Raw genomic sequence first — 55492 nt, 5'->3', positions numbered from 1 at the left:
AGCGTGTCGTCGCGAAATTCCAGCGCCGTCTGGCCACGCTCGACGAGGTCGACCGTGCCGGCCATTGCGCCGAGATGGATACCCTCGGCGGTCGTGCCGCCCTGGATGTCGGAGATATCGCTTTCGAGGGCCGTCACGAAGAGATCCCAGGATCGGCTCCGGTCGCCGCGAGCGAGAACCCAGGATTGAACGACCCGGCTCAGCGTCGAGCCGTCCGATGTGCGCCGGACGTAGTAATCGATATTTTTTTGGATCGCGTCCGGCTCGAACGGATAGCCGAGCGACGTGATCAGTTCGTGCAGTTCGTCGTAGGAGAACAGGTAGAACAGCATCAGGACGTCGGGCTGCTTCGAGGCCTTGTAGCGGTTGACGGTGTCGCCTTCCGCTTCCAGGATTCGGTCGAGCCGGTGAATGTCGGAATATTTCTCGCGATAGACCTCCCAGTCGAGCTCCTCAAGTTCCCCGTAGCCTTCGAACTGGGCGATAATCCCGTCCTTGAGGAACACCAGCCGCATCTTGCGGGCGATGTCGTTCCAGTGGTTGGTTTCTTCGGTTGTTAGCCCAAGCAGGTGTTCGAGTTCGCGACGGCGTTCGACCCCGACGTGATCGAGAACCTCCGCGGCGCGGCGCAGAACCCAGACCGCCATCACATTGGTGTAGGCGTTGTTGTCGAGGCCGGGCGTGTCTCGCCACGGATAGCGGTCGTGGAACTCGTCCGGTCCCATCACGCCGCCAATCTGGTAGCGGCCGGAGGCTTCGTCGTAGGTCGCGATACTCGCCCAGAAGCGGGCGATTTCGATCAGCATCTCGGCGCCGTACCAGGACAGGAACGCAAGATCCCCGGTCGTCTGCCAGTAGCGCCAGACATTGCACGCCACGGCGGCGCTGACATGGCGCTGAAGATGGGTGTTGTCGGGTGTCCAGCGTCCGGAACGCGGGTTGAGATGCAGGGTCTGGGTTTCCTCGCGCCCGCTCGAGCCGCTCTGCCAAGGATACATCGCGCCGCGGTAACCTGCCCCGCGCGCCAGCCGACGTGCTTCGGGCAGCCGCCGATAGCGGTAGAGCAAGAGCGCCCGGCTGATTTCCGGCAGGTGAAAGTTCAGGTACGGCAGGATGAACAGCTCGTCCCAGAAAATATGCCCCCGATAGGCTTCGCCGTGCAAGCCGCGCGCCGGCACACCGGCATCGAGATCAACCGTGTTGGGGGAGACCGTCTGTAGAAGGTGGAAGACATGCAGCCGCAGGATCATCTGCGTGCGCGAGCCCTGATCGATGGCGATGTCGCAGCGGTTCCATAAAGCGCGCCATGCACGCCTGTGAGATTCCAGAAGCATGTCGAAGCGCTCGGCTTGTTCAAGCGCCTTTAGCGCGGCCTGGCGCGGCTCGGAGATCGCCCGGTCCCGCGAGGTGAAGACCGCCACCGTCTTTTCAATCGTGACGGATATTCCTTCCGCGACCGCGAATCTCAGTTCCTGTCCGACATAGCCCTCTTCCTCGTGGCTCTCGCACGCGACGGTGAGCGCATCGTCGCCCTCGAAAATCCGTGTGCGCGCCGCTTCCGCGATCCGCAGGCGCGACTGGCTCGTCTCGGCGGTGAGCAGCATGCCGTCATCTCCCAGCACTTGCGTCTCAAGCGGCACGAGGTGCTTGCTGGCGAGTGGGCCATAGCGCTCGACGCCGCCATTGATGACGCGCCCGTCCAGGGCGGTCCGCACGACAAGCTGGCCCGACCAATTCTCCGGGAGTAGCGTGATCGCGATCGCCGCCAGATGCGGTCGTCCCATGTGGACCAGCCTGCGGCTGAGGAGGGACGTTTCGCGGCCATGGTCGTCGCGGATACGCACCTTGCGTTCGAGTACGCCGCCGCCGAGATCGAGCTCTTGCCGATAGGCGAGGATTTCGACGCGCCGCAGGTTGATCCAGTCGCCGTCCTCGGGGCGAAAGCGCAGTGGCAGCCAGTTCGGCAGATTGACGAGGTCCTCGTTCTCGACCATGCGGCCGGCGATGTCGGTGGACAAGCGGTTATAGCCGCCGGCAAGATAGGTGCCGGGGTAGTGGACATCGTCGGCCGCGCTCTCGTCCGCCGCGCCGCGTGTCGCGAAATAGCCGTTGCCGAGCGTACAGAGCGCCTCGCGGAGACCTTCCTGCGCCGGCTCGAAGCCCTCATACACGAGCGTCCAGCGGCTATCGGCCATCGCGCCGCTCCATCGATGCGGGCCCCGCCGATGGCATGGGGGACGGCAGATGCAAGGCGGCGAGGTCGGCTACGACCATGTCGGCGCCGGCCTTGCGCAGGGCCGCTGCCTGATCCGCCCGGTCGACACCCACAACCAGGCCGAAGCTGCCGGCGCGACCGGCCTGGACGCCGCTGATCGCATCCTCTAACACCGCGGCTCGTTTCGGCGGAACGCCGAGCGCCTTGGCGGCGGCGAGGAAGATGTCGGGCCGCGGCTTTCCCTTCAGGTCGAGCTGGTGTGCGTCGGTGCCGTCCACACAGACGTCGAAGAGATCCGTGAGCCCGGCGGCGGCGAGGACGGCACGAGCGTTGCGGCTGGACGAGACGAGCGCCGTCTTGACGCCGCGTGCGCGCAGCTCGCGGATTAGCGCCACGCTGCTCTCGAAGACTTCGACGCCGTCTTTCTCCAAACTCTTATGAAAATACTGATTCTTGCGGTTGCCGAGTCCGGAGATGGTTTCACGATCGGGCGGATCTGTGGCCGCGCCAGGGGGAAGCGCGATGCCACGCGATTGCAGAAAGCTCTCTATCCCGTCATAGCGCGGCTTGCCGTCGACATAGCGCCGGTAATCGTCATCGAGAAATGGGCGGAACGGCGCTCCTGTCGCTCCAGCCCGCCGCTTCAGATACTCGTCGAACAGGCGCTTCCAGGCGGCAGCGTGGACGCGGGCTGTCCGCGTGACCACACCGTCGAGATCGAAGATCGCGGCGTCAAAATCCTCGACCCGCCAGGCGGCGTCTTCACGTCGCGGACTTTGCGCATAGCCCATCGTGTCGACCTTCTTTTCCATGCCAATGACCCTTGCGGCAAACGCAGGAAACGACGTCGAATGCGTCGACGCGTGATGTCTCTTGCTAGCCTTGGTTCACAACAGACGGAACACCATGCGCGGCGTTACAGCACTTTCGACAGACCAGCAGTCATGTCGGCGCCGAGGCCTCTCTTGCCCAAATGACACACAGTCGCGATCGTCGGACACCGGGCTTCCCCACGTGCAGACACCTCAACGACCGGGCCCAAAGCACCGATCGGCGGACACAGCTCCGCGATGAGGCATTCGACGCGGTATTATGGCCGAAGCAGGCGATCCAATCGGTCAGGAAAAGGCGACTTGGCTCATCTCTGTCGCACCAGTCGAGTGGTGGCGGTCGCCGCATGTGCAACTGTTGAAACCATGTTCGCAACAGCTGCCGCAGCATTCGTACATTGCTTCGCGCAAAGCTTGGCGTGCTCGATGCAGCCGGACTCTGGCGTTTCCAGGTGTAATGCCGAGATTCGCTACGGTCTTTTCGCGGGGTTCGTCCGATAAATCGTCCCGTTGCAGGATCACCGCATAGTCCGGCCGCAACGCGGGGAGGAGTTCGCGAAAACATTCGCAAGGGATATCTTCGAGATCGATTTCGTCAGGATTTTCGCTCAGCGTGGTCTGCTCCCGCGCATAGCTGCCTTCCCGCCGCCGTCGCGCGGCCTCCCGTCGGTAGTGATCCGTGAGGGCAGACCGCAGCACCGTATAAAGCCAAGCAATCACGCCTTCACTCTTTCTGAGGTCGACGCTGCTGGAAACTACCCGCAAGCAGAAGTTCTGAAGCACGTCCTCCGCCGTATCCCTGTCCCCGAGGCGGGCGCAGGAGATAGCGCAGAAACTCACCACGATGATCAGCCAGCGCAGCGGTAACGACCGGCATTACCGGCACATAAGCATCATTGGGCTGAACCGGCTTCACATTGGGTGCGAGACTTCGGCGATCCGCTGCGAACATCTTCCAAAGCCTTTCCTGATTTGCTGCGTCGGGAGGACAGGGTCGTTTCCCGCTTCAGTCGCTAAGAGGCCGTTTCGAAACCCTGCCAAGACCAGCCTCCATGGTTCACCCGGGACGCCCAAACCCGCGGAAATCGGGTATCATGTCATTGCGGAGCGACCATCCGAGGGGCCTTTGAACCCGCCGCAGTGAGTTTCGAAACGGACTCTAAGAAACAGCGCTTAAAAAACGATCCGGCCTTTTTCTATGGTCGCGCACGCAGTCCGAGCGCCAATTTGAGATCAATCATGCAAGGAGTGCGCGCAGGCGGCTTTGATCTTGATCAAAACCACCGGCCGCATCGGAAAAAAATTGGTAAAAGGTGTTGCGGACTCCTCGTAGGTTCGAGCCCTACACCAGCCACCAAATTATCCCTCCATTTGTCTGTATGATGTTCTCCTGATAGGCGGCAGCGGGAATTGGCCGAATACGGAGCAGCGGCGATATGACCAGCGACGACGTGCTTGCGATCTTTCGCGAGGCCGGAGCCTATCTCGAAGGCCATTTCATCCTGACGTCCGGCCTGCGCAGTCCAGTATTTCTGCAGAAGGCCAGGGTGTTCATGCATCCGCCTTTGACCGAGCGTTTGTGCCGTGCCCTGGCCGAGCGGATTCGGGCGGACGTCCCTGGACGCATCGACTACGTCGTCGGGCCGGCGATCGGCGGGCTGATTCCGGCCTATGAGACGTCACGGCATCTCGGCGTGCCGGCAGTATGGGTCGAGCGGGAAGGCGGGGTCTTCAAGCTCCGCCGGTTCGAGGTGCCGCGCGGCTCCTGCGTCGTGGTGGTGGAGGACATCGTCACAACCGGGCTGTCGATTCGCGAGACCATCGCGTGCCTGGAGGATCTGGGAATAGAGGTCGCGGCGGCGGCCTGCATCATCGATCGTTCCGCCGGTAAAGCCGATGTCGGCGTGCCGCTGGTCGCGCTGGCCGAACATGCGGTCCCGGCCTATCCGGCCGATGCTCTGCCGCCCGAACTCGCCGCAATTCCGCCGATCAAGCCCGGTAGCCGGACGCTCTGAACCGCGACCATGGCCGGCGCTCGTCAAGCCGTTTACGGAATGTCGTCGTCGCGTCCTATATAATTGGTGGACCATGGCCGGCGCGCCGGCGAGATGAGGAATGCGACGGGCATGCTGTTCGGGCGACGCCATCCGGAAAAGTTTGGATCGAAGCTTCGTACGCTGCTTTGGCCGCGCCGCTCGTTCTCGCGCTCGTTCCGTTACCTGCAGAAGCGTGTTCTGCGGCTCAATGCGACGCCGCACGCCATTGCCGCCGGCTTCGCCGCGGGGGTCTTTTCATCCTTCACACCCTTCATCGGCTTCCACTTCCTGCTCGCCTTCGCGCTCGCCTATGTGGTCGCCGGCAACATGGCGTCGGCGGCGCTCGGAACGGCGGTCGGCAACCCGCTGAGCTTTCCGTTCATCTGGGGCGCGACCTATGAAATCGGGCAGTTCTTCCTGACCTCGCGGACGATCGATGGAACGGCGCCCTCGGGGATTGGCCGCGCCTTGACGCATATGGATTTCGCCTCGATCTGGACGCCCATCGTCAAGCCGATGCTCGTCGGCGGGATTCCCCTCGGCACCGCTGCCGGGTTGCTGGCATACGGGCTGGTGTTCGCCGCGGCGCGCAGCTTTCAAAAACACCGCACGCGGCGCATTCTGGAAGGGCGGCCGCCGGCCAGACCACTTCGGGGTGCCGAGAAGGCTCAACGCTCGGTCACGGCGGGGGGAAGCCTGCGCACCTCCGACGAAGTTTAACAATTCAGTGCATTGCTCCGGTGAAAGCGAGCCGATAGAAGGCGCCGAGCGACGTTTTGCGGCGCGAAACGGCAATGAAGGGCAGGGCATGGTCGACGAGGCCGAACGGGCGGAACAAGGCGGCGGCTTCGGCGAAACCGTCAAGGTCATCGTGCAGGCGCTGCTTTTGGCGCTGATCATCCGCACGTTCCTGTTCCAGCCATTCTCGATTCCCTCCGGCTCGATGATGCCGACGCTTTTGGTGGGCGACTACCTCTTCGTCTCCAAATGGAGCTACGGCTTCTCGAAATATTCGATCCCGTTCTCGCCGCCGCTGTTCGAGGGCCGGTTGCTCGGCTCCGCGCCGGATCGGGGCGATGTCGTCGTCTTCCGCAAGCCACGCGAGGAGGACACCGATTATATCAAGCGGTTGATCGGTCTGCCGGGCGATCGCATCCAGGTCCGCGATGGCGTGCTCTCCATCAACGGCAAACCGGTACCGCGCGAAGTGGTGGGCGAGTTCGTCGCCGACGACGGCACCGCCGTGCCGCAATATCGCGAGACGCTGCCCAATGGCGTCTCCTATCTGACGCTTGATCTCAGCCCGAGCTCGGCCGGCGACAACACCCGCGAATTCGTGGTGCCGGACGGGCATTATTTCATGATGGGTGACAACCGCGACAACTCGCTGGATAGCCGGTTCGACGTCGGTTACGTTCCCTTCGAGAATTTGGTCGGCAAGGCGCAGGTGATCTTCTTCTCCGTCCAGGATGACGTGTCGCCGCTCGAAATCTGGAAATGGCCGACGGATTTGCGTCCGAGCCGCATTCTGACATGGCTAAGCTGAAAGCCGACAAGTCGCTCGACGAGCTCGAACGCCGGCTCGGCATTCGATTTCGCGAGCGCGCGCGGTTCGAGCGCGCGCTCACCCATTCGAGCCTGCGGCCCTCCGGTGGCAACGACCGCAGCTACGAGCGGCTGGAATTTCTCGGCGATCGGGTGCTCGGCCTTGTGATCGCCGAAAAGCTGTTCGAAATGTTTCCCAGTGCCGACGAAGGCGAGCTGTCGTTGCGGCTGAATTCCCTGGTCAGCGCCGAGACCTGCGCCGAAATCGCCGATGAACTCGGACTCTACGAATTCGTCCGACATGGCGGCGATCTGAAGAAGCTGAAGGGCGAGCGGACGCGGAGCATCCGCGCCGATCTCGTCGAGTCGCTGATCGCGGCGATCTATCTCGGCGAAGGGCTGGAGACGGCGCGCGGCTTCATCATCGCCCATTGGGCGGGGCGTCTCGATGACGCGGGAAGCGCCCGGCGCGATCCGAAGACGGCGCTGCAGGAATGGGCCCATACCCGCGGGCCGGAGACACCGCGCTACGACATCGTGGAACGGTCCGGCCCCGACCACGATCCGGTGTTCACCGTCCGCGTCACCGTCCCCGGTGTCGAGACGGCGGACGGCCAAGGACGCTCGAAGCGAATTGCCGAACAGGAGGCCGCCACCGCGGTCCTTATCCGCGAATCTGTCTGGAAGGACGACAATTGACCGACCAAGACGATCAGACCCAAGATACCGCGGTCCCGGCCGAGGGCGCTCTTGCGCCGACCCGCTCGGGCTTCGTGGCGCTGCTCGGCGCGCCCAATGCCGGCAAGTCGACGCTGGTCAATCAGCTCGTCGGCACCAAGGTTTCGATCGTCACCCACAAGGTGCAGACGACACGGGCGCTGGTGCGTGGCATCGCCATCCGCGACCGCACCCAGATCGTCTTCGTCGACACGCCGGGCGTGTTCGCGCCGAAACGGCGGCTCGACCGGGCGATGGTGCGGACCGCCTGGTCCGGTGCCAGGGACGCCGACATCGTGCTCGCTATCATCGATGCCGACCGGGGCATCAGCGAGGACGTGGAGACGATCCTGGAGCGGCTGAAAACCGTCGATCAGCCGAAGGTGCTCTTGCTCAACAAGGTCGATCGCATGAAGCGCGACCGCCTGCTGGGGTTGACCAAGGAGATTTCGGAGCGCGGCGATTTCGCCGAGATCTTCATGATCTCGGCGCTCAACGGCTCGGGTTGCGACGATCTGATGACCTATCTGGCCCGCGCGCTGCCGGAAGGCCCGTGGTATTATCCCGAAGACCAGATCACCGATCTGCCGCTACGCCAGCTCGCGGCCGAGATCACCCGCGAAAAGCTCTTCCTGCGACTGCATCAGGAACTGCCCTATTCGTCCCATGTCGAGACCGAATTGTGGGAAGCGCGCAAGGACGGGTCGGTGCGTATCGAGCAGACCATCTATGTCGAGCGCGACAGTCAGAAGCGTATCGTCATCGGCCACAATGGCGAGACCATCAAGGCGATCGGCCAGGCGGCGCGCAAGGAGATCATGGAGGCGGCCGACCAGACGGTCCACCTGTTCCTTTTCGTCAAGGTCCGCGAAAACTGGGGCGATGACCCGGAGCGCTATCGCGAGATGGGGCTGACTTTCGAGAAATAGTCGGCGCGACGCCGCACATCGGATCGCCATCGGATTTCGGGTGCTATCCGATCCGGCGCGTCGGCGCCGGTCCAAGCGGGAAGGGACGCGGTTTCCCATGGAATGGCGTGAGGATGCGATCGTGTTGGGCGTGCGCCGGCATGGCGAGACCAGCGTCATCGCCGAGGTGATGACCCGTGAGCGCGGCCGCCATCTCGGTCTCGTGCGCGGCGGGCGCTCGCGCAAGCAGCAGCCGATGCTCCAACCCGGCAATTCCGTCGCCATCCATTGGCGCGCTCGTCTCGACGAGCATATGGGCATCTTCCTCATCGAACCGCTGGAACTGCGCGCGGCGCGGCTGATGGAAAACGGCATCGGCCTCAACGGCGTCCAGCTCGTCGCGGCGCATCTGCGCCTGCTCGCCGAACGCGACCCGCACGCCCGCCTCTATGACGGGCTGGCGGTGATCGTCGATCATTTGGACGAGCCGGACAAGGCGGCGGAATTGATGCTGCGGTTCGAGATCGCGCTGCTGGAAGAACTCGGCTTCGGCCTTGACCTGGAGCGCTGCGCGGCGACCGGGCGGCGGGACGATCTCGTCTATGTCTCGCCGAAGACTGGCCGGGCGGTTAGCCGGGACGCCGGCAAGCCCTGGCGCGACAAACTCTTGCCGCTCCCCGGGTTCCTCATTGAAAGCGACACGGCGTGCGACCCGCAAAGCCTCGTCGACGGGTTTCGCATGACCGGCTATTTCCTCTCGCGGCATGTGTTCGAGCCGCGCGGCCTTGCCGAGCCGCTCTCCCGAGCAGGGTTCCTGGCCGCCATCGAGAAAATCCGCGCCCGAACAAACGCCTGATCGAACGCCGTCTTATGCCGGCAGCAATTCGCGCTCCACCGGCGCCTCACGGATCGGCCAGTGGACGACCGCCGCGATCAGGCCAAGGATGACGCCGAGCCACCAGACCGGATCGTAGGAGCCCATCGCGACGTAGAGATAGCCGCCGAGCCAGACGCCGAGAAACGAGCCGATCTGGTGCGACAAGAAGACCAGCCCGCCGAGCAGTCCCAGATAGCGGGTGCCGAACATGATCGCCACGAGCGCATTGGTCGGCGGCACCGTCGACAACCACAACAGCCCCATCACCGTGGAGAAGACGACGACCGTCGCCGGCGTCTGGGGCGTCAGCAGGAAGATGGTCACCGCGATCGAGCGGCCGATATAGATCAGCGCGAGGAAATGCGGCTTGGAATAGCGCTGGCCGATCAGGCCCGAGCCGATCGAGCCGATGATGTTGAAGAAGCCGATCAGGGAGAGCGCCGTCACCGCCCAGACCGGCGCCATGCCGAGGTCGGCGATATAGGCCGGAAAATGCGCGGTGATGAAGGCGACCTGAAAGCCGCAGACGAAGAAGCCGGTGGTCAAAAGCAGATAGCTCTTGGTCGCGAAAGCCTCGCGCAGCGCCGCGCCCATGGTCTGCTCCACCTCCGCCTGGAGGTTGCCGGAGGTGCGGCTGTTGCCGCGCAAAGCATAAGCGAACAGCGGCACCAGCAGCATCATGGCCGACAGGATGAGCAGTGAATCGGACCAGCCATAGCTGTCGATCAGTGCCTGGCTGAGTGGCGCGAACAGGAACATGCCGGCCGAGCCCGCGGCCGTGCCGAGGCCGAAGACGAAGGAGCGCTGCTCGGGCGTCACCCGCCGCGCGAAGGCCGCCAGCACGATACCGAATGAGCCGGCGGCGACGCCAAGCCCGACAAGGACGCCGGAACCGATGGTCAGCCAGAACGGCGTCGGGGCGATGGCGGTGACGCCGAGCCCGACGGCGTAGAGAAACCCTGATAGAATCAGCACCCTGCCGGTGCCGAATCGGTCAGCGATGGCGCCGAAGATCGGTTGCCCGGCGCCCCAGAACAGGTTCTGGATGGCGATCGCGATGGCGAAATCCTCGCGGCTCCAGCCATGCTCGGCGAGCATCGGAATCTGGAAGAAGCCGATTGCCGAGCGGGGGCCGAAGGTCAACAGCGCGATGGCGCAACCAGCGGCGATCGCGATCCATGGCCTCGTCGCTCCCCTGGTGGTCGATGTGGTCGCGCTCATGCTTCCGGTCTCCGGGTTCGGCACTTAGAGCGTTAGCATCCGGATCGAGCCTGAGGGAAACGCGTTTCGGTGATCGGTGCGATCACCGGAGGGAATGCGGGCGGTCCCCGGCGAATTGGCCGTGGGTCGATCTTGCAACGTAATTACGTTGTGATAACTTCGCTGTTATGGAAATTCGTCTTGTTCAGATCGGAAACTCGCGCGGCTTACGCCTTCCCAAGAGCGTGATCGATGCCGTGGGGCTAACCGACAGGGCCGATCTTGCGATCGAGGACGGTGCCTTGGTCATACGGCCGCGGTCCCAGTCTTCGCGGAGTGGCTGGGCAGGCGCCTTCGGGAAACGGGGAGCCGACATTTCCGACGAGGATGCGACGTGGCTGGAAGCTGATCTCGATTGGGACAATGCCGATTGAGCGCGGTTATCCACGCCGTGGAGAGGTCTGGCTCGTGACTCTTGATCCGACCGTTGGTTCCGAGATTCGAAAGACGCGACCGGCGGTGGTGGTATCCCCGGATGAAATGAACGGCGCGTTGTCGACGGCGATCGTCTGTCCGCTGACACCGCGGCTGCGGGGATGGCCGACGCGTATCGCCGTGACCTTCGATGGCCGTGACGGCGAAATCGCGGCGGACCAGATCCGAGCGGTCGATCATCGCCGGCTTGCCACGCGTCTCGGCACCCTCAGCGAAACGGATGCGCGTTCGCTCCAGGAGCGGCTCGTTCAAATGTTCGCTTTCGTTTGATTCGTCTCCATCATGGTTGGAACGCGGTTAAGCCTTCCACCGGAGGCCTCGGGTCGCTAAAAGATCCGCGACAGCCGAGGAGGGGCGCTTGCAGTTGTTCGAACGGATCGCGCCGCTACGTGCCGCGCTGAAGGCGCATCGCCTCGCCGGCGAGACGATCGGTGTCGTGCCAACCATGGGCTATCTGCACGCCGGGCATCTGAAGCTGGTCGAGCGGGCGGTGGCCGAGAACGACCGGGTCGTGGTCACCATCTTCGTCAACCCGACGCAGTTCGGTCCGAACGAGGATCTTGACGCCTATCCCCGCGATATCGAGAGCGATTTGGCGCAACTCGCGAATTTCCCGGTCGACTACGTCTTCGCGCCGCCCGTTGATGAGATGTATGGCCGGCCGATGCAGGCCTTCGTGGACCTGAAGCCGCTCGGCGACATCCTGATCGGCGAATTGCGCCCCGGCCATTTCCGGGGCGTGGCGACGGTCGTCACCAAGCTGTTCAACATCGTCCAGCCGGACCGGGCCTATTTCGGCGAGAAGGACTATCAGCAACTGACGATCATCCGGCGGATGGTCGCCGATCTGGAAATGCCGATCGAGATCGTCGCCGTGCCGACGGTGCGTGAAGCCGACGGTCTTGCCCTGTCGTCGCGCAATGTGCGCCTGTCGCCGGAGGAGCGCACAGCCGCGACGGTCCTGGCAAGCGCTCTCGACGAGGGCGAGAGATTGGTCGTTGGCGGCGAGCGCGATGCGGCGACGGTTCTCTCAGCCGTTCGGGTGATCATCGAAGCCGAGCCCCGCGCCGGTCTGCAGTCTCTCGATCTTCGCGACGCGGCGACGCTCGACGCCGTCGATCGGATCGGCGATCGGCCGGTGGTCCTGTTGGTCACGGCGCGGTTCGGCGAGGTGCTGTTGATCGATCAGCGCGTGGCCGCGCAGAAGAGCCGATCCGCCCAAACGGGAGAATGCGCATGAGTTCGCCGATCCGCACGACGCGCCTGACGGCACCGGAACTGCGTTCTCGCAAAGGTGCGACGCCGATCGTCGCCGTCACCGCCTACAACACGATCATGGCACGGCTCGTCGATCCGCATGTGGATTGCATCCTCGTCGGCGATAGCCTGGCGATGGTCGAGCACGGCATGGGGTCGACGCTCGGCGCGTCGCTGGAGCTGATGATCGCCCATGGGCGGGCGGTGATGGCCGGCGCGTCCAAGGCGCTCGTCGTCGTCGACATGCCGTTCGGCAGCTACGAAGCGAGCCCGTCGGACGCCTTCCGCGCGGCCGCGCGGGTGATGGCGGAGACCGGCTGCGGCGCGGTCAAGCTCGAAGGCGGCAGCCGCATAGCCGGAACAATCGCATTTCTGGCCGAGCGTGGGATTCCGGTGATGGCCCATGTCGGGCTGACACCCCAGTCGGTGAACGCCCTCGGCGGCTTTCGCACGCAGGGGCATGACGAAGCTGGCCGCGACCGGATTCTGGCCGACGCGCGGGCGGTCAGCGAGGCGGGCGCCTTTTCCGTCGTGCTGGAGGGCATCGTCGAGCCTTTGGCCGAGGCGATCACGCGGGATATCGCTGCGCCGACCATCGGGATCGGCGCAGCGGCGGCCTGCGACGGACAGATCCTCGTGCTGGAGGACATGCTGGGCCTGACCGAACGGGCGCCGCGCTTCGTCAAGCGCTACGCGGCCCTTGGCGAGGCTGTGGGCCAGGCGGTATCGAACTATGCCGAGGAGGTTCGGTCGCGGGACTTTCCCGGGCCGGAGCACGTCTATCGGCCGCGGGGCTGAGGCAGGCTTTCTTCCGCGACCACCGGCGCTAACGGCGGGACTCTGCCGCTAAAGCGTCAGCGGCAGAACGAAGGGCGTGCCGGAGAAGGCGTCTTCGCCCCGGCCGATCGCATGGATCGCCGCGACCATCCGGCCGCCGCGTTCGAGCTTCTCGTCGGCCAGTGCGACCAGCCGCCGGTTGGGCGTCGCGGACGGGGCACGCCGCCGCAACTCCTGCGCCAGCGCGGCTTCCTCGAGGTCCGGATTGATCGCCAGCGCCATGATGAAGGCGGCGGCGGTGGAGCGGCTGATTCCCGCCCAGCAATGGATCGCCAGCGGCTTTTCCCGGTTCCAACGTCGCCCGAAGACGAGCAATTCGTCGATATGGCCCTGCGACGGCGCGATCATCCCCTCGACCGGCTCGGCGATGTCGTTGAAGCCGAGAAACAGATGACGCTCGGCGACAATGCCCGTCGGCCGAGGCACCGCCGTATCGGCATTGATCAGCGTCACGAGATCGAGCGCGCCGTGCTGGGCGACGGTGGCGGGCAGCTCGGCGAGGGAAGAGACCACGAGATAGGACATGCGCGGACATTATGTCCGGTGCCGTCGCGCTGTCACCCCCGCCTGACCGCTTTGCTGACAATCGACGTCGTCGCCGCGACTTCAGTATCGAGTTCGGCGAATCGCTGAAGGAAGGCCGCCTCCGTCGCCGCCGTCGCCACCGGCGTGAAATCCTCCGCGTCGAGGCGCGCTGCTCCAGGCTTGCCGAAGAACGCCGCCGCTTCGTGCGCTTCGAAGCCGGCGAGCAGTGTCGCCTCGAAATAGGCCGAGATCCGGTCGGCGGCCTTGATCGCCTTCTCGATCGGGGCGGGAAGCCTCGCCGGCAGGCCGAAGCGCAGATGCACCGCCGCCTGGAGCCGCTTTTCGACCAGCTTGTAGTCGCCGCCCATGACGCTCTTGAACGGCGAGATCATGTCGCCGATGACATATTCCGGACCATCATGGAGAAGGGCCGCCAACCGCCAGCGCGGGTCGCTTTCTCCTCGCGCCACGATCGCTTCGACGATCAGAGAATGCTGCGCGACGGAGAAGGCGTGATCGCCGCGCGTCTGGCCGTTCCAGCGGGCGACGCGGGCGAGGCCGTGGGCAATGTCCTCGATCTCGACGTCGAGCGGCGAGGGGTCGAGCAGATCGAGCCGGCGGCCCGACAGCATCCGTTGCCAGACGCGCTTCGGCTTGGGTCCGATTCGGCTCATGCTTCGGTCCCGGTCCCGGACGCGGCCTGGTTCGGCTCCGGCAGGGAAAAGCCCGCCCAGGGCGGGATCGTCGCCGTCAGCGGGACTCCGTCGGAAGACAGCTTTTCGCCCTTCGCCAACATGTCCGCCAGCCGGTCGATCCGGACGAAGCCGAATCCGTCCGCACCGGTCGTCGCCAGCACCGTTCCCACGGTCTTGCCGCCGGCCTCGATATTAGCGCCGGGGGTCAGATGCCGTTCGCCGGACAAGAGCATCAGGCGCCGCCGCGCGGTGCCGCGATGCTGCATCCGCGAGACCACTTCCTGGCCGACGAAGCAGCCCTTCTTGAAGGAGACGCCGCCGTTCTGATCGAGCAGCACGTCGTGAGGAAAGACATCGGAGCCGGGATAGTCGGTCTCGGCTTCGGCGACGCCGCTTCTGACGCGAAGCGCGTGATAGTCGTCCGGGCCCGCCGCTTGGATCCCTGCCGGCGCGTTGCCATAGCGACGGGCGACGTCTCCCTCCGGGAAGCGCCGGTCGACGAAGGAGCCGGCGAGGGCGGCATTTGCCTCGCCCCACAGCGCGAATACCGGCGTCGCTTCCGGCTCGATCGCGACCTTGCTGCGCAGGCGATACAATCCGAGACGCTTGGTCAGACCCGCCGCCGCGGCCAGGGCGTAGTCGAGGCGGTAGCCGCCGTCGATTCGTCCGATCAAAAATTCGAACAGGATCTTGCCCTGCGGTGTCAAAAGCGCCGAGGGCCGCATCTCCTCCGCGCCGAGCTGGTCGAGGTCGGCGGTGACCAGCGTCTGAAGAAAGTGATCGGCATCGTCCCCGGTGACGGCGAGAACGGTCCGCTCCGGCAATTGGGCGTAAGGCATGGGCGGCTCGCTTGTGTGATCCAGCTCAGTTACGTAAGCCGGACACGGCAGAGGGACAAGCACGGGATAGCATCGATGGGCACGACCGCCACGACCTACGAGACGGTTCTAAAGGGCGGCACGGTCGTCAATCAGGACGGCGCCGGCATCCGCGATATCGGGATCATAGAGGGACGGATCGCCGCGATCGGGACGATCGATCCCGGATCGGCCGGGACGGTGATCGATTGCACCGGCCTGCACGTTCTGCCGGGTGTCATCGACAGCCAGGTGCATTTTCGCGAACCCGGAGCCGAGCACAAGGAAGACCTCGAAACCGGATCGCGCGCCGCCGTCCTCGGGGGCGTGACCTGCGTCTTTGAAATGCCGAACACCAATCCGCTGACTACGAGCGAGGCGGCGCTCGCCGACAAGCTGCGTCGCGGTCGCCATCGGATGCATTGCGATTTCGCCTTCTGGGTCGGGGGAACGCGCGAGAACGCGGCGGAGGTTGCCGAACTGGAGCGGCTGCCGGGCGCCGCGGGCATCAAGGTGTTCATGGGCTCGTCGACCGGCTCGCTGCTGGTCGAGGACGACGACGGCGTCCGCGAGATCCTGAAACGCACGCGCCGGCGCGCCGCTTTCCACTCGGAGGACGAGTTCCGCCTGCGCGAGCGGGCGGCGCTGCGAATCGAGAACGATCCGGCGTCGCACCCGGTCTGGCGCGACGAAATCGCGGCGCTGCAATGCACCGAGCGGCTGGTGCGAATCGCCGAGGAAGAGGGCGCCCGCATCCATGTCCTGCATATTTCGACCGCAGAGGAGATCGCGTTTCTCGCCGGCCACAAGCGCAACGCCACCTGCGAGGCGACGCCGCATCATCTGACGATGACGGCGGACGACTATGCCCGCCTCGGCACCAAGCTGCAGATGAACCCGCCCGTGCGCGAGGCACGGCACCGGGATGGAATCTGGCGGGGCGTCGCCGACGGCGTCATCGACGTCCTCGGCTCGGACCACGCGCCGCATACGCTGGAGGAAAAGGCCAAACCTTACCCGCAGTCTCCCTCCGGCATGACCGGGGTTCAGACACTGGTGCCGATCATGCTCGATCACGTCGCCAACGGCCGGCTGTCTCTCGCCCGCTTCGTCGATCTAACCTCGGCCGGGCCGCAGCGCATCTTCGGCATAGCGGACAAGGGCCGGATCGCGCTCGGCTACGACGCCGATTTCACCATCGCCGATCTGAAGCGCCAGACGACGATCAGCGACGGCTGGATCGGCTCGCGCGCGCAATGGACGCCCTATGACGGCAAGCAGGTCACCGGCTGGCCCGTCGGCACGATGGTCCGTGGCCGCCGGGTCATGTGGGATGGCGATTTGGTCGAGAGCGCTACCGGCGAGCCGGTGGAATTCCTGGAAGCTCTGCCGGTGCGACGATAGGCGCGGCGCGCCTGGGGCGGGGCGGGAACCGCCGCCTCCACTGCGTTCAGTCGCCGGCGACGAAGAAGCTGAGTCGCCCGTCCGGCGAAATGCCGACGCGGTAGAAATTATAAGCGCCGAACTCCTTCATCGCCTCGTAGTCGCCGGCAGTAACGAGCTCGAACAGTTCGACCAATTGCGACTTCGACAGGCTGTCGATGGCAACCTGGGTAAAATACGGCCAGACATAGATCTCGTTGTCGGCGCCCGGTTCGACGCGGACGTGGCCAGCCTGGAGAATCTCTTGAAGAATCGCCAGAATTTCCAGGCCTTCGCCATCGCCGGACGTCTGTTTTAGAAATTCAATCGGATCGCCGCCGACATCGCCGAAAGACAGAACCGTCCCGTCTTCGCCGGCCTCGATATAGGGGCGCAATTTCTCGATCTCGCCGGCCCTGGCGATCGCGATGAGTTTGGCGCGAAGGTCGCGCACCGGCGCGGGCAGCCCGTCGTCGCCATAGGCGATCTCGGTGGCGAGCGGAACCGCGAGCACCGTCTTCGCGTCGGCGGACGAAGGCTTCGATTTCAGATCGCCGCCGCTCTCGGGTTCCTCGGCGGGCGGCAATGGCGATTCGCCGTCGTCAGTTCGCCCCGGATCGCTTTGGCTGTCGTCGCCGACCTGCGGCGCGGGCCTGTTCGCGTCGGCGTCCGCGGAGGGCAGCGGCGGTAACGGAACGACGAGGATTCCTTCCTTGGAATCCGATTGTCCCTCAGTCGGTTCGATCTGGGAGAAGGCCTGAGCATTGGCCGCTGCGAGCAGGGCCACGCCAAATGCGGCGACGCTGATGACAAGGTTCACGCGGCGCATCGGCTTGGCAAAACTTTCACTGCCTTCGAACGAGTGCCGGGACGCCGGCACGACAAAACGGTCGGGACGACCCTGCGCGTCTATTGGATGGTCCGGTTCGGCCGGAACTCGCCAAACTCGATTCGCTGGCGTAGCGCCTCGACCATTCCCAGGACGTCGTCCTCGCCATGCAGCCTGACAAGCTCGGTCAGCGCGGTCGTGATCGCGGTCTCCGCCAGGATCTCGGCCTCGATCCCGTCCGAGATGCCGTCGGCCCAGGCTTCGTTGTGATATTCGAAAGCGACTTGCTTCTTTTCGGCCTGGATCATCTCGTCCAGCTCGGCACCCTGCAAATCGATCATTGCGATCCCCTCAATTCCAGCCTTTCGGCTTCACGTCCCGTTAACGTCCTAACACGATCTCATTGCAAAAATCGAAGCCGTTTTCGAGGACCGTTAATCCGAGGTTAATTTCCGTACCTAGCGCCAATCTCGCGTGCGAGCGTCGCCCCCTCGCCCTGATAGCGATTGACCGCGACGCGAGCGGCCGGTGTGCAACTGCGGTAGGTCGATTCGAACGAGCGGTAGCCGCCGTTGAAACTCGCCACCAGATGCCTTCTGTCAGCGTCGTTGGGCGCTTGCGCCTCGATCAGTTCCCGCATTTTCTCCCGCCACACGGCGGCCTGAGGATCGTTGCAAAGCGTCCGCAGAAAATGCATCGACCCGAGAATCGAAGCGAGGCGGTTCAACGACTTCGTGTAGGGCGCGTCGATCGGCGCCACCGTCGCCGGAGTTTCCCCCGCGTCCACGACACCCTCTTCTTGCGCCGGCGTCTCGGCTGTCTGTGCGTGTAGGTCAGTGCCGCCGACGGAACCCAGAAGGACCGCCGCGATGGCGATGGCCGAGAAAGAAACACGCAGACGCATCGGAAATCTTTCAGCTCTCGTTAACGGATTTGCAAGGGTTGCCTCACAATGCCGGGCCTTATCCCGCAGCCTGCGCCATTCTGGCAACAACCAGAGGCGCCGCCGACGGCGAAAGTCTGCCGAAACCCGCTCGCTGGCCTCCCACTCAGTCCTTGACCAGTTGCTCCGCAGCGGCGCTCACGGCCTGCCAAAGGCCAGGCGTCGTTCGGCCGTCGGCGTCCGCTGCTGCGACCTCCGCCAAGCTCATCAGATACAGCGCAGCGGCGTCGTCCGCCGCTTGCATCGCCGCATCCTCGGGGACCCGTCCACAGAAAACAGTGATCACGGCGTGAAATGCGTCGTCGATCGCCTCGTGCAGTCGCAGAAATTCCAGCGGTCCGGCGATGACGCCGGTTTCCTCGGCCAGCTCGCGCCGGGCGGCGGCATCGAGGCGCTCGCCCCACAGTACCTTGCCGCCGGGCAGGCTCAGGCGACCGGCGAAAGGTGGCTGCCCCCGTTCCACCAGGAGAACGCGATCGCGACTCATCAGGCAGACCGAGACGCCGAGAAGCGGGCGGGCAGGGGCGTTATCCATCGTGTCTCATTCCGATCGCCTTCCGTGGCCTGCGCGCTTCTTGACACCGGCCCTTCGCTCCGGCTCAACAGCGCCATGTGCGGACGCTTTACCTTGACGGCAACCCCCGAGACGATAGCCGAAATGCTCGCGCTGGCGGAGATCGAGCCGTTTCCGCCCCGCTACAACATCGCGCCCACCCAGCCCATCCTGATCGCGATCGGTGGACAGGCGGAGCGGCCGGGGGCGAATTTTCTCCATCGCACGGCGCTTCTCGCCCGTTGGGGGTTCGTTCCATCCTGGGTGAAGGACTGGCGGAGTTTTCCGCTGCTGTTCAACGCCCGGGCCGAGACGGCGGCCGAGAAGAATTCCTTCCGCGCGGCGATGCGATACCGCCGCTGCCTGATCCCCGCCAGCGGCTTCTACGAGTGGCGGCGGCGCGGGAAGGCGAAATCCGAGGCCTATTTTCTGCGGCCCGGCGATGGCATGCCCTTCTGCTTTGCGGGATTGATGGAAACTTGGCTCGGCGCCGACGGCAGCGAGGTCGACACCGCAGCGATCTTGACGACGGCCGCCAACCGGCGGATCGCGCCGATTCACGAGCGGATGCCGGTCGTCGTGGCGCCGGCTGACCACACACGCTGGTTGAACTGTCGGGACAACGACCCTGCGGCGGTCGCCGATATTCTGTACGCCGCCAACGACGATTTTTTCGAGCCGGTGCGCGTGTCGGACCGCGTCAACGCCGTGGCGAATACCGATCCGGACATCCAGCGCCCGATCGCCGAGGCCGAACCGCTGCCAACCGGCACGGACGCGGCGCTCGATGTTCAGCGGAAACTGCTTTGACCGACTTCTTCCAAACGCGAACCGAGCGATACGGACAGCCATGACGGACCTTCTGCCGGCGGCCTTCGGCGGCTTTGCCCTCGGACTCGGCCTGATCGTGGCGATCGGCGCGCAGAACGCGTTCGTGCTTGAACGCGGCCTGGTGCGCAATCACGTCCTCGCCGTCGTGCTGGTCTGCAGCCTGTCGGATGCTGTGTTGATCGCCGCTGGCGTCGCCGGACTGGGCAGCCTGATCACCGGCGCGCCCGGTGTGGTCCGATTCGTTACCTTCGCCGGCGCCGCGTTCCTGTACGCCTATGCGTTCCTGGCACTGCGCCGCGCCTTCGACCGCAACGCCATGGCCGTGCGGGGCGGCCGGCTCATGAGCCGGCGCGCGGCGCTCGCGACGGTGCTCGGGCTGACGTTCCTCAACCCGCATGTCTATCTGGATACGGTGGTTCTGCTGGGAAGCCTTTCGGCGCGCTACGCAACGGGGGCGGAGAAAGCCGCCTATGCCGGCGGCGCGATGGCCGCATCGATCGTCTGGTTCGTGGCGCTTGGCTACGGCGCGCGATTGCTGGCACCGCTCTTTCGAAAACCCGCCGCGTGGCGGATTCTGGACCTTTCGATCGCCGCAGTGATGGCGATCCTCGCAACCGGCCTGCTAGTCGGCGGCGGGTAGCTCGTCAGCCGGCGTCTTTTTTAGCGTTCGAAGTGTCAGCCTTCGCCTGCTTCTGCTTGCAGCAGCACTGGCTCGCCGCCGCAATCGCGGGGATGCCGATCTCGTGGTAGTTGCGCTCAAGATCTACGTCACGCTCGCGGTCGCTCTTGGAGCGAAATTGAATTGTCTCGGTTTTCATGGCCTCGATCCGTGGCTTGTTTGGACAGCTACAGGGCACCCCGATCGTGCCATTTTCAAGGGCAATGGCTAAGACGAACTTAACGCCCTAAGCCTTTGTCCTTCTTGACAATATGAAGTGATAATCCCGCCACAAGGCTACGGTTCCAAAGCGGCATGAATTTTCCTGATTCCACTGGAAAATCGGACGATTGTTGCGCGGAACCTCACGGGCGATCACGGGACATTTGTCGCAGTCAGGCAAGTTGTTCGGCGGAGGCGAGGCGAAGCGCGTTTGTCAGCCGCCTCGATTGGCGCTAGCGAGAACCCGCGCAACGCAGAGCAATCGAGGACGACGCATGGATGACGGGTTTCGCGGGCTGAGGCTCTGGAACACGATGACGCGGACGAAGGAGGAGTTTCGGCCGCTCGACTGGCAGGAGCCAGCGAAAGCCGAGGCGGATCGACGCGTCCGCATGTATGTCTGCGGTCCGACCGTCTACGACTACGCCCATATCGGCAACGCCCGGCCGGTCATCGTCTTCGACGTGCTCTACCGGCTGCTGCGTCACCTTTATCCCAGCTTGGAAAAGGGGGGCGACGCCCAAGTCACCTATGTCCGCAACATTACCGACGTCGACGACAAGATCAACGCGCGGGCGGCGCGGGACTATCCGGACCTGCCGCTGAACGCGGCGATCGCCAAGGTGACGCAGGCGACAGCCGAGCAGTTTCACGCCGACGTCGCGGCGCTCGGCTGCCTTCCCCCGACGCACGAGCCGCGCGCCACCGACTTCGTCACCGGACACGCCGACGGCCACGACATGGTGTCGATGATCCAGACGCTGATCGACAAGGGCAACGCCTATGAGGCGGGCGGCGAGGTGCTGTTCGACGTCACCTCGATGCCCGATTACGGCAAATTGTCGAACCGGCGGCTGGAGGACCAGCAGGCCGGGGCGCGTATCGCGGTCGACAGCCACAAGAAAAATCCCGGCGACTTCGTCCTGTGGAAGCAGTCCGCGGAGAACGAGCCGGGCTGGGATAGTCCCTGGGGACGCGGCCGGCCCGGCTGGCACATCGAATGCTCGGCGATGAGCGAGGCCTATCTCGGCAAGACCTTCGACATCCACGGCGGTGGGCTCGACCTGATCTTCCCGCACCACGAGAACGAGATCGCCCAGTCCCGCTGCGCCCACGGTACCGAGCAGATGGCGCAGGTCTGGATGCACAACGGCTATCTGCAGGTCGAGGGCCGCAAGATGAGTAAGTCGGAGGGGAACTTCGTCACCATCCACGATCTCCTGCACACCGACAAATTCGGCGGGCGGAAATGGCCCGGCGAGGTGCTGCGGCTAGCCATGCTGATGACCCATTACCGCGAGCCGATCGATTTCAGCGTCAAGCGGCTGGAGGAGGCCGCCCGGCGCCTAGCCAACTGGCGTCGCCATGCCTCGATGATGATGAAAAATGATATGCCGCCCGTCGATCAGCGAATTGTCCAGGGGCTGGAGATGGATCTGGATTTGGGAGCAGTTTTCCAAGTGTTCGATGAACTCGCACACGGTTCTGCTACTGACGAAAGCATAGGAACGGTTACAGCGGCATTGAATTTTCTTGGTCTTCAGCAGTCGGCTGACGACGCCAAGTCAATAGCCCAAATGATCACTTCAGTCGCGGAATATCGTTTCAAATATCACGTCAGGGATAATCTGCTCGATAGGGCCGAAGCAGAATCTTTTTACGCTGCTTGGAACAAATTCGACGTGAATGCGGCAATTGAAACGCGCCTTGATTTGATCCGCGCGAAGAACTTCGCCGAGGCCGACCGCATCCGCGACGAGTTGCTGGCCAAGGGCATCCAACTCAAGGACGGCAAGGACGCGGAGACCGGCGAGCGGGTGACCACCTGGGAAGTGAAGCGGTAGACGCTGACCCTCCGCCATTTGGGGCGGTCGCGCTGTCATTGGGCCGCGTCGACCACGCGGACGTGGCCTTCCGTGCCATAGGCCAGGATGGCGCGATCAGCCGTCAACAGTGGCAGGTCGTGGTGGCGGGCTGTCGCCACGATCAGGCGGTCGGACGGATCGCCGTGGAAGGAGCCCGGCAAATTGGCGCTGTCGACGGCTACAGGCGGTCCCAGCGGCAAGAGTCTCATGCGGCCGTCCTCCAGGAGCCAGGAAAACCAGGCGCCCAGATCCTGGCCCACACTGACGCGGTCCTTTGACACGAGGATCGCGATTTCCCACAGGGTGATCGCGGCAATGCTTGCGGCTCCCCCATCCGGCCCACGCTCGTCGTCGATCCTTTCTCGCGCCCGCGGTCCCAGACGCCGATCGCCTTTCAGGTACCAGATGAGGCAATGGGTATCGAGAAGGATCACCGAAGTGCTTCCCATTCCGACGGGTCGGCTGCCGGTTCGATAAGATCGTCGTCGTAGTGAATCGTGTCCTTCATCGCGCCGAACAAGGACTGGCGCCCCTCATTCGTCTCGACTGGCACTAGCCTCGCCACCGGCTTGCCGTGGCGCGTCACCACGACCGGTTCGTGATCGCGATTCATAGCGTCGATGAGCTTGAGGCAGTCCGACTTGAACACGGTGGCGGTCACGGTTTTTTCGGTCATGGCCAAGCTCCCTCATTTTTGTCTATAAAATATGTACATTAACTGCAGGGATGCAAGCGCGCTCGGTGTCGGTTTTGATCGGATGCGGTCGAGCGTCCCTGTCCATTTCATCAGACAGCGCTAGTAATCACTTCTAATGACAGGTCCGCTTCGCAAACCCTTTCCCGGCCTCGAGCCCTATCAGACCGGTCGCCTCGACGTCGGCGACGGGCACCAGCTCTATTATGAGCTGTGCGGCAATCCCGATGGCAGACCCGTCGTCTTCCTGCATGGTGGACCCGGCAGCGGCGCCTCATCGCAGCACCGTCGGCTGTTCGATCCGGCGCGCTATCGCATCATATTGTTCGACCAGCGTGGCTGTGGCCGCTCGACGCCCCTCGGTCGTCTGGACGCCAATACCACCTGGCACCTCGTCGCCGATCTGGAGCGCCTGCGCGCCTTGCTCGGCGTGGAACGCTGGCTGCTGTTCGGCGGCTCCTGGGGCGCGACGCTGGCGCTGGCCTATGCCGAGACGCACCCGAAGCGGGTGAGCGGCATGATCCTGCGCGGCGTCTTCACCGGCCGGCGCTCCGAATTCGAATGGTTCTACGAGCGCGGTGCCAACCGGCTTTTCCCGGATCGCTGGGAGGATCTGGTGGGGCAAATCCCGGCGGCCGAGCAGGACGACCTCGTCGCGGCTTATCGCAAACGGCTCACCCATCCCGATCGCGCCGTCCGCGCCGCGGCGGCACGCGCGTGGACGAACTGGGAGTCGGCGACGGTCATGTTGCGGCAGACCCCGGCAGGTGAAAACGGCAGCGGCGGGGCGGTGTCCGACGCCACGATCGCCTTCGCCCGGATCGAGAACCATTATTTCTACCACGACCTCTGGCTCAAGGAGGGGCAGTTGATCCGCGACGGACACCGTCTGGCGGATATTCCAGGCGTCATCGTCCAAGGCCGTTACGACGTGGTCACGCCGGCGGTCACCAGCTGGCAGCTCGCCCAGGCATGGCCGAAAGCCGACTACCGGATGGTGGAGGGCGCCGGCCACGCCTTCGCCGAGCCGGGCATCCTGCACGAACTGCTGGAAGCCACCGACCGCTTCGCGCGGGCGCCATAATCGTCCATCCGGCGACAACCCATCACCAAAACGGATCACTACGATCACCAGAAACCGGGCTGTCGCCAGCCGGCATGGCCTGCTAGACCATGCTCATTCCATTCCATGATCGAGCGATGTCATGCCAGCGGCCGACGCCGGATCAAACAAGGGCTTCGCCTACGCCCTTGGGGCCTTTGCCATCTGGGGACTGATCCTCCCGATCTACATGAAGCTGCTCGACCATGTCTCGCCCTTCGAGATCGTGGCGCATCGAATTTTATGGGCGATCCCCGTCGCCATGCTGATCCTTTGGTGGCAGGGGGTGCTCGGGACGGTCTGGCGGCATTTCGCCAATGTGCGGACCGTGGCGTTGGCGGCACTGGCCGCGACGCTGATCTCGGTCAACTGGGGAACCTACGTCTACGCCATCGTGTCGGGGCAGGCGCTCGATGCCGCGCTCGGCTATTATATCAACCCGCTGGTCAACATCCTGCTCGGCGCCATCGTCCTCGGCGAGCGGCCGAACCGGCCGCAGTCCTTCGCGATCGGGCTCGCCACCATCGCCGTCGTCATCCTGACGGTACGGGCCGGCGGTCTTCCCTGGATATCCCTGACGCTGGCCTTTTCGTTCGGCATATACGGATTGCTGCGCAAGATGGTCCCCGTGGGAGCCAGCGAAGGCTTCTTCCTGGAGGTGATGATCCTGGCGCTGCCCTCGGCGGCCGTGCTCGTGGCGATGGCGGGCGAGAGCCGTTTCCTCGCCGACGGAGTGGAGACGGCGCTGCTCATCGGAACGGGTCCGCTGACCGCGATCCCGCTGATCCTGTTCGCGACCGGCGCGCGGCTGTTGCACTATTCGACGATCGGCGTCTTGCAATACATGGTGCCGACGCTGCTTTTCCTGGGGGCCATCTTCCTGTTCGGCGAGCCCTTCGATATCTGGCAGCTGGTCGCCTTCGGGTTCATCTGGGCAGCGCTGGCGCTTTACACCTGGGCGCTATTCCAGAAAGGCCGGGCGGCGCGGCGAGCCCTGCGGCCGCAGGGCCTCTGAGCGGGTGCCAATCCTTGCGCGCGCTCAGGAAATCGCTCAGCCGCCGTCGGACCATGTCGTGCGGTAAAGATCGAGCCGGCGGTCGCGCAGATTGCGCACCGAGCCCTCGTAGCGGGCCCAGCCGAGCGTCGCGAGGTTGAGGTCGGCGACGGTCACCATCTCGACATTCTCCGAGGCTTCGGCGGCGATGCCGTCGCGGGCGAAGGGAAAGTCGCACGGCGTGAAGATGCCGGACTGGGCATATTCGATGTCGAGATTGTCGACATTGCCGAGATTGCCGGTCATGCCGGAGGTGACCACGTAGCACTGGTTCTCGATCGCCCGCGCCTGGCAGCAATAGCGCACGCGCAGATAGCCGTGGCGGGTATCGGTGTTGAACGGCACGAACAGGATGCGCGCGCCCTGGTCGGTAAGCCGCCGGGCGACCTCCGGGAATTCGGAATCGTAGCAGATCATCACGCCGATCGAGCCGCAATCGGTCTCGATGGTGTCGATCGGATCGCCGCCCTTGATCTGCCAGTACTGCCGCTCGTTCGGGGTCGGGTGGATCTTCTCGCGGGCATGGACCGAGCCGTCGCGCAGGAACACGTAGCCGACGTTCTGGATGTCGCCGTCGTCGGTCTTGGTGGCGTGACTGCCGCCGATGATGTTGATGTTCCTGCGGATCGCCATGTCGGTCAGCCGCGCAACGAAATCCGGCGTGTGCTCGGTCAGCCGCTGGATCGCCGCCTCCGGCTTCAGTTCCTCGGCCTCGCAGGACAGAAGCATTAGCGTGAACAGCTCGGGAAACACGACGAAATCGCCGCCGTATTCCGACGCGACCTCGACAAAATAGTCGACCGCATCGTAGAAATCCTGCGGCTTTTCGATCCGCCGCGCCTTCATCTGGACGGTGACGACGCGCACCACATCCGGATTGCCGCGATTGACCGGCTGCTCCTGACGCAAAGGGTCGAAATAGGGGTTGCGCCAGACCATCAGCACGCCGTAGCCGCCGGAGGCGCGGTCGCTCGGATAGTAATTCTTCAAAAGGGTTTCCGGCTCGAAGCCGGATTTCAGATGGAACGAGGCGACCGGATCCTTCACCTCGCTTGCCTTGACGGCCTCCAGATAGGCCTCGGGCGACGCATATTTCCTGGCGTTGCGCTGATAGCCCGGCATCCGGCCGCCAAAAGCGATGCCCTTGAGATGCAGATCCTGGCAAAGCCGCCGCCGCGCGTCATAGAGGCGCTTGCCGATCCTCAGGCGCCGCCGGTCCGGATCGACACAGATTTCGGTACCATAGAGCCATTCCCCCCGGCGATCGTGCATCGCCGCGTAACCGCCGCCGGTCACCTCCGCCCATGTGTGCTGACCCAGCGCCTTGTCCTCGGACAGGATCATGGTCGCGGCATAGCCGACGATCTCGCCCTCGTAGGCGACGACGAACTGACCCTCCGGGAAGGCCGAGAGCTGTCCCAAAATCATGCCGCGCGTATAGGCCGGCTCGTCCTTGAAGACCTTGGCGGAGAGGGCGATGATGGCGGCGACGTCGCTCTTTTCGGCCGTGCGAATTTCAAGTTTCGGGGTCGAGCGCTTCTCGGCCATGGGCGGGTGGGTCCTTGTCACGCGAGGGGAGAGCGGTGTGGCCGTGTTTTCTCGCATCTAGGACGAAACCCCGCATTCGCAACCGCGCGACAGGGGGGCGGAAGATCAAAGCCGCTCGATGATCTCCAGCCGCCCCTCGTCGCCATTCACTGATGTCGCGGCGACAAGATGCGGCACGATGTCGGCGACGTCGTCGATGATAATCGGCCGAACCTGATGGGCGCGATGGAGAAAGCCTTCGTCGCCCATGTGGTCGAGCAAGCGTGACAGCGGATCCCAGAAGCCGCCGATATTGGCAATGACGATCGGTTTTTCGTGCCGGCCCAATTGGCTCCAGGTGAGGATCTCGACCAGTTCCTCCAGCGTGCCGATCCCGCCGGGCAGGGCAACGAAGGCGTCCGAGCGCTGGAACATCAGATGCTTGCGCTCGTGCATGTCCTCGGTGACGATCAACTCGTCCAGCCGCTTCAGCTCGCGCTCGGTCGCCTCCATATCGATGAGGAAGCGCGGGATAATGCCGGTGACACCGCCGCCCGCCGCGATGACGCCTTCCGAAACGGCGCCCATGATGCCGCGGGTGCCGCCGCCATAGACGAGCCGCATGCCGGCTTCGCCGATCGCCTCGCCGAGCTTTCGCCCGCTGTCGAGATAAAGCGGATCGCGGCCCGCCGAGGAGCCGCAATAGACGCAGACGGATCGAATCATGCTCATGGTCGCGAGAGTCGGATGGGCGGGAGAGGAGGTCAAGCGGGGAAGGGGCAAGCCTACCTGATGATTTTCGCAGCGGATCACCGTGAAGTTCAGCCCGTCGGCCATCTTCACAGAACTCCCGGAAATGCCTCATCCACCGCCTGCAGCGTGTGTTCCGCCCACACCGCATCCCGCTCGGCCCGGGGCGCGTCGATCTCGTAGACGCCGCGCACGGCCGCCGGCCGCGCCGTCAGAAAGACGATGCGGTCGGACAGTTGCAGCGCTTCCCTCAGATTGTGGGTGACCATCAGCGCCGTCGTCGGCCGGGCTGACCAGACCGTCATCAGGAGTTCCCGCAGGCGGTTTGCGGTCATTTCGTCGAGCGAGACGAAGGGTTCGTCGAGCAGCAGCAGCGCCGGCTCGATGGCGAAGGCGCGGGCGAGTGCGACCCGGCGCGCGAGACCCAGCGACAGTTCCTCCGGATAGCGCGAGCGCATCTCATCCAGGCCGAGGATGGCGAAGAGACCGTCGAGATCGGCGTCCGCCTTCGCCTCGGGCAGCGCCAGCCGGACGTTCTCTTCGACCGTCCGCCAGGGCAGGAGGCGCGGCTCCTGGAAGACGGCGGCGACGCGTTCCGCCTCGTCGGGCAATCGGACGTGACCGGAAAAATCGGCGTCGAGGCCGAGGATGATCCGGAGCGTCGTCGTCTTGCCGCAGCCCGACGGGCCGATCAGCGTGGTGAAGCTGCCGGGCGGCACCTGGAAGGCGATCTCCGCGATCGCCCGCACCTCACCGCCGTCCACCGCGTGGAAGGTCTTGTCGCGGACGAGGACGTCAAGCGGGCCGGGTGCGCCAGCGGGTGGAATAGGCTTCGAGCGGTTGGACAAGCAGGAACTCGATCAGGAGCATGATGGCGACGAACGCCAGCGTGTAGGCGAGAATGGCGGCCACGTCGAACAGCTGGAAATAGAGATAGATCTGGAAGCCGACGCCGTTCGAGCGGCCGAGGAGTTCGACCACCAGCGCGATTTTCCAGATCAGTGCGATGCCGGAGCGGGACGCGGCGGCGAAATAGGGCTGCAACTGCGGGATCACCACATGGCGCATCGTCTTTGCCCGGCCGAAGCGGTAGACGGACGCCATCTCGCTCAAGTTGCGGTCGAGGGCGCGGGCGCCCTCGCGCATCGTCACGACGACATTGGGGATCTTGTTGACGGCGATGGCGCCGATCGCGGCGACCTCGTTGAGGCCGAACCAGATATAGGCGAGGACGATGACGACAAGCGCCGGGAGGTTGAGGAAGAGGATCACCCACGGATCGAAGAACCGGTTGGCGTTGCGGTTGAGTCCCAGCGCGATGCCGATCGCCGCGCCGATCGCCATGGCGAGCACGAAGGATACGGCGACGCGAAACAGCGTCATGGCGAGGTGAAAGAACAATTCGCCGGTCTTCGCGTCGCGCCAGAAGGCGTCGAGCACGGCGGGCGGCGCCGGCAGGGCGCGGCTGTCGGCGAAGGTCGCGACGACCCACCAAAGGGCGAGCAGGCCGGCCAACGACAAAAGCGTCATCAGGGCCGGGCCAGCGCGAATGCCGCGCCGTTGCCCGTCTGCTACGGCGGGGCTGTCAGCCGCCATCGGCGAGGCCGGTCCAATAGGTGCCCTCGACCAGCTCAGTGGACGGCCCGACGAGCTTTTCCCCGCCAATCTCGGCGAGCAATCCGTAGAGCATCTTGGTATCTGCTTGCTCCTTTGCGGCGCTGCGAGACGGAATGCCCTCCCGGTAGCGATCGCGCAGGGTTTGCAGCGTCTTGTCGTCCTCGGCCTTGGTCAGGGGGGCCAGTATCCGCCATTCCTCGTCGGATGATGCGAGCAGCGCTTTCGTCGCCTTGTCTGCGGCAAGGAAGCCCTCGATAGCCTTGGGGTTCTCCTCGGCGAAGCTGTCGCGAAACACCCAGCCAAGCGCCGCGACCGGACCCGAGGCTCCCATTTCGATGGCGGCGTCGGTTCCCGAAATCAGCGTACGGAAGCCTTCGGCCTCAAGGCGGGCGGCGTAATGCCAGAAATTCAGCACGGCATCGAGCTCGCCGGACCTTGCCTTTTCGGTCAGCAGCGGCGGTGCGCCGAAAACCACGTCGTTTTCACCGGCGAGGTCGGTTCCGTAGTTCTTTTTCGCCAAGGCTTGGATCAGCAGCCAGTTCTTGTCGAGCGGCCCGCCGGCGACGCCGATGGTCTTGCCTTTCAGGTCGCCGAGAGCCTTCATGTCGCTGTCGCCGGCGACCATCATCGAGCCGACCGACGTCGAATAGGGCGCGAAGGTGAAATCGGCGCCGGCCGCCCGCTGGCGCGAGACCCATAGCCAGTCGGAGACGATGATATCGACGCCACCCGCCTGCAGCGCGACGTTGGAGGCATCCTCGCCGGCGAAGGGAACGATCTCCACATCGACACCGTTCGTTTCGTCAAGCCCGTTGCGGGTCATGGCGTCGAGCGCCCAGTTGACGGTGCCGTATTTGAGCACGCCGACGCGAATTTTTTCCTGCGCCATCGCGCCGGTCGCGAAAAGCGCGAGCAACACGGCGGCGCCCAGCGCCGAGCGAAGCCAAGCCATGATGGCGATCCTCCCAATCATGTTTCTAACAATGCCCTGATCCGAGAGCATAGCACGTGCTGCCGGCGCGACGCGTCGACGCCAAGGTTCGGGAAAATGTCCCCATCGCGACAGACGCGGCGTGTCAGGAACGCGCGTCGATCGCCTCGGCGATCTCGTCGGCCATCTTCAGCAGTCTTACGATCACCGGAACCGCGAGCGCGACGATCGAGCGGTCCTGTCCACGCGCTCGCTGGGCCTCGCGGACTTCCTCGACGATCGCCCCGACCGCCGGGATGAAGCGGATCGCCAGGGAGATCGCCAGGCTCACCTTGCCGACATCGAAACCGAAGCGGGCGAGGGGGCTGAGCGCCCGTTCGATGACCGCGACGAGATCGGCTGTGCGTGTGGTCAGTGTGACCAGGGACGCGGCGAGGATCAGGGCGGCGAAACGCAGGACAAGAAGCAGCGCCGCAGAAAGGTCGATCAGCCAGAGCTGCGCCGCGAACAGAATGGCGAGGACCCAGAGAACCGGGCGGATCTGGGCGAAGGCGGCCTGGGCCGGAATGCGTGCCAGCGCATAGCCGGCAAGGACTATGACGAGCGCGGTCGCCGCGAGCCACACGTCGTCGATGGCGAAGAGGACGGTCCCGAGGACGAGGAGGGCGATGAGCTTTACCGACGCGCGGACGCGGTGGACGGGACTCGAACCCGGCCGGTAGAGACCCGCGATCACCCGACGATCCTCAGATAGGCTGCGATCGCTTCCTTCGGCGCGGCGTCGGTGACCAGCCGGCCATCGTCGAAGACCAGCACCCGGTCGAAACCGGCGAGGAGATCGAGATCATGGGTGACGAGGATCACATGCTGATCCAGCGCCGCCACGGCGTCCATGACACGACGCGTGTTGCGCCGGTCGAGGAGTGTGGTCGGCTCGTCGAGGACGAGCCAGGCCGGTTCCAGAATCATGACGCCGGCCAGCGCTACCATCTGGCGTTCGCCGCCGCTGAGCTCGTGGACGAGCCGATCACCAAAACCGTTCAGGCCGAAGCGGTCGAGGGTTTGCTCGACCCTGCCGGGGATGTCGGCGGCCGCGACGCCGCGGCCCTTGAGCCCGAAAACGAGATCCTCGCCGACGGTCGGGTAGACGATCTGATTGTCCGGGTTCTGAAAGACGAAACCCACCTGGCGGCGCACTTCTCGGCCCTTCGTCCGGGTGTCGAGCCCGCCGACGGCGACCTGCCCGGTGGTCGGCAGGATCAGCCCGTTGAGCAGTCGGGCGAAGCTGCTCTTGCCGGAGCCGTTGGCGCCGATGACCCCGATCCGCCGTTCCGCCAGCCGTATGTCGAGATCGGCGAGAATCCGGCGCCCGGCGCGCTCGAGCGAAACTCTTGCGAGTTCGATCATCGAACGCGGGGCTGCCGTCAGGCCCGGCCCGCGCGCACTCGCGAGGGGATCAGCGGGTAGGACCGCTTGACGGTCGCGATCACCGCCGCGGCGATGCCGGCCTTGATCAAATCACCCGGGATGAAGGCAGCCGAGCCAGTGAGGGCCGTCCAGAGCGGAATGTCGGCGATGGCGGCAACTACCGGGATGCCGATCGCGTAGAGAACGACGATGCCGCCGAAGACCGAGATCAGGAAGGCGCCGACGAAGCCGAGGCTGGTCCAGAAACGCTCGGTCAGCCAGCCGATGACATAGGCGGCGACGATCCAGCCGAACAGGAAGCCGGCGGTCGGGCCGGCGAAGACGCCGATACCGCCGCGTCCGCCCGACAGGAGCGGCAGGCCGATCGCCACCAGCACGAGGAAGAGAATTATCGACAGCGCGCCGCGCTTGGCCCCGAGGATACCGCCGGCCAGCATCACGCCCATCGATTGCGCGGTGATCGGCACGCCGAGGGCCGGGATCGTCAGCGGCGGAAACACCGCGAGCACGGCCATCAGAGCGGCGAAGAGGGCGATATAGACAACGTCTTTGGTAGCCATCGGAGGATGCCTTTGCTGCGGGGTGGAGGGCCGGCGAGAGCGCGCCGTGTGGCGGCGAACGCTGCTTTCTCTGACCCGATCGGGCGGTAAAGGTCAATTGGAGCTGCGGAAGATGCGTTGCGTTTCCGCCGCGATGCGCGGTCAGCTCAACGTCCGGCGTACCGCGTCGGCCCAGCCTGCGAGTTTGCGCCCACGCGTGACCGCGTCCATTTGCGGCTCGAAGCGGCGTTCCAGACGCCAGCGCTCGGAAAAGCCGGCCATGTCCGGCCACACGCCAGCCTTCTGTCCGGCCACCCAGGCGGCGCCGAGCGCCGTCGTTTCCAGCACCACCGGCCGGTCGACCGGCGCGTCGAGAAGGTCGGCGAGGCGCTGCATCGTCCAGTCTGACGCGACCATGCCGCCGTCGACGCGCAGGATCGTGTCGCTGGCGCCGGTCCAATCCTTCTTCATGGCCGAGAGAAGGTCGGCGGTCTGGAAGCAGACGGCCTCGAGTGCCGCGCGGGCGATCTCGTTCGGACCGGTGTTGCGGGTCAGGCCGTAGATCGCGCCGCGCGCCTCCGCGTCCCACCAGGGCGCGCCGAGCCCGGTGAAGGCCGGCACCATGTAGACGTCCTGGGCGTCGTCGGCCTCGGCCGCCATCGGGCCGGTGCGGTCGGCGCGCTCGACGATGCCGAGCCCGTCGCGAAGCCATTGCACGGCGGCACCGGCGATGAAGATCGAGCCTTCGAGGGCGAAGGCGGTCTTGCCGGACAGGCGATAGGCGATCGTGGTCAAAAGCCGGTTGGAGGATGGCACGCGGGTATCGCCGGTGTTGAGCACCGCGAAGCAGCCGGTGCCGTAGGTCGATTTCAGCATTCCCGGTGCGAAGCAGGCTTGGCCGAGCGTTGCCGCGTGCTGGTCGCCGGCGATCCCGCAGACCGGGATCGCAGCGCCGAACAACGACGTCTCGGTCACGCCGAATTCGGCGTCGCAGTCCTTCACCTCCGGCAAGAGCGCGCGGGGGACGTTCAGCAGCCTGAGGAGGTCGTCGTCCCAGGCGTTCGCCTCGATGTCGAACAGCATGGTGCGGCAGGCATTGGTGGTGTCGGTCGCGTGGACCTTGCCGCCAGTGAGCCGCCAGAGCAGGAAGGTGTCGACCGTGCCGAAGGCAAGCTTGCCGGCCTCAGCCTTGGCGCGTGCGCCCTCCACATGGTCGAGCATCCAGGCGATCTTGGTGCCGGAGAAATAGGGGTCAACGATCAGACCGGTCTTTGCCGTGATCTCCGGCTCGGCGCCATCATCGACGAGCTTGCGGCAGATGTCGGCGGTGCGGCGATCCTGCCAGACGATGGCGTTGTGGATCGGCTTGCCGGTGTCGCGGTCCCAGATCAGCGCGGTCTCGCGCTGATTGGTGATGCCGATTGCAGCGATGTCGGAGGCCGACAGCGACGCGTCGGCGAGGGCGATGCGGACCGTGGCGATGACCGAGCGCCAGATGTCTTCGGGATCATGCTCGACCCAGCCCGAGCGCGGAAAATGCTGCGGAAACTCCTGTTGCCCCACGCCGACGATGCGAAAGCCGTCGTCGAAGACAATGGCGCGTGACGATGTCGTGCCCTGGTCGATGGCGAGGACGTATCCGGACATGGGCGTTTCTCCCTGAGGCGCAAGGTTGTACGCGAATAGCAGAAAGCCGGGGCGAGCCCGGCTTTCCTTGTCGTTGCGGACCGGCCGATTATTTGGCGGCCGGCTTTTCCATGGCGGCGTCGCCACTGGCCGCGTTGGCGTCAGCCCAGCTCTTGACCAGCTCGTCGTAGTTGACGGTCATCGGCTGTTCTTTTTCGTTCTCGATCTTGGGCTGAGGGGCGAGCGTGCCGTTCTTCTTGGCCTCCTCGACCCAATAGGCCAGATCCTGCTCCTCGTTGAGCTTCGGGCCGATGTCGCCCTGGATCCCGGCGCGCTCGAGACGCTCCAGGATCTGCTCCTGCTCGGCGCAGAGCGAATCCATGGCTCCCTGCGCCGTCTTGGCGCCGGAGGCTGCATCGCCGATCGCCTGCCACCAGAGTTGCGCCAGCTTCGGGTAGTCCGGCACGTTGGTGCCCGTCGGCGACCACTGCACGCGCGCCGGCGAGCGGTAGAACTCGATGAGACCACCGAGCTTCGGTGCCCGCTCGGTGAAGCTGGCGTCGCGGATCGTCGATTCGCGGGTGAAGGTCAGGCCCACATGGCTCTTCTTCACGTCGACGGTCTTCGAGGTGACGAACTGCGCGTAGAGCCAGGCGGCCTTGGCGCGATCGACCGGGGTCGACTTCATCAGCGTCCAGGAACCGACGTCCTGGTAGCCGAGCTTCATGCCCTCCTTCCAGTAGACGCCGTGTGGCGAGGGGGCCATGCGCCATTTCGGCGTGCCGTCCTCGTTCACGACCGACAGGCCGTCCTTCACCATGTCGGCGGTAAAAGCGGTGTACCAGAAGATCTGCTGGGCGATCTCGCCCTGCGCCGGCACCGGACCGGATTCGGAGAATGTCATGCCCTGGGCGGCCGGCGGCGCATAGGCCTTCAACCAGTCGAGATATTTCTGGATGGCGTAGACAGACGCCGGGCCGTTGGTGTCGCCGCCCCGGGCGACGCAGGAGCCGGTCGGTTGGTCTTTGTCATTGACGCGGATGCCCCATTCGTCGACGGGCTTGCCGTTCGGAATGCCCTTGTCGCCATTGCCGGCCATCGACAGCCAGGCGTCGGTGAAGCGCCAGCCGAGCGAGGGATCCTTCTTTCCATAGTCCATGTGGCCATAGACTTTCTTGCCGTCGACGTCGCGGCCGGTAAAGAACTCGGCGATGTCCTCATAGGCCGACCAGTTGACCGGAACGCCGAGATCGTAGCCGTACTTCTCCTTGAAGTCGGCCTTGTTTTTCTCGTCGTTGAACCAGTCGTAGCGGAACCAGTAGAGGTTCGCGAATTGCTGGTCGGGAAGCTGGTAGAGCTTGCCGTCGGGCGCGGTGGTGAAGGAGGTGCCGATAAAGTCGGCCAGGTCGAGGCCCGGATTTGTGACATCCTTGCCTTCGCCGGTCATCCAGTCGGTCAGGCTGCGGGCCTGCTGGTAGCGCCAGTGGGTCCCGATCAGGTCGGAATCGTTGATGTAGGCGTCGTAGATATTCTCACCCGACTGCATCTGCGTCTGCAGCTTTTCGACGACGTCGCCCTCGCCGATCAGGTCGTGGGTGACCTTGATGCCGGTGATCGCCTCGAAGGCGGGCGCCAGCACTTTGGATTCGTATTCATGCGTGGTCAGCGTTTCCGAGGCGACCTTGATGTCCATGCCCGACAGCGGCTTGGCTGCGTCGACGAACCACTGCATTTCCGCTTCCTGATCGGCGCGGTCGAGGGTCGACACCTCCTTGATTTCGGCATCGAGGAATTTTTTGGCCGCTTCCATGTCGGCGAAAGCCGGCGCGGATGCGAGCGCGATGGCCAGCATCGCTGCCGAGCCCATCAGATGGCGTTTCATAGTCTTATACCTCCCAAAACGAGTGCCGGTCTTTTGGTGTGGCGGATCCGCGACGACCGGTGGGACGCGGAGTGGCCGGAATCCGCCTCGCTAGACGAGGCGAAAGACGAGAATGAAGAAGACCGCGCATACGATCAGCGCGTACCAGAGAGACAGGTCGACGCCCCAGAGCCAGGCAAGGCAGATAAAGGCCGAGCCGAGCAGCGAGACGAACAGGCGGTCGCCGCGGGTCGTCTCGAAGCGCAGGATGCCGACGCGGGGACTGCCGCCGGGGGAGGCGTATTCCCAGACGCCCATGCCGGCGATCATGGCGAAGATCACTAGGAAGAAAATCGCGGTCGGCCAGGTCCAGGCCATCCATGAGAAATCCATCAAACCCTCCCCAGGGCGAAGCCCTTGGCGATGTAGTTACGCACGAACCAGATGACGATCGCGCCGGGAATGATGGTCAGCGCGCCGGCTGCGGCCAGAACGCCCCAATCCATGCCCGACGCCGAGACCGTGCGGGTCATGATTGCCGAGATCGGCTTGGCGTCGGTCACCGTCAGCGTCCGCGCGATCAACAGCTCCACCCATGAGAACATGAAGCAGAAGAAGGCGGCGACGCCGATGCCGCTGGCGATCAGGGGCGTGAAGATCTTGAAGAAGAAGCGCGGGAACGAATAGCCGTCGATATAGGCGGTCTCGTCGATCTCTTTCGGAATTCCCGACATGAAGCCTTCCAGAATCCAGACGGCGAGCGGCACGTTGAAGAGTGTGTGGGCGAGCGCCACCGCGATATGCGTGTCGATCAGTCCGAAGGCCGAATAGAGCTGGAAGAAGGGCAGGGCGAACACCGCCGGCGGCGCCATCCGGTTGGTCAGCAGCCAGAAGAACAGGTGCTTGTCGCCAAGGAAGCGGTAGCGCGAAAAGGCGTAGGCGGCCGGCAAGGCCACCGCCACCGAGATCACCGTGTTCATGGCCACGTAGATGATCGAGTTGATGTAGCCCGAATACCAGGATGGGTCGGTGAAGATCACCGCGTAATTGGCGAGCGTCGGATTGGCCGGGAAGAGCGTGACGCTCGACAGGATTTCCTGGTTGGTCTTGAAGCTCATATTGATGAGCCAGTAGATCGGCAGCATCAAGAACAGGATGTAGACGATCGGGATCAATGCCTTCCAGCGGAAGTGGCGTGTTCGTGCCCGCTCACGCGTCCTGAGCGCGGTTTCCGAATGGCTCGCTGCCGGCAGGCCGCGGTGGGTCTCGTGGCCGGCGGTGGTGGTTTGATCGCTCATTCCGAAACTCCCGTCAGCGGCTTGTCGGCTCCGGCGTTGGTCATCACGGTGTAGAAGACCCAGGAGAGCGCGAGGATGATCAAGAAGTAGACGAGCGACATGGCGGCCGCCTCGCCGAGGTTGAACTGGCCGATCGCGAGCTTGACGAGGTCGATCGACAGGAAGGTGGTCGAGTTGCCCGGACCCCCGCCGGTGACGACGAAGGGCTCGGTGTAAATCATGAAGCTATCCATGAAGCGTAAGAGTACGGCGATCAAAAGCACCCGGCCCATCTTCGGCAGCTGGATGAAGCGGAAGACGGCCCAGCGCGACGCGCCGTCGATCTTGGCGGCTTGATAATAGGCGTCTGGGATCGAGACGAGGCCGGCGTAGCACAACAGCACCACGAGGCTGGTCCAGTGCCAGACATCCATGACGATGACGGTGACCCAGGCGTCGAACGGATCGCGGACGTAATTGTAGTCGATGCCGAGCGCCGCGACCGAATAGCCGAGCAACCCGATGTCGGTGCGGCCGAAGACCTGCCAGATGGTGCCGACGACGTTCCAGGGGATCAGCAGCGGCAGCGCCATCAAGACGAGGCAGACGGAGACCCAAAAGCCTTTCTTCGGCATCGACAGCGCCACCAGAATGCCGAGGGGAATCTCGATCGCCAGGATGATTCCCGAGAACATCAGATTGCGGATCAGCGCGTCGTGGAATCTTGCCGAGGTCAGGATGTCCTGGAACCAGGATGTGCCGGCCCAGAAGAACTGGTTGTTGCCGAAGGTGTCCTGCACCGAATAATTGACCACCGTCATCAGCGGGACCACCGCCGAGAAGGCGACAAGCAGCAGCACCGGCAGGACCATGAACCAGGCTTTGTTGTTCCAGGTCTTTTCCATGATCTGTCTCCCTATGCCCGCTCGACCAGCCAGGAATCGGCGTAAAGGTTGAGCGCGTCCGGCGCGAAGCGGACGGCCGGGTCCGCCGGAATGCTCGCGCCTTCCGGCACGATGGCGCTCAGCCGCGTGCCCGCCAGCGTCGCGCGCACGATGCGCTCCGAGCCGACATCCTCGACCTTCTCGACCGTGACGGGGATGCCGTCGTTTCTGCCGACGATCTCGACGAATTCCGGCCTGATTCCGAGTTCGGTCTTCTGGCCTGAACGGAACCCGATCGGGTTGCCGGGAAGGGCGATGCGTATGTCGGAGATGACGGCCTCGCCGCCCTCCATCCGGCAGGGCAGGACGTTCATGCCGGGCGAGCCGATGAAATAGCCGACGAAGGTGTGTTTCGGCCGCTCGAACAGCTCTTCCGGCGTGCCAATCTGGACGACCTCGCCGTCATACATGACGACGACCTTGTCGGCGAAGGTCAGCGCCTCGGTCTGATCATGGGTGACGTAGACCATGGTCATCTGGAACTCCCGGTGCAGTTGCTTCAGCTCCGAGCGCAACTGCCACTTCATATGCGGATCGATGACAGTCAGCGGCTCGTCGAACAGGATCGCGTTGACGTCGGAGCGCACCAGGCCGCGCCCGAGCGAGATCTTCTGTTTTTCGTCGGCAGTCAGGCCGCGGGCCTTGCGGTCGGCCTTTGCTTCCAGACCGATGCGGCGGATCATGTCCTCTACGCGGGTCTTGATCTCGGCGGCCGGCACCTTTCGGTTCTTCAAGGGGAAGGCGAGGTTCTGGCGCACGGTCATAGTGTCGTAGATGACCGGAAACTGGAACACCTGGGCGATATTGCGCGCCTCGGGCGTCAGTTCGGTGACGTCGCGGTCGTCGAAATAGACGTGCCCCTCGGAGGGCGTCAGCAGTCCGGAAATGATGTTGAGCAGCGTGGTCTTGCCGCAGCCGGACGGACCCAGCAGCGCATAGGCGCCGCCATCCTCGAAGGCGTGGTCGACCTCGCGGAGCGCGTAGATGCCGGCGTCGCCCAGCGCTCGCGAATAGGCGTGGCGGATATGATCGAGACGGATGCGAGCCATGAACGTCTCCTCAAGCCGCTTGTCGCGCGGACGCGGACGTGGCGTTGCCGTGTTCGTCGAAGATCAGGATTTTCGCCGGATCGAAGGACAGGCGAATAGGATCGCCGGGTTCGATGCGGCGGACTCCGTGGACGAGGGCAATGATGCTGTCGTTGCCGACATCGGCGTGGACGAAGGTTTCCGAACCGGTGACCTCGGTCAGGACGACTTGCGCCTCAAAGCCGCCGTCGCCGGTCTCGAACGCCAGATGATGCGGCCGGATGCCGCCGCGATAGGCACCGTCCGGAAGATCGGAAAAAGCGGGTCCGGCATCGAAGACGACGCCGTTCGGCGAGGCGAAGTGTGTTCCGGTCTTGACGAAATCCATGACGTTGAGCGGCGGATCGGAGAAGGTTCGCGCCGTCAGCAGGTCGTGCGGCTGGCGGTAGATCTCGGTGGTCTCGCCGAACTGGGTGACGCGGCCTTTCGCCATCGTCGCGGTGCGCCCGCCCAAGAGCAGCGCCTCATGCGGCTCGGTCGTCGCGTAGACGAAGATCGCGCCCGTTTCGGCGAAAATTCGCGGCAATTCTTCGCGCAATTCCTCGCGCAGCTTGTAGTCGAGATTGGCGAGCGGCTCGTCGAGCAGAACCAATTCGGCGTTCTTGACCAGAGCGCGGGCCAGCGCCGTGCGCTGCTGTTGACCGCCGGAGAGATTGAGCGGTGTGCGGTCGAGAAACGGCGTCAGCTTCATCAATTCGGCGGCCTTGTGCACCGCCGCCTCGATCTCGGCCTTGGAATGACCGGCGATCCGCATCGGCGAAGCGATGTTCTCGTAAACGGTGAAGGAGGGGTAGTTGATGAACTGCTGGTAGACCATGGCGACGTTGCGTTTGCGCACGGGGACGCCGGTCACGTCCTTGCCGTCCATCAGGATGCGGCCGGAGGTGGGGACGTCGAGGCCCGCCATCAGGCGCATCAGGCTGGTCTTGCCGGCCAGCGTCGGACCGAGCAGCACGTTGAGCGAGCCACGCTCGAGAGTCAGCGACACGTCGATAATGTGTTTTTCGCCGCCGACGCTGCGGCTGACGTTCTGCAATTCGAGCAAATTGCCCTCCCAGGCGGCTGCTATTCGGCCGCTTTGCGCCAGTCAGCTTTTCGATTCTTCATGTGTTCGGCAAGCCTTGATTGCTGGTCCCGGTCGAATCGAAGCCCGAGCTTCGTGCGGCGCCAGAGAATGTCCTCCGCCGTCCTCGCCCACTCGTTCAGGACGAGCCAATCGACCTCGGCCTCATAGAGCCCGTGACCGAAATCCTGCCCCAGCTCGCCGAACCGAATGAACTTGCGGATATCGGTGCCGTAGCCGCGTGCCAGACGCCGCACGGTGCGTGCGTCTAATTCGGGAACGGAGCGCTGCAATTCCTCTTCCAACGCGGCCAAGCCGTCGACCGGAAAGTCGCCGCCGGGCAGCGGCTTGTCGCCGGTCCAGCGCGATCCCCTGGCGCCAAGGCGGCGTTCGATCTTCTCCAGAACCTCCTCGGAGAGCACCCGATAAGTGGTGATCTTGCCGCCGAAACCGTTAAGGACCGCCGGCTCGTCCTTGTCGCCCTCGACCTTCAGGACGTAGTCGCGCGTGGCCTCCTGCGCCTTGGACGCGCCGTCGTCGAAGAGCGGGCGCACGCCTGAATAGGACCAGACGATATCGTCGGCAGCCAACGGCCGTTTGAAATATTCGCTGGCGGCGGAGAGGAGATACTGGGTTTCCGTCTCGGTGATCGCCGCGTCGGCCGGATCGCCATCGAAATCCTGGTCGGTCGTGCCGACGAGGGTGAAGTCTTCCTCATAGGGGATCGTGAAGATGATCCGCCCGTCGGCATTCTGGAAGATATAGGCGCGGTCATGGTCGTAGAGCTTGCGGGTGACGATGTGGGAGCCCTGGACAAGGCGGATGTTGTGGGCCTCGTTCTGGCCCATCGCGGTCTGGATGATCGCGTCGACCCAGGGGCCGCCGACATTGACGAGGAAGCGGGCCGAGACCGTGTAGGTCCGGTCATCGTCCTGGTCGGCCAAGGTGATCTGCCAAAGGCCGGCCTCGCGACGGGCCTCGAGCACCTTGGTGCGGACCATGATGTCGGCGCCGCGCGCCGCTGCGTCTCGGGCGTTCAGGACGACGAGACGGGCGTCGTCGACCCGGGCGTCGGAATATTCAAAACCCTTGTGGAATTCGTCCTTCAGCGGCGCGCCCATAGGTCCGTCGAGATCGACCGTCGTCGTCGCCCTCAGCTTCTTGCGGCCGCCGAGATGGTCGTAGAGGAACAGTCCGAGCCTCAGCAGCCATGCCGGCCGAAGCCCGGAATGGTGCGGCAGGATGAAACGCAGCGGCCGGATGATGTGCGGTGCGATGCCCCACAGCACCTCGCGCTCCATCAGCGCATGGCGCACAAGGCTGAATTCGTAGTGTTCGAGATAACGCAAACCGCCATGGACCAACTTGGTCGACCAGGAGGAGGTGCCGGAAGCCAGATCGTTCATCTCGGCCAGGCCGACCCGATAGCCACGACCCGCCGCATCGCGGGCGATGCCGCAGCCGTTGATGCCGCCACCGATGATGAAGACGTCGTAGTCCAGAAGAGCCTCCCCAGGCTTCGCGTTGCAACATTTAAGTTGCGATTGCGAACAGTAAGAAGGTTATTACGAAACCAAACCGAAGGTCAAACGAAAATTAACTAAGGGAAGGCTTGTTTCGATCGGCGACGTGCGGGGCGGTTTCGATCAAGCGCACATCGTTGTCGCCGCAGATACGGTGGATGGAGGCGGGGGCGATGTCGGTGACGAAGGTGTTCATCTGGTCGAGATGACCGATGCGCACCGGCGCGCTGCGCTCGAACTTCGACGAATCCGACGCCAGAATCACATGACGGGCGTTGGAGATGATCGCCTGGGCGACGCGTACTTCGCGATAGTCGAAGTCGAGAAGCGACCCGTCGGCATCGATCGCCGAAACGCCGATCACGGCGAAGTCGACCCGGAACTGGCGGATGAAATCGACCGCTGCCTCGCCGACGATACCGCCGTCGGAGCGGCGCACGACGCCGCCGGCGATCACCACCTCCATTTCCGGATAGGGCCGCATGGCCGTGGCAACGTTGATGTTGTTGGTGATCACCATCAGTCCGGCGTGGCGAAGGAGGGCGTGGGCGACCGCTTCGGTGGTGGTGCCAATGTTGATGAACAGCGAGGCCCGGTCGGGAATGAGATCGGCGACGGCCTTGCCGATCGCCGCCTTTTCCTCGGCCGCGATCGTCCGCCGCGCGTCATAGCCGACATTCTCCACGCCGGAGGAGAGAACGGCGCCGCCATGCACGCGGGACAATAGCCGCTGCTCGCAAAGCTCGTTCAGATCCTTGCGGATGGTCTGCACCGAAACGTCGTAGTGCCCCGCCAGTTCGTCGACGGAGACCCGGCCCGAGCGCTTGGCGCCCTCGAGAATCTGCATCTGGCGATCGGACAGCATGATGGATACCTCCCAAGAAGGAAGGGATCATGGGCAAAACGAAACTTAAACGCAAGAAACGAAAGTGGACGACCGGCGCTGGCCACCGGATGAATTCGGCTCGCTGTGCCGCAAGGCCGCTTGCACTAGGCAAGGTCAAGCCTTGCTGACCAGAACGCGCGGAGATGACGAGAAACGCCTTGGCGAATGATCCAAGTCAAGGCCAGAGTTGGTCCAGAGGCTCGTTGATATTGATGTTCCCTGAGCCACTCGAGCCCTCTGTCAGGCAATAGCAACTCATGTTCTCAAGAACGAGGCAGCCGTCAGCACCCATAGCCATGCAGATCGCGCAGCATTCCTCCGCTGGACTGGGAGGCAGCTTCGGCCGACCTCCGCCTCCGCCCTTCTTCTTGGCTTCCGCCACATATTCCTGGTTCTGCGACAGTGCGAAGCCGACCTTACCACTCTCGGGGTCGACCACAAAAATGGTCTTGAAAGGCGATTTTTCCACGGCGCGCATCGCCTGCGCGACCGTCCGTCGCGAACTCATGGCTATGACCGCTAGATCCGTCTCAAATTCCTTTGCGTTGGCTGACATCTTAAATTGAAAGGCCTGAAATGCAGCGCACGTCAGATAATGAAAGGTTCTCTCGATTTCCTTTTTATGACCGGCCATAATATTCTCCTGTACTTGAAAATCCAGGGAATTTCGATATAATTTAGCATTATTCGCAAAAAGACCGGAATGACAACCCTAAATAAGCAAAAAATTCCGCAAGGGCATAAAATTGAAAAGCTTGGCCGAGGCTATTAAGCTTGGATGCCCTCGATCGCCTGTCCTCGGACTATCCTCAGATCGCCGTGCGGTCCGCCTCGGCCAGGTAGATTTCGCGTAGCCGCCGCGCCACCGGCCCCGGCGCGCCGTCGCCGAGCGTCACGCCATCGATCTCCACCACCGGCAGCACGAAGGCGGAGGCGGAGGTGATAAAGGCTTCCTTGGCCCGCTTGGCCTCTTCCAGCGTGAAGCTGCGCTCCTCGATCCGCAGGCCGTCCTCCTCCGCCATTCGCAACACGGCGGCGCGGGTAATGCCGTGCAGAATCGCATGTGACAGCGCGCGCGTGACCAGGGCGCCGTCTTCCGTGAGGATGTAGGCATTGTTGGAGGTGCCTTCAGTGACCATACCGTCCTCGACCAACCAGGCGTCGTCAGCGCCTTTCGCTTTGGCTTCCGTCTTGGCGATCGAGGGATAGAGCAGCTGCACGGTCTTGATGTCGCGGCGAGCCCAGCGCAGATCCGGCACCGACGCGATCTTGATGCCGGTGCGCGCGGCGGGCTTGTCGCGCAGCCCCATCGCCTGGGTGAACAGGACCAGCGACGGCTTGGTCTCTTCCGGCGGAAACAGGAAGTCGCGGTCGGCGGCGCCGCGCGTCACCTGCATATAGACCATGCCTTCGTCGATGCCATTGCGCTTCACCAGCTCCCGGTGGATCGCCAGGAGTTCCGCGTCGCTGGCCGGGGTCGCCATCTTGAGCTCCGACAGCGAACGCTCGAGGCGCTTCATGTGGGCGGCGAAGTCGACGAGCTTGCCCGACAGGACGCTGGTCACCTCATAGACCGCGTCGGCGAACAGGAAGCCACGGTCGAAAACCGAAATCTTTGCCTCTTGTTCCGGGAGGTAGTCGCCATTGACGTAGACGGTGCGGCTCATGCCAAACTCCGGGCCGGATGTTGCGTTGCCCGCTCCATACGACAGGGCGGCGGGGCAGGGAAGGTCGTCGCACGATATCGCCGTTAGGCGGAGTCCTCTCACTGGGGCTTTCGCAGGTCCAGCGACGTGCTAATTCATCGGGAACAGGGACCGACCGCGAGAGACAATCGAGTCGGGCCAGCGAAACCGGAGGAGAGATTCTTGGACATTGGACAGACGACGCCGGCGATCGTGTCGGGTGCGGGATCGGGGCTTGGCCGTGGCACGGCGCGGGCGCTCGCGGCGATGGGCGCGAAGGTCGCCGTGCTCGACCTGAACGAGGAGGGCGGTCGCGCGGTCGCCGACGAGATCGGCGGCCTGTTCGTCAAGTGCGACGTGTCCGATCCGGGCGCAGTGGCCGACGCCGTGGCCAAGGCCGTCGAGGCGCACGGAACGCCGCGCATTCTGGTCAATTGCGCCGGCATCGCAGTCGGCCGCAAGACGGTGTCGCGCGGCGAGGCGCACGATCCGGCGCTGTTCCAGAAAGTGATCGCCGTCAATCTCATCGGTACGTTCAACCTCTCGTCCCAGGTGGCGCTGAGGATGTCGGAGGCCGAGCCGTTGAACGCGGACGGCGAGCGCGGCGTCATCGTCGGCACGGCCTCGGTCGCCGCCTTCGACGGGCAGATGGGGCAGGTCGCCTATGCAGCCTCCAAGGCCGGTATCGCGGGGATGACGCTGCCGATGGCGCGCGACCTCGCCAAGTCCGGCATTCGGGTCATGACCATCGCCCCCGGTATCTTCGAGACGCCGATGCTGGCTGGCATGCCGGAGGAGGTGCAGGCCTCGCTCGCTGCCTCGATCCCGTTCCCCTCGCGGCTCGGAACGGCGGAGGAATACGCCAAGCTCGCTATCCACGTCGTTGAGAACCCGATGTTGAACGGCGAGACGATCCGCCTCGACGGCGCGATCCGGATGCAGCCCAAATAATCGACTTTCGGCCGGACGCGATCGCGAGGCCGGCCCATAGACCTGCCACACGGGCGAGCGGTGCTCGTCCTGGCTCGATCCAGCGGGAGATAACCCATGAGCGAAACCGACATCGTCCTTCAACGCCGCGAGGGCCGCGTCGCGATCCTCACCCTCAATCGTTCCAAGGCGCTGAACGCGCTGAACAGCGCGGTCATGCGCCAACTGGTCGAGCTGACCGGCTCGCTCGACCGCGATCCCGAGGTTGGCGCGATCCTGATCACCGGCTCGGAAAAGGCCTTCGCTGCCGGGGCCGACATCAAGGAAATGGAAGACCGCGCGGCGATGGAGATGATGCTCGCCGACTGGTTTGCCGAATGGGAGGCGCTGGAGCGGGTGCGCACGCCGATGATCGCGGCCGTCGCCGGCTTCGCTCTCGGCGGCGGATGCGAGCTGGCGATGATGTGCGACCTCATCATCGCGGCCGACAGCGCCAAGTTCGGTCAGCCGGAGATCAAGCTCGGCATCATTCCCGGCATGGGCGGCTCCCAGCGCCTGACCCGCGCAGTCGGCAAGTACAAGGCGATGGACATGATCCTCACCGGCCGAATGATCGGCGCCGAGGAGGCCGAGCGCATCGGCCTCGTCTCGCGGTTGGTGTCGGCGGATAGACTGATGGAGGAGGCGCTCGGCGCGGCGAAGACGATCGCGGACTTCTCCAAGCCGGCGACGATGACCGCCAAGGAAGCGACCAACCGTTCCTTCGAGGTAGGTCTGCGCGAGGGACTTCTGCACGAACGCCGGATCTTTCACGCGCTGTTTGCCGGCGGTGACCAGAAGGAGGGGATGTCGGCTTTCCGCGAGAAGCGGCCGGCGACCTTCCGACACGGCTGACAGTGAGCCTGCGGCACCGGTTTGCGAGGGAACGGGTGTCGCGGTCGTAACCCGGCACAGGCCAGATGAAAAAGAACCCCGGCGCCGAGCGCCGGGGTTCTGTCACTGTCGGATGGCGCGGGCAGAGCCCGCCGACCGTCTTACTTGGTCGTGGTTTCGCCTGCCGGGTCGGCCGGCTTCTCGGCATCTGCGCCGTCCGCAGGCTTCTCGCCTTCCTTGGACATGCTTTCCATGCCCTCTTTCATCTTGTCGTCTTTCATCATCGCGCCGCCGGCATCGGCGGTCTCGACGTAGTCGTACTTGCCGTCCTTCCACTCATAGAGGACGTAGCCCGGCAGGGTCACGTCACCCTTGTCGTCGAACTTCAGATCGCCAATCACAGTGGTGAAATCGTTGGCATTGAGCGCCTCGACGACGGGGTCGTAGTCGGTGGAGCCGGCTTTGGTCACCGCGTCCGCCCAAGCCTGGATCGCCGCGTAGGTGTAGAGCACGTAGCCCTCGGCGGTCTTGCCCTGCTTCTCGAGCTCGGCGACGACCGGAGCGGCCGCCTCGTTCTTGCGCGGGTCCGGGGAGAAGGTCATCAGCGTGCCCTGGCCGGCATCGCCGGTGATCGCCCAGTACTCGTCGCTGACCAGTGCATCGCCGGACATCAAGATGGTGTCCATACCCTGCTCGCGCATCTGACGCGCCATCAGGCCGGCTTCGGTATGATAGCCGCCGACATAGACGAGGCCGACGCCGGCTTCCTTCATCTTGGTGACAAGAGCGGTGTAGTCCTTTTCGCCGGCGGTGTAGGACTCCACGAGAACCGGGGTCTTGCCGGCCGCCTCGTAAGTCTTCTGCGTCTCGTCGGCCAGGCCCTTACCATAGGCGGTCTTGTCGTTGATGATCGCGACCTTGAGATCTGGGAAAGTCTCGGCGATGTAATTGCCGGCAACCTCACCTTGCTGGTCGTCACGGCCGCAGACGCGGAAGATGCCGCCACCGGGACGCTTGTCGGTGAAATCGGGATTGGTCGAGGCCGGCGAGATCTGCACGATCTGCTCGTCGTTATAGACCTGGCTGGCCGGGATCGAGGAACCCGAGCAGAAGTGACCGGCGACGAAGGGCACGCCCTGCGAGGCAAACTGGTTGGCGACCGCGACGGCCTGCTTCGGGTCGCAGGCGTCGTCGCCGACGGACAGTTTCAGCATTTCGCCGTTGACGCCGCCCTTGGCGTTGATGTCGGCGACGGCTTGCTCGGCGCCGGTGCGCAACTGCTCGCCGAAGCTGGCATACTGGCCGGTCATGGGGCCGGCGACGCCGATAGTGATCTCGGCGTAGGCCGCGCCCGCGAAGACGAGGTTGAGCGCTGCGCCCGCTAGAAGTATTTTCTTCATGAGAATCTTCCCTGTTTATTCTTTGAGGCGGCCAGAAGGCCACGGAGATGCAATGTGCATCCCCTCCTGGCGGGGATTAAAGACCGGATCGGCCGGCGTTGGAATAGCGCCGGCCTAAAAATTCAAAGATGCTGAATCGCGGAGCAGACCGATCAGTTTTCGTGGCGCAAAACGCCGTATTGCCGGCTCATTTGCCGAGTGCGCACGAAACTGCGCCCGGCGGCCGCGAAAGCGAACAGCACGATGTAATCGATAAGCGCATAGTAGAACGCGACGCCGAAGGTCGCGGGCGGCAGAAAGAAGGTCCCGCCAAACAGGCTGAAATGAATAAAGCGGACCGCGATGGTCAGAAGCAGGACATAGAACGCCATCAGACCCCAGCCGCTCCAGGTCAGAGCTGTCGACCGCCCGATCATCCAGGCGCCGCCGCCGCCCAGAATTACCGTGACGAACAGGAATTCACCGATCGCGACTTCCCAGAGCAAGGACATTTCGGGCGCCATCAGTGTGCTCCTCCCTCGAGATAGGCGCTGCGAACCTCCTCGCGGGCGAGTAGCTCCTTCCCGGTGCCGGTCATGGTGATTGTGCCGTTGACCATCACGTAGCCGCGATGGGCGAGGCGCAGGGCATGGAAGGCGTTCTGCTCGACGAGAAAGACCGTCAGGCCCTCGTTGCGGTTGAGTTCGCGAATGACCTCGAAGATCTGCTTGACGATCAAAGGGGCGAGGCCGAGCGAGGGCTCGTCCAGCAACAGCAGCTTCGGCCGGCTCATCAGCGCCCGTCCGATCGCCAGCATCTGCTGCTCGCCGCCGGACAGGGTGCCGCCACGCTGGCCGCGGCGCTCTTTGAGGCGCGGAAACAGCTCGAAGACCTTGCGCAAATCGTCGTCGAAAAAGGAGTCGTCCTCCAGGATCGCGCCCATCTGGAGATTCTCCATCACCGTCATGCGCCCGAACACCCGGCGCCCCTCGGGCGACTGGGCGATCGACTTGGACATGATGGTATGGGTCGGCAGATGGGTGATGTCCTCGCCGCGGTAGACGATCTGGCCCTCGCGGGCGCGCGGATTGCCGCAGATCGTCATCATCAGCGTCGATTTTCCGGCGCCATTGGCACCGATCATCGTAACGATCTCGCCTTCGTAAACGTCGACATCGACCCCCTTGAGCGCCTGGATCTTGCCGTAGAAGGTCTGAAGGCCACGGATCGTCAGCAACGGTTCGGCCGTCGGCTGCGTTTCGACAACGGCGCTCATGTGGCGCCTCCCTGAGGGCTTGCGGGCGCGGCGTTGGCGGGCCCTTTCTTGATGTGAAGGTCTTCCTCTATCGCGTCGACCTCTTCATCGTCGACGCCGAGATAGGCCGCGATGACCTTCGGATCGTTGCGGACCTTGTCGGCCGAACCGTCCGAAATCTTCTTGCCGTAGTCGAGGACGATGATGTGATCGGAAATTTCCATGACCACGCCCATGTCGTGCTCGATCAGCAGAACCGACACGTCGTGCTCGTCACGAATATATTTCAACAACGTGTTGAGCTCGGCGGATTCGCGCGGATTAAGGCCGGCGGCCGGCTCATCGAGGCACAGAAGCGACGGATCAGTGCACATCGCGCGGGCGATTTCCAGCCGACGCTGGGCACCGTAAGGAAGATCCGACGCCGGATCGTCCGCCCGATCGAGCAGGTTGGTATGACGCAGCCAATCGACGGCCTTGTCCTTGGCGGCGGCTGCGGCGCGGCGGTAGCCGGGCAGGCCGATCAATCCGCCGATGGTGAAGTTGGAGGCATCCATCAGCTTGTTATGCTGGGCAACGAGCAGGTTTTCCAGCACCGTCATGCCGCCAAACAGGCGGATGTTCTGGAACGTCCGCGCGACCCCGGCGACCTCGGTGATCTTGAAGTCCGCCATGCGCTCGAGGAGAAAGATTGAGCCAGATTCGGCGTCGATATACTGCCGGCCGCTATCAGTGAGTTCGCGGACCTTCGCCTCCGGGATGCCGCGGCCGCGGCGCAGCGCGATGCGCCCTTCGGTCGGCTTGTAGAAGCCGGTGACGCAGTTGAACACCGTGGTCTTGCCGGCGCCGTTCGGACCGATCAGCGCGGTGATGTCGCCGCGGCCGACGTTAAAGGACAGATCATCGACGGCGGTGAGGCCGCCGAAGCGCATCGTCAGATGCTCGACCGTGAGGACCGGGTCGACCGACCAGCGTTCGCTTTCCTTCAACATCAGTGACCCTCGCCCTGGGCGACAAGATCGGCGCCGATCTTCTTCTTTTGTTTGTAGAATACGGAAGGCGAGCGAGACGAAATCAGGCCGCGCGGCTTCCACACCATGATCCCCACCATGGCCAAGCCGAAGATCAGCATCCGGTACTGGGTGGGATCGAAATCGCTGCCGAATACGGCCTGCAGGGCCGTCAGGTTTCGCAGGAGTTCGATGCCGCCGATCATCACCACCGAGGCGATGACCACGCCGAGCTGCGAGCCGAGACCGCCCAGCACGACGATGGCCAGCACGATCGCCGATTCGATGAAGGTGAAGCTTTCGGGGGAAATGAAGCCCTGACGCGCAGCGAAGAACGAGCCGGCGAAGCCGCCGAACATCGCGCCGGTGGCAAAAGCCGTCAACTTGACGTTGACCGTGTTGATACCGAGCGAGCGACAGGCGATCTCGTCCTCGCGCAACGCTTCCCAGGCGCGGCCGACGGGCAGCTTGCGTAGCCTGAGGGTCACCAAATTGGTGATCAGAGCCAATGCGAGAATGATATAATACAGGAACACGAAGCGCTGCACCGAGCTGTATTCGAGGCCGAAGAAGTCCGAGAAGGACCCCTCACCGCGCGAAAATTCGAGACCGAAAAGGGTCGGTTTCGGGATGCCTAGCAGGCCGTTCGGTCCGCCGGTGAACTCGTACCAATTGAGCAGCACGATACGGATGATCTCGCCGAAGGCGAGCGTCACGATCGCCAGATAGTCACCGCGCAGGCGTAGCACCGGGAAGCCGAGCATGACGCCCCACATCGCCGCGAACAGCCCGGCCATCGGCAGGCAAACCCAAAAGCCGAGGCCGAAATTCGTCGACAGCAGCGCGAAGGAATAAGCGCCCACCGCATAGAAGGCGACGTAGCCGAGATCGAGCAGGCCAGCGAGACCGACCACGATGTTCAGGCCCCAGCCCAGCATCACATAAGTGAGGATGAGGATGGCCAGGTCGAGGAGATAGCGGTTCTGGCTCGGAAGAAACGTGTCGAGCAGGAAGGGCAGCGTGAAGGCGACAAACAGCAGGAGGATACCGAAGACCTTGCCGAGCGGAAGGCCGCCGGTGGCCGCCCGGCTCTTCGTCCGTTTGAAATAGCCGCTGATCGGCCGCTCGGCCTTGAACAGGAAGTAGGACAGCACGAACCGCCCGACGAAGGCGATGGCGATCCAGCTGAGCCACAGCATCGGCCGGGCTAAGAGGTCGAGGCCGCCGGTCGCGATGTCGCTGCGAAAGGCGAGAAAGACCAGCGTCAGCCCGGCGACGATCGCCGCTGTGATGCCCGCCTCCTTCAGCGAGGCGACGAGGCGGCTGTCGCTTTGCGGTGCCTCTACGAAGGGGGGCTCGCCGCGTGCTGCCTCGCGGCGCTCTTCCTGCTTGAGTTCGGCGCCTTCCGGAGTGATCGTGGCGGCTGTCGGATCGTCGGCCATCGTCTCAGACCTTCACGACTTCCGGCCGGCCAAGCAGGCCGGACGGCATGAAGATCAGGACGATCGCGAGAATGGAAAAGGCCGCGACGTCCTTGTACTCGACCGAGAAATAGCCCGACCAGAATGTCTCGATCAGGCCGATGGCCAAACCGCCGAGCATGGCGCCCGGCATCGAGCCGATGCCGCCGAGAACGGCCGCGGTGAAGGCTTTCACGCCGGCGACGAAGCCGATGTAGAAGTCGATAACGCCATAATAGAGCAGGTACATCATGCCGGCGACGGCGGCGAGGGTGGCGCCCATCACGAAGGTCAGCGAAATCGTCCGGTCGACATTGACGCCGAGCAACGAAGCCATCTTCTGGTCCTGCTCACAAGCCCGCTGCTGCCGTCCGAGCGATGTGCGCGAAATGATCAGCGAGAAAACGGCCATCAGGACGATGGTGGTCGCGATGATGATGATCTGCATGTAGGAAATCTGCACCGCGATGGCGCCGGGACCGTCGATGAGCGTGATTCCGCCCTGGATCTGCGGCGGCAGCGGCTTGACGCGCGCGCCCTGCGTGATCTGGACGAAGTTCTGCAGGAAGATCGACATGCCGATGGCGGTGATCAGCGGCGCCAGCCGGAACGAGCCGCGCAACGGCCGATAGGCCACCCGTTCGATGGTCCAACCCCAGAGCGCCGTGAGAAGCATGGCGACCGCCAGCATGATCACCAGCACCAGCGGCAGGAAGGTGATACCGATCGCGGCGAGCAGGAGGAACGTGGTGAGCGCGATGAAGGAGCCAAGCATGAAGATTTCGCCGTGGGCGAAATTGATCATGCCGATGATGCCGTAGACCATCGTGTAGCCGATGGCGATCAGGCCGTAGATCGACCCGAGAGTGATCCCGTTGATCAATTGCTGGAGAAAATATTCCATGGTCCGCCCGTGTTCCGGTGCTGGGTTCGCCGTTTCCGGCCGACGCATCGAGCTGTCAGGAACGCCGCGTCGCATGCCATGATCAATTCCATAGCAACGCTACGTCCGCAAGCCTCGGCGGCTCGTGGCGGCAAAGTTGTTCACCTCATGCACAGTCATGATGTCGCGGTTTGATCAGAACGCAGCAGCGGCACGTCCGCCGCGATGTTCAGATGGTCGGCGAGCGGGGTGCGGGCCGGTTTCCATCGAAATCGTCGGCTGTGGTCGCTTCAGGCTCGACCGCGCCGCGCGATTCCAGCCATCTGGCGATCATCCACCAGCCGACCGCCCAGGCCGCGCCCGCCGTCCAGCCGGCCAGCACGTCGGACGGCCAGTGGACGCCGAGGTAGACCCGGCTGACGCCGACGAGCACCGTGAGGAAGACCGCCACGCTGATGAGAAACGCGCGCACCCGTCGCTGCGTTTGAACACGGGCGACAAGGATCGCCAGCGTCAGATAGGTGACCGCCGACATCATCGCGTGACCGCTCGGAAAACTCGCCGTGTAGACGAACGAGCCATGCGGGACGAGCGAGGGACGGGGCCGGTCAAAGCCATATTTCAGGAGCTGGCTCATGAGGAAGCCGCTGCCGATCGCGGCGAGGACCAGCAGCATCGAGCGGCGGTTGCCCTGCATCCATAAAAAGCCGGCTGTAAAGACGGTGATGAGGACCAACGCTCCCGTGCCGCCGAAGGCGGTCATGTCGCGGCCGAACTCCTCCGCCCAGCGCGGGCCACGCGGGTCGGAGGCATCGGCCGGATTGCGCAGGGACAGCAGGATCTCGGCGTCGAAGCCCTTGGTGTCTCCCTCCACCACTTCGCCGGCGACCGAGACGAATCCCCAGATCGATGCGGCGACGAGGAGCGCGGCGATAAGAGTGGTCAATTCGACCCGGTCACTGATCCATTGCTTGACGGCGTAAAGTCTCATGAAGGCGGCTTTCGTCATGACATGGTTGGTATGGCGGCAGTCGCACGCAGGCTGGCGCTCAGCATGGCCACCACCGGGTCACCCGTTCATCATTCGGTCGGTCCGGTCAACGTTCTGGGCCCGACTCGACCACCTATGGGAGGCGCGCACATAATTGCGCGAAAGATTGTCAGGCGCTACCGACAGAGCCAAGGGATTTACGGACCGGAGCAGAGATGGACCTGATCGAACCGCGCGGCGGAATCTGGCATGTGGCCCATGGCCGCAGCCTCGACCTATCCGGCGCCGCGCACATCATGGGCGTGCTCAACGCCACGCCCGACAGCTTTTCCGACGGGGGGCGCTACGCCAGCGTCGAGGCGGCGGTGGCGGAGTCGCTGAAGATGGTCGAGGAGGGCGCGGCGATCGTCGACATCGGCGGCGAATCGACCCGGCCCGGCGCGATGCCCATCGACGCAGCCGAGGAGCAGCGCCGGATCATGCCGGTGATCGAGGAACTGGCGCGCCGTTCCGACTGTCTCATCTCGGTCGACACGTATCGCTCCGAAACCGCGCGGCTGGCCGTGACGGCCGGGGCGCATATCGTCAACGACGTCTGGGGCGCCCAGAGGGATGAGGCCATCGCAAAGGTCGCGGCGGAAACCGGCGCCGGGCTGTGCCTGATGCATACTGGGCGCGAGCGTGAGAAACGGCCTGACGTCATCGACGATCAGTTCCTGTTTTTGGAGAAATCGCTGGAGATTGCCCGCAACGCCGGCGTGCCGGACGCGGCGATCGTCCTCGATCCCGGATTCGGCTTTGCCAAGGACGGGCCGGAGAATTTGATGCTGCTGGCGCGGCTGGACGAGTTGAAGGCGCTCGGCTTTCCGCTCCTCGTCGGCACCTCGCGCAAGCGCTTCGTGCGAGGCGCGGTGGGCAGCGAAGATCCGGAGCCGGACATCGCGACGGCGGCGACCAGCGCGCTTTTGCGCGAGCGCGGTGCCGACATCTTTCGCGTCCATAACGTGCCGGCCAACCGCGACGCGCTGCGGATCACCGACGCCATGCGCCGCGCCATGAAGGGCGAACGCTGGTGACGGCCAAAGCCATTCTCGGCCTCGGCGGCAATATCGGCGATCCGGCGAAGACGATGGCGGCGGCGCTGCGCCTGATCGACGCGCGCGACGATACGCGTGTCCTCGGCGCTTCGCGGCTTTATCGCACCCCGCCCTGGGGCAAGACCGACCAGCCCTTTTTCGTCAACGCCTGCGCCGCCATCGAAACGACGCTTGGGCCTCGCGACGTCCTCGATCTGTGTCTTCAAACAGAGCAGGCGTTCAAACGGGAGCGGCGCGAGCGCTGGGGACCGCGCACGCTCGATCTCGACGTGCTCGACTACGGCGGGATGCCTTACGAGGACAAGGCGCTGACGCTGCCGCATCCGCGCGTGAGCGAGCGGGCCTTCGTGCTGATTCCGCTCGCCGATATCGCGCCGGACCTGGTCTTTGGGGAGCGGACGGCAGCGGACTGGGCTGCGCGCGTCGACCGGGAGGGGATCGAACCGGCGAGCGAGGACGGGAATTGGTGGCGGGAGGAGCGTCGGGCAAATGGTTAGAACTGCGACGAGCGCATCCACTCAATGCGTTCGCATCATTGGCCATGGCATTATGCTCCCTCGCAGTTTTGAGCTGGCGCAGGGAATCTTCGTCGATCCGGTAGTTCCTATTTATACAATGCAGGAAGTGGCTGATGGTAGTGAGCGGTTCACCGACTATTCAGCCGTCGTCACCGGACGCGATATAGCAAATTTCGCGCTGCGGGTTGAGAGCGAAAGACCCCGCGATGCGCTTGCAATTAAAAGCTGGAACGCGTTGTGGGATTTTCACTTACTGTCCCTTGCAGCCGGAGCTCCTGTCTGCTCTCTCTTCTCCGTTGCTTCTGGATCGCGTTTTATTTTTACGGCAGCTAATCGTAACAGTATTATTCGCCATTCACGGATGTTAAGTGTATAAGAGGCCGTTTCGAAACCCTGCCAAGACCAGCCTCCATGGTTCACCCGGGACGCCCAAACCCGCGGAAATCGGGTATCATGTCATTGCGGAGCGACCATCCGAGGGGCCTTTGAACCCGCCGCAGTGAGTTTCGAAACGGACTCTAAGAGGCCGTTTCGAAACCCTGCCAAGACCAGCCTCCATGGGTCACCCGGGACGCCCAAACCCGCGGAAATCGGGTATCATGTCATTGCGGAGCGACCATCCGAGGGGCCTTTGAACCCGCCGCAGTGAGTTTCGAAACGGACTCTAAGTGATGAAAGTTTGCGATGGGCCAGGAAATATAGAGGCGAATTCCGCGATCTGATCAAGGTTCCCACATTCAGCGCAGCGATGCGTTGCTATGGTAATTCCCATCAATTGTTCGATCTTGACATGCGAATCATGCTTCTTTGGTCGGGAATTGAGGGTCTCCTATCGGTTGATGGAGAGCTAACCCGAAGGATCGCACTTTACTCCGCTCTCATGATTGAAGGGAGCCACGACGAAAAGCTGAGATGGTTTGCGGAAATCAAAAAGGCTTACGGCGTGAGATCCAAGGCTGTTCACGGCGGAACTGCGAGCAAGCAGATCCTGCAAGACGGATATCAGCAGGCAAGTCGCATCTTGGTCAGGCTGCTTGTCCGATGCGTTGAACTCGGGCGCGTCCCGACACCGTCAGAACTGGACGCCCAGACGCTTAGAGTCCGTTTCAAAACTCTCTACCACGCAGTTCGGAATGAGATTTGGCCGCTGTCAGCGATGCAGTTTCGCCGGTTTCCTGCCCGTG

At 64.0% G+C, this 55492-nt stretch carries 61 protein-coding genes (1 of these 61 cut by a window edge); 21 read left to right on the top strand and 40 right to left on the bottom strand.

The window, feature by feature from the left end:
* From VQ044_RS10330 to VQ044_RS10320, 3 genes are all read right to left on the bottom strand, one after another.
* Positions 1–2195 carry the 5' portion of a glycoside hydrolase family 65 protein gene (locus VQ044_RS10330; RefSeq protein ID WP_327647346.1) on the bottom strand. The gene continues 316 nt to the left of window position 1, outside the view, so the window shows 2195 of its 2511 coding nt (coding positions 1–2195); it begins with the start codon at positions 2193–2195; the stop codon falls past the left edge of the window.
* Positions 2185–3027, bottom strand: coding sequence for an HAD family hydrolase (locus tag VQ044_RS10325; RefSeq protein ID WP_327647345.1), 843 nt, complete (start codon positions 3025–3027; stop codon positions 2185–2187). Before VQ044_RS10325 ends, VQ044_RS10330 begins: the two co-directional genes overlap by 11 nt.
* Before the next feature lie 306 nt (positions 3028–3333).
* On the bottom strand, positions 3334–3885 hold the full coding sequence (locus VQ044_RS10320) for an RNA polymerase sigma factor (RefSeq protein WP_327647359.1): 552 nt from the start codon (positions 3883–3885) through the stop codon (positions 3334–3336).
* 596 nt (positions 3886–4481) lie between these two features.
* Here VQ044_RS10320 and pyrE point away from each other — a divergent pair.
* The 6 genes from pyrE (at position 4482) to recO (ending at position 9107) form a co-directional block, all read left to right on the top strand.
* Complete coding sequence (gene pyrE, locus VQ044_RS10315) at positions 4482–5060, top strand: orotate phosphoribosyltransferase (RefSeq protein ID WP_327647344.1); 579 nt, start codon at positions 4482–4484, stop codon at positions 5058–5060.
* 111 nt (positions 5061–5171) lie between these two features.
* The gene (locus VQ044_RS10310; RefSeq protein WP_331829168.1) at positions 5172–5801 is read left to right on the top strand and encodes a DUF2062 domain-containing protein; all 630 of its coding nucleotides are present in this window, start codon (positions 5172–5174) and stop codon (positions 5799–5801) included.
* A gap of 88 nt (positions 5802–5889) precedes the next feature.
* Complete coding sequence (lepB, locus tag VQ044_RS10305; protein ID WP_327624842.1) at positions 5890–6627, top strand: signal peptidase I; 738 nt, start codon at positions 5890–5892, stop codon at positions 6625–6627.
* Entirely contained in the window at positions 6615–7325 is a 711-nt protein-coding gene (rnc, locus tag VQ044_RS10300) for a ribonuclease III (RefSeq protein ID WP_327624841.1), read from the top strand. Before lepB ends, rnc begins: the two co-directional genes overlap by 13 nt.
* Positions 7322–8272: a GTPase Era gene (era, locus tag VQ044_RS10295; protein ID WP_327647341.1), complete on the top strand. Its 951-nt coding sequence runs from the start codon at positions 7322–7324 to the stop codon at positions 8270–8272. Before rnc ends, era begins: the two co-directional genes overlap by 4 nt.
* A gap of 97 nt (positions 8273–8369) precedes the next feature.
* Positions 8370–9107 carry a DNA repair protein RecO gene (gene recO / locus VQ044_RS10290; RefSeq protein ID WP_327647339.1) on the top strand — a complete coding sequence of 246 codons (738 nt, stop codon included), beginning with the start codon at positions 8370–8372 and terminating at the stop codon, positions 9105–9107.
* Between the two features lie 12 nt (positions 9108–9119).
* Here the strand turns inward: recO and VQ044_RS10285 are convergent, their stop codons facing one another.
* Complete coding sequence (locus VQ044_RS10285; protein WP_327647338.1) at positions 9120–10349, bottom strand: MFS transporter; 1230 nt, start codon at positions 10347–10349, stop codon at positions 9120–9122.
* A gap of 366 nt (positions 10350–10715) precedes the next feature.
* On the opposite strand from VQ044_RS10285, the gene VQ044_RS10280 reads away from it, so the two are divergent.
* The 3 genes from VQ044_RS10280 (at position 10716) to panB (ending at position 12878) form a co-directional block, all read left to right on the top strand.
* Positions 10716–11093 carry a type II toxin-antitoxin system PemK/MazF family toxin gene (locus tag VQ044_RS10280; RefSeq protein ID WP_327647337.1) on the top strand — a complete coding sequence of 126 codons (378 nt, stop codon included), beginning with the start codon at positions 10716–10718 and terminating at the stop codon, positions 11091–11093.
* Positions 11094–11181: 88 nt separating this feature from the next.
* Positions 11182–12063: a pantoate--beta-alanine ligase gene (gene panC / locus VQ044_RS10275; protein WP_327624835.1), complete on the top strand. Its 882-nt coding sequence runs from the start codon at positions 11182–11184 to the stop codon at positions 12061–12063.
* Positions 12060–12878 (top strand): 3-methyl-2-oxobutanoate hydroxymethyltransferase, encoded by an 819-nt coding sequence (panB, locus tag VQ044_RS10270; protein WP_327647335.1) that lies wholly within the window; start codon positions 12060–12062, stop codon positions 12876–12878. Before panC ends, panB begins: the two co-directional genes overlap by 4 nt.
* A 48-nt stretch (positions 12879–12926) precedes the next feature.
* Here panB and VQ044_RS10265 read toward each other — a convergent pair whose 3' ends face one another.
* Genes VQ044_RS10265 through ygfZ form a run of 3 tightly spaced genes read right to left on the bottom strand, consistent with a single transcriptional unit; the run spans position 12927 to position 14976 of the window.
* Positions 12927–13442, bottom strand: coding sequence for a tyrosine phosphatase family protein (locus VQ044_RS10265; protein ID WP_327647334.1), 516 nt, complete (start codon positions 13440–13442; stop codon positions 12927–12929).
* Between the two features lie 32 nt (positions 13443–13474).
* Positions 13475–14116, bottom strand: coding sequence for an HD family hydrolase (locus VQ044_RS10260; RefSeq protein WP_327647333.1), 642 nt, complete (start codon positions 14114–14116; stop codon positions 13475–13477).
* Positions 14113–14976 carry a CAF17-like 4Fe-4S cluster assembly/insertion protein YgfZ gene (gene ygfZ, locus VQ044_RS10255; RefSeq protein WP_327647332.1) on the bottom strand — a complete coding sequence of 288 codons (864 nt, stop codon included), beginning with the start codon at positions 14974–14976 and terminating at the stop codon, positions 14113–14115. The genes VQ044_RS10260 and ygfZ overlap by 4 nt, the downstream gene beginning before the upstream one ends.
* 75 nt (positions 14977–15051) lie before the next feature.
* Between ygfZ and VQ044_RS10250 the strand changes: the two genes are divergently transcribed.
* Complete coding sequence (locus tag VQ044_RS10250; RefSeq protein WP_327647331.1) at positions 15052–16398, top strand: dihydroorotase; 1347 nt, start codon at positions 15052–15054, stop codon at positions 16396–16398.
* A gap of 46 nt (positions 16399–16444) precedes the next feature.
* On the opposite strand, the gene VQ044_RS10245 is transcribed toward VQ044_RS10250, so the two are convergent.
* The 4 genes from VQ044_RS10245 to VQ044_RS10230 all read right to left on the bottom strand — a co-directional run bounded on the left by VQ044_RS10245 (position 16445) and on the right by VQ044_RS10230 (position 18723).
* Positions 16445–17236, bottom strand: coding sequence for a hypothetical protein (locus tag VQ044_RS10245; RefSeq protein WP_327647330.1), 792 nt, complete (start codon positions 17234–17236; stop codon positions 16445–16447).
* A gap of 89 nt (positions 17237–17325) precedes the next feature.
* Positions 17326–17586: a hypothetical protein gene (locus VQ044_RS10240; protein WP_206453373.1), complete on the bottom strand. Its 261-nt coding sequence runs from the start codon at positions 17584–17586 to the stop codon at positions 17326–17328.
* A 104-nt stretch (positions 17587–17690) separates the two neighbouring features.
* Complete coding sequence (locus tag VQ044_RS10235) at positions 17691–18149, bottom strand: TIGR02301 family protein (RefSeq protein ID WP_327647329.1); 459 nt, start codon at positions 18147–18149, stop codon at positions 17691–17693.
* Positions 18150–18294: 145 nt separating this feature from the next.
* Positions 18295–18723 (bottom strand): NUDIX domain-containing protein, encoded by a 429-nt coding sequence (locus VQ044_RS10230; RefSeq protein ID WP_327647328.1) that lies wholly within the window; start codon positions 18721–18723, stop codon positions 18295–18297.
* Positions 18724–18798: 75 nt separating this feature from the next.
* Between VQ044_RS10230 and VQ044_RS10225 the strand changes: the two genes are divergently transcribed.
* A complete protein-coding gene (locus tag VQ044_RS10225; RefSeq protein WP_327647358.1) occupies positions 18799–19551 on the top strand; it encodes an SOS response-associated peptidase in 753 nt (250 codons plus the stop codon).
* 40 nt (positions 19552–19591) lie between these two features.
* Positions 19592–20212 (top strand): LysE/ArgO family amino acid transporter, encoded by a 621-nt coding sequence (locus VQ044_RS10220; protein ID WP_327647327.1) that lies wholly within the window; start codon positions 19592–19594, stop codon positions 20210–20212.
* Positions 20213–20216: 4 nt separating this feature from the next.
* Here the strand turns inward: VQ044_RS10220 and VQ044_RS10215 are convergent, their stop codons facing one another.
* Complete coding sequence (locus VQ044_RS10215) at positions 20217–20390, bottom strand: hypothetical protein (RefSeq protein WP_327647326.1); 174 nt, start codon at positions 20388–20390, stop codon at positions 20217–20219.
* Positions 20391–20727: 337 nt separating this feature from the next.
* Between VQ044_RS10215 and cysS the strand changes: the two genes are divergently transcribed.
* The gene (gene cysS / locus VQ044_RS10210; protein ID WP_327647325.1) at positions 20728–22296 is read left to right on the top strand and encodes a cysteine--tRNA ligase; all 1569 of its coding nucleotides are present in this window, start codon (positions 20728–20730) and stop codon (positions 22294–22296) included.
* A 35-nt stretch (positions 22297–22331) separates the two neighbouring features.
* Here cysS and VQ044_RS10205 read toward each other — a convergent pair whose 3' ends face one another.
* Positions 22332–22751 (bottom strand): type II toxin-antitoxin system VapC family toxin, encoded by a 420-nt coding sequence (locus VQ044_RS10205; protein WP_327647324.1) that lies wholly within the window; start codon positions 22749–22751, stop codon positions 22332–22334.
* Positions 22748–22993, bottom strand: coding sequence for a type II toxin-antitoxin system Phd/YefM family antitoxin (locus VQ044_RS10200; RefSeq protein WP_327624820.1), 246 nt, complete (start codon positions 22991–22993; stop codon positions 22748–22750). The genes VQ044_RS10205 and VQ044_RS10200 overlap by 4 nt, the downstream gene beginning before the upstream one ends.
* A gap of 136 nt (positions 22994–23129) precedes the next feature.
* Between VQ044_RS10200 and pip the strand changes: the two genes are divergently transcribed.
* Positions 23130–24095 carry a prolyl aminopeptidase gene (pip, locus tag VQ044_RS10195; protein ID WP_327647323.1) on the top strand — a complete coding sequence of 322 codons (966 nt, stop codon included), beginning with the start codon at positions 23130–23132 and terminating at the stop codon, positions 24093–24095.
* A gap of 121 nt (positions 24096–24216) precedes the next feature.
* Entirely contained in the window at positions 24217–25128 is a 912-nt protein-coding gene (rarD, locus tag VQ044_RS10190) for an EamA family transporter RarD (protein WP_327647322.1), read from the top strand.
* Positions 25129–25164: 36 nt separating this feature from the next.
* Here rarD and VQ044_RS10185 read toward each other — a convergent pair whose 3' ends face one another.
* The 19 genes from VQ044_RS10185 to VQ044_RS10095 form a co-directional block, all read right to left on the bottom strand.
* On the bottom strand, positions 25165–26715 hold the full coding sequence (locus VQ044_RS10185; RefSeq protein WP_327647321.1) for a GNAT family N-acetyltransferase: 1551 nt from the start codon (positions 26713–26715) through the stop codon (positions 25165–25167).
* A gap of 105 nt (positions 26716–26820) precedes the next feature.
* A complete protein-coding gene (locus VQ044_RS10180; protein WP_327647320.1) occupies positions 26821–27426 on the bottom strand; it encodes a TIGR00730 family Rossman fold protein in 606 nt (201 codons plus the stop codon).
* A gap of 107 nt (positions 27427–27533) precedes the next feature.
* Complete coding sequence (locus VQ044_RS10175) at positions 27534–28292, bottom strand: ABC transporter ATP-binding protein (RefSeq protein ID WP_327647319.1); 759 nt, start codon at positions 28290–28292, stop codon at positions 27534–27536.
* On the bottom strand, positions 28240–28977 hold the full coding sequence (locus VQ044_RS10170; protein ID WP_327647356.1) for an ABC transporter permease: 738 nt from the start codon (positions 28975–28977) through the stop codon (positions 28240–28242). Before VQ044_RS10170 ends, VQ044_RS10175 begins: the two co-directional genes overlap by 53 nt.
* Before the next feature lie 52 nt (positions 28978–29029).
* Positions 29030–30013 carry an ABC transporter substrate-binding protein gene (locus VQ044_RS10165; protein ID WP_327647318.1) on the bottom strand — a complete coding sequence of 328 codons (984 nt, stop codon included), beginning with the start codon at positions 30011–30013 and terminating at the stop codon, positions 29030–29032.
* 124 nt (positions 30014–30137) lie between these two features.
* Complete coding sequence (locus VQ044_RS10160) at positions 30138–30728, bottom strand: energy-coupling factor transporter transmembrane component T family protein (RefSeq protein ID WP_327647317.1); 591 nt, start codon at positions 30726–30728, stop codon at positions 30138–30140.
* Entirely contained in the window at positions 30725–31399 is a 675-nt protein-coding gene (locus VQ044_RS10155) for an energy-coupling factor ABC transporter ATP-binding protein (RefSeq protein WP_327647315.1), read from the bottom strand. Before VQ044_RS10155 ends, VQ044_RS10160 begins: the two co-directional genes overlap by 4 nt.
* 17 nt (positions 31400–31416) lie before the next feature.
* Complete coding sequence (locus tag VQ044_RS10150) at positions 31417–31980, bottom strand: biotin transporter BioY (RefSeq protein ID WP_327647314.1); 564 nt, start codon at positions 31978–31980, stop codon at positions 31417–31419.
* A gap of 141 nt (positions 31981–32121) precedes the next feature.
* Positions 32122–33606 carry a glycerol kinase GlpK gene (gene glpK, locus VQ044_RS10145; protein ID WP_327647313.1) on the bottom strand — a complete coding sequence of 495 codons (1485 nt, stop codon included), beginning with the start codon at positions 33604–33606 and terminating at the stop codon, positions 32122–32124.
* Between the two features lie 88 nt (positions 33607–33694).
* Positions 33695–35467: an ABC transporter substrate-binding protein gene (locus VQ044_RS10140; protein ID WP_327647311.1), complete on the bottom strand. Its 1773-nt coding sequence runs from the start codon at positions 35465–35467 to the stop codon at positions 33695–33697.
* 90 nt (positions 35468–35557) lie between these two features.
* Positions 35558–35839, bottom strand: a complete 282-nt coding sequence (locus VQ044_RS10135; protein WP_327624808.1) for a DUF2160 domain-containing protein — start codon at positions 35837–35839, stop codon at positions 35558–35560.
* Positions 35839–36744, bottom strand: a complete 906-nt coding sequence (locus tag VQ044_RS10130; protein WP_327624807.1) for a carbohydrate ABC transporter permease — start codon at positions 36742–36744, stop codon at positions 35839–35841. The genes VQ044_RS10135 and VQ044_RS10130 overlap by 1 nt, the downstream gene beginning before the upstream one ends.
* Complete coding sequence (locus tag VQ044_RS10125; RefSeq protein WP_327624806.1) at positions 36741–37628, bottom strand: carbohydrate ABC transporter permease; 888 nt, start codon at positions 37626–37628, stop codon at positions 36741–36743. Before VQ044_RS10125 ends, VQ044_RS10130 begins: the two co-directional genes overlap by 4 nt.
* 11 nt (positions 37629–37639) lie before the next feature.
* Positions 37640–38716 carry an ABC transporter ATP-binding protein gene (locus VQ044_RS10120; protein ID WP_327624805.1) on the bottom strand — a complete coding sequence of 359 codons (1077 nt, stop codon included), beginning with the start codon at positions 38714–38716 and terminating at the stop codon, positions 37640–37642.
* Positions 38717–38726: 10 nt separating this feature from the next.
* Complete coding sequence (locus VQ044_RS10115; protein ID WP_327647310.1) at positions 38727–39800, bottom strand: ABC transporter ATP-binding protein; 1074 nt, start codon at positions 39798–39800, stop codon at positions 38727–38729.
* A 20-nt stretch (positions 39801–39820) separates the two neighbouring features.
* Positions 39821–41320, bottom strand: a complete 1500-nt coding sequence (glpD, locus tag VQ044_RS10110; RefSeq protein ID WP_327647355.1) for a glycerol-3-phosphate dehydrogenase — start codon at positions 41318–41320, stop codon at positions 39821–39823.
* A 94-nt stretch (positions 41321–41414) separates the two neighbouring features.
* Positions 41415–42206, bottom strand: a complete 792-nt coding sequence (locus VQ044_RS10105) for a DeoR/GlpR family DNA-binding transcription regulator (protein WP_327647308.1) — start codon at positions 42204–42206, stop codon at positions 41415–41417.
* A 196-nt stretch (positions 42207–42402) separates the two neighbouring features.
* A complete protein-coding gene (locus VQ044_RS10100; protein ID WP_327647307.1) occupies positions 42403–42861 on the bottom strand; it encodes a hypothetical protein in 459 nt (152 codons plus the stop codon).
* 175 nt (positions 42862–43036) lie between these two features.
* Entirely contained in the window at positions 43037–43894 is an 858-nt protein-coding gene (locus VQ044_RS10095) for a D-amino-acid transaminase (RefSeq protein ID WP_327647305.1), read from the bottom strand.
* Between the two features lie 201 nt (positions 43895–44095).
* Here VQ044_RS10095 and VQ044_RS10090 point away from each other — a divergent pair, with 201 nt between their 5' ends.
* Both VQ044_RS10090 and VQ044_RS10085 read left to right on the top strand, forming a co-directional pair.
* A complete protein-coding gene (locus tag VQ044_RS10090; protein WP_327647302.1) occupies positions 44096–44863 on the top strand; it encodes an SDR family NAD(P)-dependent oxidoreductase in 768 nt (255 codons plus the stop codon).
* Positions 44864–44959: 96 nt separating this feature from the next.
* Positions 44960–45736, top strand: a complete 777-nt coding sequence (locus tag VQ044_RS10085) for an enoyl-CoA hydratase (protein ID WP_327647301.1) — start codon at positions 44960–44962, stop codon at positions 45734–45736.
* 140 nt (positions 45737–45876) lie between these two features.
* On the opposite strand, the gene VQ044_RS10080 is transcribed toward VQ044_RS10085, so the two are convergent.
* The 7 genes from VQ044_RS10080 to VQ044_RS10050 all read right to left on the bottom strand — a co-directional run bounded on the left by VQ044_RS10080 (position 45877) and on the right by VQ044_RS10050 (position 52693).
* A complete protein-coding gene (locus tag VQ044_RS10080; RefSeq protein ID WP_327624797.1) occupies positions 45877–47115 on the bottom strand; it encodes a branched-chain amino acid ABC transporter substrate-binding protein in 1239 nt (412 codons plus the stop codon).
* Between the two features lie 152 nt (positions 47116–47267).
* Positions 47268–47618 (bottom strand): DUF6867 family protein, encoded by a 351-nt coding sequence (locus VQ044_RS10075; RefSeq protein WP_327624796.1) that lies wholly within the window; start codon positions 47616–47618, stop codon positions 47268–47270.
* Positions 47618–48370 carry an ABC transporter ATP-binding protein gene (locus VQ044_RS10070; protein WP_327624795.1) on the bottom strand — a complete coding sequence of 251 codons (753 nt, stop codon included), beginning with the start codon at positions 48368–48370 and terminating at the stop codon, positions 47618–47620. Before VQ044_RS10070 ends, VQ044_RS10075 begins: the two co-directional genes overlap by 1 nt.
* Positions 48367–49341: an ABC transporter ATP-binding protein gene (locus VQ044_RS10065; protein ID WP_327624794.1), complete on the bottom strand. Its 975-nt coding sequence runs from the start codon at positions 49339–49341 to the stop codon at positions 48367–48369. Before VQ044_RS10065 ends, VQ044_RS10070 begins: the two co-directional genes overlap by 4 nt.
* The gene (livM, locus tag VQ044_RS10060) at positions 49341–50801 is read right to left on the bottom strand and encodes a high-affinity branched-chain amino acid ABC transporter permease LivM (protein WP_327647300.1); all 1461 of its coding nucleotides are present in this window, start codon (positions 50799–50801) and stop codon (positions 49341–49343) included. Before livM ends, VQ044_RS10065 begins: the two co-directional genes overlap by 1 nt.
* 4 nt (positions 50802–50805) lie before the next feature.
* Positions 50806–51723 (bottom strand): ABC transporter permease subunit, encoded by a 918-nt coding sequence (locus VQ044_RS10055; protein WP_327647298.1) that lies wholly within the window; start codon positions 51721–51723, stop codon positions 50806–50808.
* Positions 51724–51931: 208 nt separating this feature from the next.
* Complete coding sequence (locus VQ044_RS10050; protein ID WP_327647296.1) at positions 51932–52693, bottom strand: phosphatase PAP2 family protein; 762 nt, start codon at positions 52691–52693, stop codon at positions 51932–51934.
* A 215-nt stretch (positions 52694–52908) separates the two neighbouring features.
* Between VQ044_RS10050 and folP the strand changes: the two genes are divergently transcribed.
* From folP to VQ044_RS10030, 4 genes are all read left to right on the top strand, one after another.
* On the top strand, positions 52909–53769 hold the full coding sequence (gene folP, locus VQ044_RS10045; RefSeq protein ID WP_327647295.1) for a dihydropteroate synthase: 861 nt from the start codon (positions 52909–52911) through the stop codon (positions 53767–53769).
* Entirely contained in the window at positions 53766–54287 is a 522-nt protein-coding gene (gene folK / locus VQ044_RS10040; RefSeq protein WP_327647294.1) for a 2-amino-4-hydroxy-6-hydroxymethyldihydropteridine diphosphokinase, read from the top strand. The genes folP and folK overlap by 4 nt, the downstream gene beginning before the upstream one ends.
* Entirely contained in the window at positions 54280–54684 is a 405-nt protein-coding gene (locus VQ044_RS10035; RefSeq protein WP_327647293.1) for a hypothetical protein, read from the top strand. Before folK ends, VQ044_RS10035 begins: the two co-directional genes overlap by 8 nt.
* A 399-nt stretch (positions 54685–55083) precedes the next feature.
* Positions 55084–55492, top strand: a 409-nt coding sequence (locus VQ044_RS10030) for a hypothetical protein (protein WP_331827667.1), incomplete at its 3' end; no start/stop codon positions are given.

The sequence above is a fragment of the Aurantimonas sp. C2-5-R2 genome (genome assembly GCF_036549495.1).
GTDB classification, from domain to species: Bacteria; Pseudomonadota; Alphaproteobacteria; order Rhizobiales; family Rhizobiaceae; genus Aurantimonas; species Aurantimonas coralicida_A.
Note: the sequence above shows the minus strand (reverse complement) of the source record. Positions and strands in the feature narration are given on the sequence as shown.

Bases quoted from the DNA above. Each gene is read 5' to 3' on its own strand.
- VQ044_RS10325 (WP_327647345.1), bottom strand. From the start codon at position 3,027: ATGGAAAAGAAGGTCGACACGATGGGCTATGCGCAAAGTCCGCGACGT.
- pyrE (WP_327647344.1), top strand. From the start codon at position 4,482: ATGACCAGCGACGACGTGCTTGCGATCTTTCGCGAGGCCGGAGCCTAT.
- VQ044_RS10310 (WP_331829168.1), top strand. From the start codon at position 5,172: ATGCTGTTCGGGCGACGCCATCCGGAAAAGTTTGGATCGAAGCTTCGT.
- lepB (WP_327624842.1), top strand. From the start codon at position 5,890: ATGGTCGACGAGGCCGAACGGGCGGAACAAGGCGGCGGCTTCGGCGAA.
- rnc (WP_327624841.1), top strand. From the start codon at position 6,615: ATGGCTAAGCTGAAAGCCGACAAGTCGCTCGACGAGCTCGAACGCCGG.
- recO (WP_327647339.1), top strand. From the start codon at position 8,370: ATGGAATGGCGTGAGGATGCGATCGTGTTGGGCGTGCGCCGGCATGGC.
- VQ044_RS10285 (WP_327647338.1), bottom strand. From the start codon at position 10,349: ATGAGCGCGACCACATCGACCACCAGGGGAGCGACGAGGCCATGGATC.
- VQ044_RS10280 (WP_327647337.1), top strand. From the start codon at position 10,716: ATGCGACGTGGCTGGAAGCTGATCTCGATTGGGACAATGCCGATTGAG.
- panB (WP_327647335.1), top strand. From the start codon at position 12,060: ATGAGTTCGCCGATCCGCACGACGCGCCTGACGGCACCGGAACTGCGT.
- VQ044_RS10265 (WP_327647334.1), bottom strand. From the start codon at position 13,442: ATGTCCTATCTCGTGGTCTCTTCCCTCGCCGAGCTGCCCGCCACCGTC.
- VQ044_RS10260 (WP_327647333.1), bottom strand. From the start codon at position 14,116: ATGAGCCGAATCGGACCCAAGCCGAAGCGCGTCTGGCAACGGATGCTG.
- ygfZ (WP_327647332.1), bottom strand. From the start codon at position 14,976: ATGCCTTACGCCCAATTGCCGGAGCGGACCGTTCTCGCCGTCACCGGG.
- VQ044_RS10250 (WP_327647331.1), top strand. From the start codon at position 15,052: ATGGGCACGACCGCCACGACCTACGAGACGGTTCTAAAGGGCGGCACG.
- VQ044_RS10240 (WP_206453373.1), bottom strand. From the start codon at position 17,586: ATGATCGATTTGCAGGGTGCCGAGCTGGACGAGATGATCCAGGCCGAA.
- VQ044_RS10235 (WP_327647329.1), bottom strand. From the start codon at position 18,149: ATGCGTCTGCGTGTTTCTTTCTCGGCCATCGCCATCGCGGCGGTCCTT.
- VQ044_RS10230 (WP_327647328.1), bottom strand. From the start codon at position 18,723: ATGGATAACGCCCCTGCCCGCCCGCTTCTCGGCGTCTCGGTCTGCCTG.
- VQ044_RS10225 (WP_327647358.1), top strand. From the start codon at position 18,799: ATGTGCGGACGCTTTACCTTGACGGCAACCCCCGAGACGATAGCCGAA.
- VQ044_RS10220 (WP_327647327.1), top strand. From the start codon at position 19,592: ATGACGGACCTTCTGCCGGCGGCCTTCGGCGGCTTTGCCCTCGGACTC.
- VQ044_RS10215 (WP_327647326.1), bottom strand. From the start codon at position 20,390: ATGAAAACCGAGACAATTCAATTTCGCTCCAAGAGCGACCGCGAGCGT.
- cysS (WP_327647325.1), top strand. From the start codon at position 20,728: ATGGATGACGGGTTTCGCGGGCTGAGGCTCTGGAACACGATGACGCGG.
- VQ044_RS10200 (WP_327624820.1), bottom strand. From the start codon at position 22,993: ATGACCGAAAAAACCGTGACCGCCACCGTGTTCAAGTCGGACTGCCTC.
- pip (WP_327647323.1), top strand. From the start codon at position 23,130: ATGACAGGTCCGCTTCGCAAACCCTTTCCCGGCCTCGAGCCCTATCAG.
- rarD (WP_327647322.1), top strand. From the start codon at position 24,217: ATGCCAGCGGCCGACGCCGGATCAAACAAGGGCTTCGCCTACGCCCTT.
- VQ044_RS10185 (WP_327647321.1), bottom strand. From the start codon at position 26,715: ATGGCCGAGAAGCGCTCGACCCCGAAACTTGAAATTCGCACGGCCGAA.
- VQ044_RS10180 (WP_327647320.1), bottom strand. From the start codon at position 27,426: ATGAGCATGATTCGATCCGTCTGCGTCTATTGCGGCTCCTCGGCGGGC.
- VQ044_RS10165 (WP_327647318.1), bottom strand. From the start codon at position 30,013: ATGGCTTGGCTTCGCTCGGCGCTGGGCGCCGCCGTGTTGCTCGCGCTT.
- VQ044_RS10155 (WP_327647315.1), bottom strand. From the start codon at position 31,399: ATGATCGAACTCGCAAGAGTTTCGCTCGAGCGCGCCGGGCGCCGGATT.
- VQ044_RS10150 (WP_327647314.1), bottom strand. From the start codon at position 31,980: ATGGCTACCAAAGACGTTGTCTATATCGCCCTCTTCGCCGCTCTGATG.
- glpK (WP_327647313.1), bottom strand. From the start codon at position 33,606: ATGTCCGGATACGTCCTCGCCATCGACCAGGGCACGACATCGTCACGC.
- VQ044_RS10140 (WP_327647311.1), bottom strand. From the start codon at position 35,467: ATGAAACGCCATCTGATGGGCTCGGCAGCGATGCTGGCCATCGCGCTC.
- VQ044_RS10135 (WP_327624808.1), bottom strand. From the start codon at position 35,839: ATGGATTTCTCATGGATGGCCTGGACCTGGCCGACCGCGATTTTCTTC.
- VQ044_RS10130 (WP_327624807.1), bottom strand. From the start codon at position 36,744: ATGAGCGATCAAACCACCACCGCCGGCCACGAGACCCACCGCGGCCTG.
- VQ044_RS10125 (WP_327624806.1), bottom strand. From the start codon at position 37,628: ATGGAAAAGACCTGGAACAACAAAGCCTGGTTCATGGTCCTGCCGGTG.
- VQ044_RS10120 (WP_327624805.1), bottom strand. From the start codon at position 38,716: ATGGCTCGCATCCGTCTCGATCATATCCGCCACGCCTATTCGCGAGCG.
- VQ044_RS10105 (WP_327647308.1), bottom strand. From the start codon at position 42,206: ATGCTGTCCGATCGCCAGATGCAGATTCTCGAGGGCGCCAAGCGCTCG.
- VQ044_RS10100 (WP_327647307.1), bottom strand. From the start codon at position 42,861: ATGGCCGGTCATAAAAAGGAAATCGAGAGAACCTTTCATTATCTGACG.
- VQ044_RS10095 (WP_327647305.1), bottom strand. From the start codon at position 43,894: ATGAGCCGCACCGTCTACGTCAATGGCGACTACCTCCCGGAACAAGAG.
- VQ044_RS10085 (WP_327647301.1), top strand. From the start codon at position 44,960: ATGAGCGAAACCGACATCGTCCTTCAACGCCGCGAGGGCCGCGTCGCG.
- VQ044_RS10080 (WP_327624797.1), bottom strand. From the start codon at position 47,115: ATGAAGAAAATACTTCTAGCGGGCGCAGCGCTCAACCTCGTCTTCGCG.
- VQ044_RS10075 (WP_327624796.1), bottom strand. From the start codon at position 47,618: ATGGCGCCCGAAATGTCCTTGCTCTGGGAAGTCGCGATCGGTGAATTC.
- VQ044_RS10070 (WP_327624795.1), bottom strand. From the start codon at position 48,370: ATGAGCGCCGTTGTCGAAACGCAGCCGACGGCCGAACCGTTGCTGACG.
- VQ044_RS10065 (WP_327624794.1), bottom strand. From the start codon at position 49,341: ATGTTGAAGGAAAGCGAACGCTGGTCGGTCGACCCGGTCCTCACGGTC.
- livM (WP_327647300.1), bottom strand. From the start codon at position 50,801: ATGGCCGACGATCCGACAGCCGCCACGATCACTCCGGAAGGCGCCGAA.
- VQ044_RS10055 (WP_327647298.1), bottom strand. From the start codon at position 51,723: ATGGAATATTTTCTCCAGCAATTGATCAACGGGATCACTCTCGGGTCG.
- VQ044_RS10050 (WP_327647296.1), bottom strand. From the start codon at position 52,693: ATGAGACTTTACGCCGTCAAGCAATGGATCAGTGACCGGGTCGAATTG.
- folP (WP_327647295.1), top strand. From the start codon at position 52,909: ATGGACCTGATCGAACCGCGCGGCGGAATCTGGCATGTGGCCCATGGC.
- VQ044_RS10035 (WP_327647293.1), top strand. From the start codon at position 54,280: ATGGTTAGAACTGCGACGAGCGCATCCACTCAATGCGTTCGCATCATT.